Annotated in this window: 48 protein-coding genes and 1 pseudogene (1 of these 49 running past the window's edge); 31 read left to right on the top strand and 18 right to left on the bottom strand. The window is 65.0% G+C overall.

Annotated elements, in window-relative coordinates; all coding sequences use genetic code 11:
- Positions 1-103, bottom strand: a 103-nt coding sequence (locus tag ACFPPB_RS15575) for a helix-turn-helix domain-containing protein (RefSeq protein ID WP_377328847.1), incomplete at its 3' end; no start/stop codon positions are given.
- Between the two features lie 64 nt (positions 104-167).
- Here ACFPPB_RS15575 and ACFPPB_RS15580 point away from each other — a divergent pair.
- Together ACFPPB_RS15580 and ACFPPB_RS15585 are read left to right on the top strand one after the other, a co-directional pair.
- Positions 168-482, top strand: a complete 315-nt coding sequence (locus ACFPPB_RS15580) for an alpha/beta hydrolase (RefSeq protein WP_377328727.1) — start codon at positions 168-170, stop codon at positions 480-482.
- A gap of 422 nt (positions 483-904) precedes the next feature.
- Complete coding sequence (locus ACFPPB_RS15585; protein ID WP_377328729.1) at positions 905-2,560, top strand: glycoside hydrolase family 43 protein; 1,656 nt, start codon at positions 905-907, stop codon at positions 2,558-2,560.
- Between the two features lie 412 nt (positions 2,561-2,972).
- Here the strand turns inward: ACFPPB_RS15585 and ACFPPB_RS15590 are convergent.
- A pseudogene (locus tag ACFPPB_RS15590) lies at positions 2,973-3,795 on the bottom strand (IS1595 family transposase); the annotation flags it as partial.
- A gap of 357 nt (positions 3,796-4,152) precedes the next feature.
- Here ACFPPB_RS15590 and ACFPPB_RS15595 point away from each other — a divergent pair.
- From ACFPPB_RS15595 to ACFPPB_RS15615, 5 genes are all read left to right on the top strand, one after another.
- Positions 4,153-5,754 (top strand): peptide chain release factor 3, encoded by a 1,602-nt coding sequence (locus ACFPPB_RS15595; protein ID WP_377328731.1) that lies wholly within the window; start codon positions 4,153-4,155, stop codon positions 5,752-5,754.
- 96 nt (positions 5,755-5,850) lie between these two features.
- A complete protein-coding gene (locus ACFPPB_RS15600) occupies positions 5,851-6,777 on the top strand; it encodes a CPBP family intramembrane glutamic endopeptidase (protein WP_377328733.1) in 927 nt (308 codons plus the stop codon).
- Between the two features lie 159 nt (positions 6,778-6,936).
- A complete protein-coding gene (locus ACFPPB_RS15605; RefSeq protein WP_377328735.1) occupies positions 6,937-10,587 on the top strand; it encodes a response regulator in 3,651 nt (1,216 codons plus the stop codon).
- Positions 10,588-10,592: 5 nt separating this feature from the next.
- A complete protein-coding gene (locus ACFPPB_RS15610) occupies positions 10,593-11,495 on the top strand; it encodes a CheR family methyltransferase (RefSeq protein ID WP_377328848.1) in 903 nt (300 codons plus the stop codon).
- 35 nt (positions 11,496-11,530) lie between these two features.
- Positions 11,531-12,532, top strand: coding sequence for a diguanylate cyclase domain-containing protein (locus tag ACFPPB_RS15615; protein ID WP_377328737.1), 1,002 nt, complete (start codon positions 11,531-11,533; stop codon positions 12,530-12,532).
- Positions 12,533-12,617: 85 nt separating this feature from the next.
- Here the strand turns inward: ACFPPB_RS15615 and ACFPPB_RS15620 are convergent, their stop codons facing one another.
- The 3 genes from ACFPPB_RS15620 to ACFPPB_RS15630 form a co-directional block, all read right to left on the bottom strand.
- Positions 12,618-13,100, bottom strand: a complete 483-nt coding sequence (locus ACFPPB_RS15620; protein ID WP_377328739.1) for a hotdog fold domain-containing protein — start codon at positions 13,098-13,100, stop codon at positions 12,618-12,620.
- Between the two features lie 88 nt (positions 13,101-13,188).
- A complete protein-coding gene (locus ACFPPB_RS15625; RefSeq protein ID WP_377328741.1) occupies positions 13,189-15,636 on the bottom strand; it encodes an acyl-CoA dehydrogenase in 2,448 nt (815 codons plus the stop codon).
- A gap of 12 nt (positions 15,637-15,648) precedes the next feature.
- Positions 15,649-16,548, bottom strand: coding sequence for an alpha/beta fold hydrolase (locus ACFPPB_RS15630; RefSeq protein ID WP_377328743.1), 900 nt, complete (start codon positions 16,546-16,548; stop codon positions 15,649-15,651).
- Positions 16,549-16,687: 139 nt separating this feature from the next.
- Between ACFPPB_RS15630 and ACFPPB_RS15635 the strand changes: the two genes are divergently transcribed.
- From ACFPPB_RS15635 to ACFPPB_RS15655, 5 genes are all read left to right on the top strand, one after another.
- Positions 16,688-17,266, top strand: a complete 579-nt coding sequence (locus tag ACFPPB_RS15635) for a TetR/AcrR family transcriptional regulator (RefSeq protein ID WP_377328745.1) — start codon at positions 16,688-16,690, stop codon at positions 17,264-17,266.
- A 124-nt stretch (positions 17,267-17,390) separates the two neighbouring features.
- The gene (locus ACFPPB_RS15640; RefSeq protein WP_377328747.1) at positions 17,391-19,175 is read left to right on the top strand and encodes a phosphoenolpyruvate carboxykinase (GTP); all 1,785 of its coding nucleotides are present in this window, start codon (positions 17,391-17,393) and stop codon (positions 19,173-19,175) included.
- Positions 19,176-19,331: 156 nt separating this feature from the next.
- Positions 19,332-19,877 (top strand): RNA polymerase sigma factor, encoded by a 546-nt coding sequence (locus ACFPPB_RS15645; protein ID WP_377328749.1) that lies wholly within the window; start codon positions 19,332-19,334, stop codon positions 19,875-19,877.
- Entirely contained in the window at positions 19,874-20,329 is a 456-nt protein-coding gene (locus ACFPPB_RS15650; protein ID WP_377328750.1) for a hypothetical protein, read from the top strand. The genes ACFPPB_RS15645 and ACFPPB_RS15650 overlap by 4 nt, the downstream gene beginning before the upstream one ends.
- Positions 20,330-20,346: 17 nt before the next feature.
- A complete protein-coding gene (locus ACFPPB_RS15655) occupies positions 20,347-21,252 on the top strand; it encodes a DUF4097 family beta strand repeat-containing protein (RefSeq protein WP_377328752.1) in 906 nt (301 codons plus the stop codon).
- Positions 21,253-21,326: 74 nt separating this feature from the next.
- Here ACFPPB_RS15655 and ACFPPB_RS15660 read toward each other — a convergent pair whose 3' ends face one another.
- Complete coding sequence (locus ACFPPB_RS15660; RefSeq protein WP_377328754.1) at positions 21,327-22,238, bottom strand: hypothetical protein; 912 nt, start codon at positions 22,236-22,238, stop codon at positions 21,327-21,329.
- Positions 22,239-22,485: 247 nt separating this feature from the next.
- On the opposite strand from ACFPPB_RS15660, the gene ACFPPB_RS15665 reads away from it, so the two are divergent.
- Positions 22,486-25,386 carry a bifunctional diguanylate cyclase/phosphodiesterase gene (locus tag ACFPPB_RS15665; RefSeq protein ID WP_377328756.1) on the top strand — a complete coding sequence of 967 codons (2,901 nt, stop codon included), beginning with the start codon at positions 22,486-22,488 and terminating at the stop codon, positions 25,384-25,386.
- Positions 25,387-25,434: 48 nt separating this feature from the next.
- Here the strand turns inward: ACFPPB_RS15665 and hslO are convergent, their stop codons facing one another.
- Entirely contained in the window at positions 25,435-26,334 is a 900-nt protein-coding gene (gene hslO, locus ACFPPB_RS15670; RefSeq protein WP_377328758.1) for an Hsp33 family molecular chaperone HslO, read from the bottom strand.
- A 98-nt stretch (positions 26,335-26,432) separates the two neighbouring features.
- Between hslO and mtgA the strand changes: the two genes are divergently transcribed.
- Together mtgA and ACFPPB_RS15680 are read left to right on the top strand one after the other, a co-directional pair.
- Complete coding sequence (mtgA, locus tag ACFPPB_RS15675) at positions 26,433-27,173, top strand: monofunctional biosynthetic peptidoglycan transglycosylase (protein WP_377328760.1); 741 nt, start codon at positions 26,433-26,435, stop codon at positions 27,171-27,173.
- A 96-nt stretch (positions 27,174-27,269) separates the two neighbouring features.
- Entirely contained in the window at positions 27,270-27,698 is a 429-nt protein-coding gene (locus ACFPPB_RS15680; RefSeq protein WP_377328762.1) for a CBS domain-containing protein, read from the top strand.
- A 322-nt stretch (positions 27,699-28,020) separates the two neighbouring features.
- Here the strand turns inward: ACFPPB_RS15680 and ACFPPB_RS15685 are convergent, their stop codons facing one another.
- Positions 28,021-29,328: an NTP/NDP exchange transporter gene (locus ACFPPB_RS15685; RefSeq protein WP_377328764.1), complete on the bottom strand. Its 1,308-nt coding sequence runs from the start codon at positions 29,326-29,328 to the stop codon at positions 28,021-28,023.
- A 72-nt stretch (positions 29,329-29,400) separates the two neighbouring features.
- On the opposite strand from ACFPPB_RS15685, the gene ACFPPB_RS15690 reads away from it, so the two are divergent.
- A complete protein-coding gene (locus tag ACFPPB_RS15690; RefSeq protein WP_377328766.1) occupies positions 29,401-30,996 on the top strand; it encodes a GMC family oxidoreductase in 1,596 nt (531 codons plus the stop codon).
- Between the two features lie 300 nt (positions 30,997-31,296).
- On the opposite strand, the gene ACFPPB_RS15695 is transcribed toward ACFPPB_RS15690, so the two are convergent.
- Both ACFPPB_RS15695 and ACFPPB_RS15700 read right to left on the bottom strand, forming a co-directional pair.
- Positions 31,297-33,213, bottom strand: coding sequence for a M48 family metallopeptidase (locus ACFPPB_RS15695; RefSeq protein ID WP_377328768.1), 1,917 nt, complete (start codon positions 33,211-33,213; stop codon positions 31,297-31,299).
- A 56-nt stretch (positions 33,214-33,269) separates the two neighbouring features.
- Complete coding sequence (locus tag ACFPPB_RS15700; protein ID WP_377328770.1) at positions 33,270-33,857, bottom strand: LemA family protein; 588 nt, start codon at positions 33,855-33,857, stop codon at positions 33,270-33,272.
- 54 nt (positions 33,858-33,911) lie between these two features.
- Here ACFPPB_RS15700 and ACFPPB_RS15705 point away from each other — a divergent pair, with 54 nt between their 5' ends.
- Positions 33,912-35,204 carry a serine hydrolase domain-containing protein gene (locus ACFPPB_RS15705; protein WP_377328772.1) on the top strand — a complete coding sequence of 431 codons (1,293 nt, stop codon included), beginning with the start codon at positions 33,912-33,914 and terminating at the stop codon, positions 35,202-35,204.
- A gap of 80 nt (positions 35,205-35,284) precedes the next feature.
- Here the strand turns inward: ACFPPB_RS15705 and ACFPPB_RS15710 are convergent, their stop codons facing one another.
- The 8 genes from ACFPPB_RS15710 to ACFPPB_RS15745 form a co-directional block, all read right to left on the bottom strand.
- Positions 35,285-36,313 carry an energy transducer TonB gene (locus tag ACFPPB_RS15710; RefSeq protein ID WP_377328774.1) on the bottom strand — a complete coding sequence of 343 codons (1,029 nt, stop codon included), beginning with the start codon at positions 36,311-36,313 and terminating at the stop codon, positions 35,285-35,287.
- 373 nt (positions 36,314-36,686) lie between these two features.
- Positions 36,687-37,223 (bottom strand): met regulon transcriptional regulator MetJ, encoded by a 537-nt coding sequence (gene metJ / locus ACFPPB_RS15715; protein ID WP_072762472.1) that lies wholly within the window; start codon positions 37,221-37,223, stop codon positions 36,687-36,689.
- 384 nt (positions 37,224-37,607) lie between these two features.
- Positions 37,608-37,808, bottom strand: a complete 201-nt coding sequence (locus tag ACFPPB_RS15720) for a hypothetical protein (RefSeq protein ID WP_377328776.1) — start codon at positions 37,806-37,808, stop codon at positions 37,608-37,610.
- A 172-nt stretch (positions 37,809-37,980) separates the two neighbouring features.
- On the bottom strand, positions 37,981-38,376 hold the full coding sequence (gene gcvH / locus ACFPPB_RS15725; protein WP_377328778.1) for a glycine cleavage system protein GcvH: 396 nt from the start codon (positions 38,374-38,376) through the stop codon (positions 37,981-37,983).
- 85 nt (positions 38,377-38,461) lie between these two features.
- Entirely contained in the window at positions 38,462-39,562 is a 1,101-nt protein-coding gene (gene gcvT, locus ACFPPB_RS15730; protein WP_377328780.1) for a glycine cleavage system aminomethyltransferase GcvT, read from the bottom strand.
- 87 nt (positions 39,563-39,649) lie between these two features.
- A complete protein-coding gene (cysC, locus tag ACFPPB_RS15735) occupies positions 39,650-41,539 on the bottom strand; it encodes an adenylyl-sulfate kinase (protein WP_377328782.1) in 1,890 nt (629 codons plus the stop codon).
- On the bottom strand, positions 41,539-42,456 hold the full coding sequence (gene cysD / locus ACFPPB_RS15740) for a sulfate adenylyltransferase subunit CysD (RefSeq protein WP_377328784.1): 918 nt from the start codon (positions 42,454-42,456) through the stop codon (positions 41,539-41,541). Before cysD ends, cysC begins: the two co-directional genes overlap by 1 nt.
- Before the next feature lie 84 nt (positions 42,457-42,540).
- A complete protein-coding gene (locus ACFPPB_RS15745) occupies positions 42,541-43,938 on the bottom strand; it encodes an amidase (RefSeq protein ID WP_377328786.1) in 1,398 nt (465 codons plus the stop codon).
- 169 nt (positions 43,939-44,107) lie between these two features.
- On the opposite strand from ACFPPB_RS15745, the gene ACFPPB_RS15750 reads away from it, so the two are divergent.
- The 14 genes from ACFPPB_RS15750 to ACFPPB_RS15815 all read left to right on the top strand — a co-directional run.
- Positions 44,108-45,724 carry an electron transfer flavoprotein-ubiquinone oxidoreductase gene (locus ACFPPB_RS15750; protein WP_377328788.1) on the top strand — a complete coding sequence of 539 codons (1,617 nt, stop codon included), beginning with the start codon at positions 44,108-44,110 and terminating at the stop codon, positions 45,722-45,724.
- Between the two features lie 332 nt (positions 45,725-46,056).
- Positions 46,057-46,281, top strand: a complete 225-nt coding sequence (gene relB / locus ACFPPB_RS15755; RefSeq protein WP_377328790.1) for a type II toxin-antitoxin system RelB family antitoxin — start codon at positions 46,057-46,059, stop codon at positions 46,279-46,281.
- The gene (locus ACFPPB_RS15760) at positions 46,265-46,534 is read left to right on the top strand and encodes a type II toxin-antitoxin system RelE family toxin (protein ID WP_377328792.1); all 270 of its coding nucleotides are present in this window, start codon (positions 46,265-46,267) and stop codon (positions 46,532-46,534) included. Before relB ends, ACFPPB_RS15760 begins: the two co-directional genes overlap by 17 nt.
- A 91-nt stretch (positions 46,535-46,625) precedes the next feature.
- Positions 46,626-48,695 carry a glycosyltransferase gene (locus ACFPPB_RS15765; RefSeq protein WP_377328849.1) on the top strand — a complete coding sequence of 690 codons (2,070 nt, stop codon included), beginning with the start codon at positions 46,626-46,628 and terminating at the stop codon, positions 48,693-48,695.
- Positions 48,696-48,875: 180 nt separating this feature from the next.
- Positions 48,876-49,163 carry a toxin-antitoxin system TumE family protein gene (locus ACFPPB_RS15770; protein WP_377328794.1) on the top strand — a complete coding sequence of 96 codons (288 nt, stop codon included), beginning with the start codon at positions 48,876-48,878 and terminating at the stop codon, positions 49,161-49,163.
- Entirely contained in the window at positions 49,160-49,501 is a 342-nt protein-coding gene (locus ACFPPB_RS15775) for an HVO_A0114 family putative DNA-binding protein (protein WP_377328796.1), read from the top strand. Before ACFPPB_RS15770 ends, ACFPPB_RS15775 begins: the two co-directional genes overlap by 4 nt.
- Positions 49,502-49,644: 143 nt before the next feature.
- Positions 49,645-51,708, top strand: a complete 2,064-nt coding sequence (locus ACFPPB_RS15780; protein ID WP_377328798.1) for a glycoside hydrolase family 99-like domain-containing protein — start codon at positions 49,645-49,647, stop codon at positions 51,706-51,708.
- A gap of 116 nt (positions 51,709-51,824) precedes the next feature.
- On the top strand, positions 51,825-52,586 hold the full coding sequence (locus ACFPPB_RS15785; protein ID WP_377328800.1) for an electron transfer flavoprotein subunit beta/FixA family protein: 762 nt from the start codon (positions 51,825-51,827) through the stop codon (positions 52,584-52,586).
- A 230-nt stretch (positions 52,587-52,816) separates the two neighbouring features.
- Positions 52,817-53,083, top strand: coding sequence for an AbrB/MazE/SpoVT family DNA-binding domain-containing protein (locus ACFPPB_RS15790; protein WP_377328802.1), 267 nt, complete (start codon positions 52,817-52,819; stop codon positions 53,081-53,083).
- The gene (locus ACFPPB_RS15795; protein WP_377328804.1) at positions 53,080-53,475 is read left to right on the top strand and encodes a type II toxin-antitoxin system VapC family toxin; all 396 of its coding nucleotides are present in this window, start codon (positions 53,080-53,082) and stop codon (positions 53,473-53,475) included. The genes ACFPPB_RS15790 and ACFPPB_RS15795 overlap by 4 nt, the downstream gene beginning before the upstream one ends.
- Before the next feature lie 173 nt (positions 53,476-53,648).
- Positions 53,649-54,593: an electron transfer flavoprotein subunit alpha/FixB family protein gene (locus ACFPPB_RS15800; RefSeq protein WP_377328806.1), complete on the top strand. Its 945-nt coding sequence runs from the start codon at positions 53,649-53,651 to the stop codon at positions 54,591-54,593.
- A gap of 242 nt (positions 54,594-54,835) precedes the next feature.
- Positions 54,836-56,293 (top strand): UbiA family prenyltransferase, encoded by a 1,458-nt coding sequence (locus ACFPPB_RS15805; protein WP_377328808.1) that lies wholly within the window; start codon positions 54,836-54,838, stop codon positions 56,291-56,293.
- Positions 56,293-57,597 (top strand): FAD-binding oxidoreductase, encoded by a 1,305-nt coding sequence (locus tag ACFPPB_RS15810; RefSeq protein ID WP_377328810.1) that lies wholly within the window; start codon positions 56,293-56,295, stop codon positions 57,595-57,597. Before ACFPPB_RS15805 ends, ACFPPB_RS15810 begins: the two co-directional genes overlap by 1 nt.
- Before the next feature lie 2 nt (positions 57,598-57,599).
- Positions 57,600-57,671: the 5' portion of an SDR family oxidoreductase gene (locus ACFPPB_RS15815; protein WP_377328812.1), read on the top strand. Its footprint extends 666 nt past the window's final position; 72 of the gene's 738 nt are visible here — the first part of the coding sequence; it begins with the start codon at positions 57,600-57,602; the stop codon falls past the right edge of the window.

Raw genomic sequence — 57,671 nt, forward strand, 5'->3', positions numbered from 1 at the left:
CCGCGCGTTTCAACTCCGCGCTGATTTCGCGGGCTGAAAAACCACCCCTATGCAGGTGTTGAATCTGATAGCGTTCGTCTTGGCTCAGGTGTGTGTAGCTCATGTGCAGTTCCACTTGGCGGTGAAGCTGTGCAGGCTACCGCACCTGCGCCGCTCTACCGTTTGGGGTGGTGCACTTCAGAATTGAATTCGCCGCGCAAGTTACTGACCAGACCCCGCCGGCTTTCATCTATACGACCGACGCGGACACTACCGTGCCACCGGAAAACAGTGTCAATTATTACCTGGCGTTGCATCGACATCATGTGCCGGCTGAATTGCATATCTTTCGCGAAGGCGGTCATGGCAGCGGCCTTGGCCAAAACGATCAGTTGCTGAGCATCTGGCCCGCGCTGCTGGCGCGATGGATGGCCGGCATGGGGCTGATGGACTTCAAGCATATCCGGCCCCCACAGGCGGTCTCGACCCTGCCGCAGGGATGATGAAACGGATGGGGAGAACACCTTCCAGCGCCCGCGCATCACTCACTGGCAAAAAGGAAAGAGGGTGATTTGCTGGCCGGCGCGGTCTTTGTCAAAACCGAAAGGAAACATGGGCCGACCTGGACGCCAGGGTGAGCAGAGCTGCCGAGTGGTAACGACAAGACCAACAAGGACGGCCCGGAGGAACCATCGCCACGCATGCCGCTTCCGCACCGTACTGATCGAGAAAGCCGGCCAACGACAGACCGGGCTGAAACTGGACACGAATCATGGTCATGAGCGCGACCTCTGCGAGGGAGGCTGCAGCTTCACTCAAACCTGTCGCCTGGGCTGCGATTGCAGCTTAACTTCGGCGCTAATCAGGAAATATGAACAGCCTACGTACTCGGTTACTCGCAAAGATTGCCTTCACGGACAAAATCATGGATCAAAACCCTGACAGCCTGAGCCGCCCTTCCGCCGTCTCGACCGCCTGCCGCATGAACCGCCTGATCCTTTTCCTCCTGGGGGCCGTCGTCCTCGCCTCTGCCGCGTCTCAGCCCCTTGCGGCGGGACAGACGCGCCTTGCCCATAATCCCATTATCTGGGCCGATGTGCCGGACATGTCCATGATTCGCGTTGGCGACACCTACTACATGAGCAGCACGACGATGCACATGGGTCCGGGAGTGCCGATCATGAAATCGAAGGACCTGGTGAATTGGGATCTGGTCGGCTACGCCTACGACCGGCTGGTCGACAACGATGCCATGAATCTGGAAAACGGACAAAACGCCTACGGCAAGGGTTCCTGGGCCAGCAGCCTGCGTTTCCACAACGGCGTGTTCTATGTCTCGACTTTCTCCGCCACCACTGGACGCACCCACATCTACACCACGCGCGATCCGGAGCACGGCCCATGGAAAGCGACGAGTTTCGCGCCCTCGCTGGGTGACCACAGCCTGTTTTTCGACGACGACGGTCGCGTTTACATGGTTCACGGGAGCGGTCGCATCATGCTCACCGAGCTGCAACCCGATCTCTCCGGGATCAAGCCCGGCGGCGTGAACAATGTCATCGTCGAAAACGTCAACGCCGTCTTCGACGCGGACCAGGGCGGGCTCAAGGGCGAGGGCTCGCAGCTTTTCAAGATCAAGGGCCGCTACTACCTCTTCAACATCGCCTCGCCCGGGAGCCGCTGGGCGCGCACCGTCATCATCCACCGCGCCGAAGCTATCACCGGTCCCTACGAGGGTCGCATCGCGCTCGATGATCGCGGCATCGCCCAAGGCGGCCTCGTCGACACCCCCGAAGGCAAATGGTATGCCTATCTTTTCAAGGACAACGGCGCCGTCGGTCGGATCCCCTACCTCGTGCCCGCGACCTGGAAGGACGGCTGGCCCATTCTCGGCGAAAACGGCAAGGTGCCCATGACGCTCGACATCCCCGTCGGCGGACAGGGCGTCTCCGGCGTCTCCGGCATCGTTGCCTCCGACGAATTTGAACGTGAGCCCGGCGATCCAAAGCTGCCGTTGGCATGGCAATGGAACCACAATCCCGATAACGAGCACTGGAGCATCCTACAGAAGCCTGGACGTCTGCGCATCACAACGGGCCGTGTCGATCAAGACGTGCTTGGCGCGCGCAACACGCTTACCCAGCGGACCTTCGGCCCCACCAGTTCGGCAACGACGCGCCTCAATGTGGACAAGATGAAGAATGGCGACGTGGCCGGACTCATCGCGCTCCAGAAAAAATACGGCTACGTTGGTGTCAAAATGGATCATGGCCAGAAGTCCATCGTCATGGTCAACGCGCATAGCGATTCGCCCAAAGAAATCGCGGCGGTTCCGTTGATGCAGAAGGTGGTCTACTTCAAGATTGATTGCGACTTCCGCAACCAGACGGACAAGGCCAATTTCTACTACAGCTTCGACGGGAAGACCTGGAAACAAATCGGCACTACGCTGCAGATGGTCTACACGGTGCCGCACTTCATGGGCTATCGCTTCGGTCTGTTCAACTATGCAACGGAAAAGCCGGGTGGTTATGTTGATTTCGATTATTACCGGATCGGGCAAAGCGGCAACTCACTCTGACCTTCGCCTTTCCTTTTCATGCTTAAGGATGCTCTGATCAATTCTACGTAGGCGTCACCGTGACTGTCTGTTCGCAGGCCACAGGGCCGTCGGCGAGGGCAGACTGGCCGTCTGTCGAGACGGCGGACCGAAGGCATGCGGACAGACAGTCACGGCCCCAACGCATTGAATTTAAAATGATGGGGTGATGTCCAGAAGGCGCGCAGGCTGCGCCGCGCAGCTTGGCAAGACGGCCAGTCTTCCCTGCGCCGCGCAACACACCCTGCGCGTCTTCTGGACATCATGCCGCCTACGTAGAATTGATCAGAGCATCCTTAACGATCTAGCCCGTCTTCGTCGGTTCCTCGGTACCGGCCTCGGCCTCGCCTGCCGCTGGCGCAGAACAGAATTAGTTCCTGATTAGCGCCATTGCTCAGCCGGCAAAAACAGCAAGATCGCGAAGACGGCGTTCGGTCCATGGGGGCAACGCGCGGCGGCGACCAGCAAGCGAGGCACCAGGACATTGAGTTGGAAACGTCGATTGAAGCGCCAAGCCGCTTCGGCGAGGTAGCGATGGGCGTACTTGAAAAACCGAAAACGTGATAGGAGCCATCGAGCGGACGCTTGAGGTTGCTGAGTGTGATAGTGACCCAGCGCGCACCGGGTGTTTCGGTGACGGTACGTCCCCCGCCAGCATCGATGACCGTAGGGACATGGCCCAAGTCGGCCGCGGCACGGAAGGCGCCCAAACCATCGCTGAAGACGTCGGCATCGGGATGCATGTGAAGGGTGAACCATTCGACCAATGCGGCCTTGGTGCACCCGCTGACCGGATCGGTGACGGCACATCGCGGGTGGTCGCGCTCATCGGTTTCCACCGCGATGACAAAGGAGCGCTTGTTCTGCGAACCGCGTCCGGCCTCGCCAACGTTACGCTCGCCGCCGAGGTAGGCGTCGTCGATCTGCACGAAGCCAGCCAGTTGGCGCGCCGCTGCGCGACGCACCATGGCTTGCATCGGCTTGTGCTTCAACCGCAAGGCGGTGCGGTAGGACACGCCCAAGTAGCGCTTCCGTTCCAGCGCCGAGATATTGTTTTTCGTCTGTGTGACCAGATGCAGGGCCAGAAACCAGATCGTCAGCGGCAACCGGGTATAGGCACACACCGTGTCGGCCAGCAAGCTAGTCTGGTGACGGCACGTCGCACACTGCCACAGCGTTTCCCCGTCACGCTCGAAGCGACTATGCGCGGTTCCCGACCTGCGCCAATACGAAGGCTTTCGCCAAGCTGTATTCGCCAGTGGCCAGCGGTTTCGACAAAGATTCTACGATGTTCGCATCGAACAACACGGCGCGTTGGCGGAGGTCTCGCTCGACTTCGTGACGGAACAGGTTTCCGGAAAGCGGAGATCCGTGACGGGCTGGAAGGTATTGCAACTGGTGGGTAGGTGGACGCTGGAAGATCGCCAGCGAGATCTACACGTTCCCGCGTACATCAACTGGCGGGTAAGGGAACTCAAAGTGGCCGATAACCGACACCCCATCCAGCCCACCCCGAGCCCACCGCCCGATCCACGCTACAATTGCCGGTTCGCGCTCCTGTCGATCCGCCATCCATGTCCATCCATCTGCAAGAAACCCGCCGTCGCCGCACGTTCGCCATCGTCAGCCATCCTGACGCGGGCAAGACCACGTTGACCGAAAAGCTGCTGCTGTTCGGCGGTGCGATCCAGATGGCGGGGTCGGTGAAGGGGCGCAAGGCGGCGCGGCATGCGACGTCGGACTGGATGGCGCTGGAGAAGGAGCGCGGCATTTCGGTGACTTCGTCGGTGATGCAGTTCCCGTACGAGGGCAAGATCGTCAACCTGCTCGACACGCCGGGACATGCGGACTTCTCGGAGGATACCTACCGCGTGCTCACCGCGGTGGATTCGGCGCTGATGGTGATCGACTGCGCCAAGGGCGTGGAAGAGCGCACGATCAAGCTGATGGAAGTGTGCCGCCTTCGCGACACGCCGATCATGACCTTCGTCAACAAGCTCGACCGCGAGGGCCGCTCGCCGATCGAACTGCTGGACGAGGTGGAGTCGGTGCTAGGCATCGCCTGCGCGCCGGTGACCTGGCCGATCGGCATGGGCAAGCGGCTGAAGGGCGTTTACCACCTGGTGCTGGACGAGGTGCACGTCTTCGAGCCGGGCAAGAATTTCACGCGGCAGGATTCGACCATTTTCAAGGGACTCGATGCGCCGGGCCTGCTGGAGAAAATCGGCGACGAGGCGATGCGCGAGCTGCGCGACGAACTCGAGTTGGTGCAGGGTGCCGCGCCGTCGTTCGACATGGACGAATACCTCGCCGGCCGGCAGACGCCGGTGTTCTTCGGCTCGGCGGTGAACAACTTCGGCGTGCAGCTGCTGTTGGATTTCTTCGTCGAGCATGCGCCGTCGCCGCGCCCGCGCGGCACGCTGAGCCGCGAAGTGCAGCCGGAGGAAGAAAAGCTCTCCGGCTTCGTGTTCAAGATCCAGGCCAACATGGACCCGGCGCACCGCGACCGCGTGGCGTTCATGCGCGTGTGCTCGGGCACGTACACCGCCGGCATGAAGATGATCCAGACCCGCACGGGCAAGGACATCCGCATCGCCAACGCGCTGACCTTCATGGCCAGCGACCGCGAGATCGTCGAGACGGCCTATCCGGGCGACGTGATCGGCCTGCACAACCACGGCACCATCACCATCGGCGACACGTTCACCGAAGGCGAGTCGATCAACTTCACCGGCATCCCGAATTTCGCGCCCGAACTCTTTCGCCGCGCGCGCCTGCGCGATCCGCTGAAGATGAAGGCCTTGCAGAAGGGCCTGGCGCAATTGTCCGAGGAAGGCGCCACCCAGTTCTTCCGTCCGCTGATGAGCAACGACCTGATCCTGGGCGCGGTCGGCGTGCTGCAGTTCGACGTGGTGGCGTACCGGCTGAAGGACGAATACAACGTCGACGCCAGCTTCGAGCCGGTGACGGTGACCACGGCGCGCTGGGTGCATTGCGACGACGAGAAGAAGATGGCCGAATTCCGCGAGAAGAACGCGATGAACCTCGCGATCGACGGCGCCGGCGAGCTGGTCTACATCGCGCCCACGCGGGTCAACCTGCAGCTGGCGCAGGAGCGCTGGCCGCAAGTGCGCTTTGCCAACACGCGCGAGCATGCGGCCTCCGTCGAGGTGTAAGCCTAGGGCTCGATGCGGGCCATGACGGACGTCACTAGGCGCCTCCCAATGACGGCTGCTAGCGTGCACCCCCATCACACAGGGGAACACGGCACCATGCACGACGCGTCCATTGCCTTCGCCACGCCCGCCGATGCACCGCGCTGGATGCGCTGGCTGGTGTTCTCGCCGCTGGCGCGCATCGTGATCTTCGCGGCGCTGTTCATCGCCTTCAGCTTCGCCCTGGGCGGCCTGATGCATGTACTGGGCTGGGGCGGCAAACAGGCATCGGCGCTCGAACATGGCCTGGCGCAGCTGCTGCTGCGCGCGCTACCGGCGCTGCTCGCCTACCTGCTGCTGGTCAAGCTGGTGGAACGCCGTCCGCTCGGCGAGCTGGCGCCGAGCCGGTTGCTGCCGGACGGGGCCAGGGGCGCGCTCGTGGGCCTGCTGCTGTTCAGCGCCGTGGTCGGCGTGCTGTATCTGGCGGGCAGCTATCACGTCATCGGCAGCAACCCGGATGCGAAATGGCTGCCTGCCCTGCTGATGGTCGGGCTGGGCGCGGGCATCGGCGAGGAGATCATCGCCCGCGGTGCGCTGTTCCGCATCGTCGAGGAAGGCCTCGGCACCTGGCTCGCGCTGATCGTGTCGGCGCTGTTTTTCGGTGCCGCGCACATTGCCAATCCCGGCGCGACGGTGTGGAGCTCGGCCGCCATCGCGATCGAGGCCGGCCTGCTGCTCGGCATGCTGTACCACGTGACCCGTTCGCTGCCGTTCTGCATGGGCCTGCATGTAGCCTGGAACTTCGCCCAGGGCACGATCTACGGCATCCCGGTTTCCGGCGCCCCGGCCGACGGCTGGCTGGTGTCCACCCGCACCGGCCCGGACTGGCTCAGCGGCGGTGTTTTCGGCGCCGAGGCGTCGGTGATCGCGCTGGGCCTGTGCTCGCTGTGCACGCTGACCTTGCTGGTTGTCGCGCTGCGGCGGGGTTCGATCATCCCGTGCCGGCCCTGGCAGCTGCTGCTGCAACGGTTCGATCGCCGCTGAACCGCAGCGTGCGGCCCGCTATGGCTATGGTTCGGCGCTGGCACCGGCTACTCTGTAAAGGATGCTCTGATCTTTCAACGCAGGCGGAGCGTCCTTAAAGGCGCGATCGCCGATCCGGCGATCGCAGGACAGAATGCCTACCCCATCGCGGTGACCCGCATGCAGCCATCTACCCGCCCGAAAAAGAATTCATGGCTGGCCGATCAGCCGCTGCAGCGCAAGATGATGCTGGCGATCGGCCTGCTGCTGGGCCTGTTCCTGCTGACCAGCCTGGTCACCTTGAACTCGCTGCGCCAGCAGGAAGGCAATCGGCACTGGACGACGCACACCTACCAGGTGCTGCGGGAGCTCGATCAGCTGCAGCGCGCGCTGCAGACCGGTCAGCTCGGTGCGCGCGGCTACATGCTGACGCAGCGTGCCGATCAGCGGGCCATGTTCGACAGCGGCACCAACGACCTGCATCAACGCCTCGCCCATCTGCGCCAGATGACCACCGACAACCCGCTGCAGCAGTCGCGCATCGACTCGCTGGAAAAGATGGCGGCACAGTGGCAGCGCGAGGTGACCATCTACGCGATCGACCCGATCGCCCAGCGCAAGGCCGCCGATGCGGCGGCGGCGACGGCGCAGGAGCTGCAGCGCATCCCGTCGAACTATCTCGAACACCGCACGGTTCGCAGCGAGGATATGCACGCCGCCATCGATCAGATGATTGCCGAGGAAGATCAGCTGCTGACGACGCGCAATCAGCGCCTCGATGGCGCGCTGCTCACCGCCAAGGTGATCAATGCGATCGCGGTATTGCTCGGGATCCTGCTCGGCATCGTGGTGATCCGGCTGACCTGGCGGTTGGTCAGCCGGCCGTTGCGGCGTCTTACCGACCTGATGACGCGGCTGGCGAACCGCGACCACGATTTCGAGATCCGCCGGCTCGACCGCCGCGACGAGGTCGGCGAAATCGCCCGCGCGCTGCAGGTGTTCAAGCAGATGTCGCTGGATACCGAGGCGCAGACCTGGATCAGGTCCCGCGTGTCGGAGGTCTCGCACGTACTGCTGCAGGCCACCACGCACAAGGAATTCGCGCAGTGGCTGACCAGCGAACTGGTGCCGCTGTGCGGGGCCGGCGTGGGCCTGTTCTATTCGTTCGACGACACCCGCCATCGCCTCGACCTGCTGGGCAGCTATGGCCTGCGCCTGAACAACCGCACCGCGGATCAGTACATGCCCGGCGAAGGACTGGTGGGCCAGTGCGCGATCGAGCGCAAGGCCATCATGCTCGACGACGTCCCGGAGAATTACCTGCACATCGATTCGGGCACCGGCGAGTCGTTGCCGCGCAACGTCGCTATCCTGCCGGTGCTCTATCGCGACACCTTGATCGGCGTGCTGGAACTGGCCGGTTTCGTGCCGCTCAGTGCGCTGCAGAAGCGGCTGCTGGACGAGCTGCTGCCGATCGCGGCGTTGACCCTGGAAAACCTCAATCGCGCCGTCAGCACGCATGACTTGCTGCTGCAGACGCAGGAACAGGCCGACGAGCTGCGCGTATCCGAACTGGTGATGCGCCAGCAGAAGGAGGTGCTGCGCGACAACAACGAGGCGCTGCAGGCGAAGACGGCCGAACTGGAAGAGCAGTCCGAACGGCTGATCGCCTCCGAGGAGGAGTTGCGCGTGCAGGCCGAGGAGCTGCAGGCGTCCAACCAGGAGCTGCGCGAGAAGACGGAAAGCCTGAACCGGCAAAAATACGTGCTGGAGGAACTGCAGCAGGAAACCGCCGACAAGGCAGCCGAACTGGCGCGCGCCAGCCAGTACAAGTCCGAGTTCCTGGCGAACATGTCGCATGAGCTGCGCACGCCGCTGAACAGCTTGCTGATCCTGTCGCGCAGCCTGGCCGACAACGACACCGGCAATCTCGACGACGAGCAGATCGAATCGGCGCGCATCATCCACGACGCCGGCAACAGCCTGCTTCGCCTGATCAACGACATCCTCGACCTGTCCAAGGTCGAGGCCGGCAAGATGGAACTGGTGATCGACGACCTGGTGCTGGCCGATCTGGCGCGGCGGCTGCGGCGCACGTTCGCGCACGTGGCCGAGGAGAAAGGCCTGGGCTTCACGCTGGACATCGATCCCGGCCTGCCGGCCATCCTGCGCACCGACGGCAGCAAGCTCGAACAGGTCGCCAACAACCTGCTCAGCAACGCGTTCAAGTTCACCGCCAAGGGCGCAGTGAGCCTGCGTGTCGGCCGCCCCGACGGCGACACCGACATTCCGGAAACGCTCGTCGGCCAGCCGCTGATCGCGATCACGGTGAGCGATACCGGCATCGGCATTCCGCCGGACAAGTTCCAGCGCGTCTTCAACGCGTTCGAACAAGTGGACGCCAGCACCAGCCGGCAGTTCGGCGGCACCGGGCTGGGCCTGGCGATCTCGCGGCGGATGATCCAGCTGCTCGGCGGCGACATCGTGCTGCGCAGCGAGAGCGGCCGCGGCAGCTGCTTCACCCTGCTGCTGCCGGAGACGCCGCCGGAGGCGCCAGCGGCATCCGAATTCGCCGAGGATCTGCCGCACGCCAGCAAGACCAGGCTCAGCCAGGCCGCGTCGCCGTATCTGCTGCCGGAGCCGATCGACGACGATCGCGCTTCGCTGCTGCCGGGCCAGACCACGATCCTGGTGATCGAGGACGACCCCGCCTTTGCGCGCATCCTGATCGACATGATCCATCGCAAGGGCTATCGCGCGCTGGCCGCCGGCGACGGCGAATCCGGGCTGCAACTGGCGCGGGAACATCATCCCACCGGCATCCTGCTGGATATCTCGCTGCCGGTCATGGACGGCTGGAGCGTACTGGACCAGCTCAAGGCCGACGACGCCACGCGCGCGATCCCGGTGCACTTCATCTCGGTCGACGACGGCGGCACGCGGGGGCTGGAGCGCGGCGCGGTGGGCTTCCTGATCAAGCCGGTCAGCCGCGAGTCGATCGGTCTCGCGCTGGAGCGCCTGCTGCATTTCGCCGCCGGGCAGCAACGCCACCTGCTGATCGTGGACGACGATGCCGACTCGCGCACCGCCGTGCACATCATGCTGCGCAGCGACAACGTGCAGATCGACGAAGCCGGTTCGGCGGAGGAAGCTCTGGAGAAGATCGCCGGCACGGCTTACGACTGCGTCGTGCTCGACCTGGGCCTGCCCGGCATGTCCGGCCTCGAACTGCTGGAGCGCCTGGCGGAGACCGCCCGTGGCGTGCCGCCGGTAGTGGTGTATTCCGGCCGCGACCTCAGCCGCGAGGAAAACCTGAAGCTGCGCCAGTACACCGACGCCATCGTGGTCAAGGGCGCGCGTTCCACCGAACGTCTGCTCGACGAGGTCAGCCTGTTCCTGCACAGCATCCAGAAGGCGCCGCGCCGGAGCGCCGCCGGCTCCGCGGCAGCGGGCGAGCTCGCCGGCCGCCGCGTGCTGCTGGTCGACGACGACATGCGCAACCTGTTCGCGCTGTCCAAGGTGATGCGCGGCTGGGGGCTGCAGGTGAACATGGCGCAGGACGGCTACAAGGCGCTGAAGGTGCTGGCCGACGACGAAGCTCCCGAACTGGTGCTGATGGACATCATGATGCCGGGCATGGATGGCTACGAAACCATCCGCGCCATCCGCGCCCAACCGCATTTCGCCGACCTGCCCATCATCGCGCTGACCGCCAAGGCGATGCTCGGCGATCGCGAGAAGTGCCTGGAGATGGGCGCCAGCGACTATCTGTCAAAGCCGATCGACATCGACAAGCTGGCATCGATGATGCGCGTCTGGCTGCAGCGTTGAGCACCGTGCCCGCGTCGATCCCGGCCAGCGAACTGGAGCAGATCGAGCTGGATCTGTTCGTGCAGGCGTTGAAGCGGCGTTACGACCTCGACTTCAGCCAGTACGCGCCGGCCTCGCTGATCCGGCGCGTGCGCCAGCTGGCGCGCGATCATCGCTGCGGCAGCATCAGCGAGCTGACCACGCGCCTGCTGCACGAGCCGGACTTCGTGGCGATGGTGGTGCAGGGGCTGTCGGTGCCGGTGTCGGAGATGTTTCGCGACCCGCCGGTGTTCCGGGCGCTGCGCGAACAGGTGCTGCCGATGCTGGCGTCGTACCCGCAGATCACCATCTGGCAGGCCGGCTGCGCGCACGGACAGGAAGCCTATTCGCTGGCGATACTGCTGGACGAGGCCGGGCTGTACGAGCGTAGCCATATCTTCGCCACCGACTTCAATGCCGACGCCTTGCGCCGCGCGCGCGAAGGCATCTACCCGGCCAGGGACGCCCAGCTGTGGTCGCGCAACTACCTGGAAGCGGGCGGCGAGCGCTCGCTGGCGGATTACTACAGCGCACGCTACAACTTCATCAAGCTCGACCAGCGGCTGTGTCGCCACATCACCTTTGCCAGCCACAACCTGGTGGCCGACAAGGTGTTCTGCGAGGCGCACCTGGTGCTGTGCCGCAACGTGCTGATCTATTTCTCCGCGCCGTTGCAGAACCGCACGCTGACCTTGTTCCATGACAGCCTGGTGCGCGGCGGCTACCTGTGCCTGGGACTGCGCGAGGGTCTGGATTTCTCGCCGGTGGCCGCCGACTTCAGCGTGCTCGACGCCGCGCTGCGGCTGTACCGGCGCGGCCACCGGCCGCCCTCGATCGAGTTTGGCGGGACAGTGCTTCCGTTCACGCAGGATGGCACGGGTAGCGGTTAAGGTGGAACCATGAGGCAAGCCGCCCGGTCACCGACATGAACACGATGCTGCCGAAAATCCTGGTCGTCGACGACACGGCTGCCAACCTGATCGCGATGCGGCGGCTGCTCGCACGCAGCGGCGCACAGATCTTCGAGGCGCGCAGCGGCAACCAGGCGCTGGCGCTGTGCCTGGATCACCACTTCGCGCTGATCCTGCTCGATGTCAACATGCCCGACATGGACGGTTTCGAAGTGGCCGCGCTGCTGGCCGAGGCCGAGCAGCTGCGCGAGACACCGATCATCTTCGTCACCGCCGCCTACGCCGACGACCTGAACCGGCTCAAGGGCTACCGCTCCGGCGCGGTGGATTACATCGCCAAGCCGATCAACGACGTGATCCTGCAGTCGAAGGTGCGCGTATTCCTGGAGCTGTACACGGTGCGCGCCGAGCTGCAACAGACCATGGCCGAGCTTGCCGAGCGCAACCAGCAGCTCACCCGCGAAATCGGCGAACGCGAACTGGTCGAAGCCATGGTGCGCCATCAGGCCAGCCACGACATACTGACCGGCCTGCCCAATCGCATGCTGTTCAACGATCGCCTTCAGGTGGCGATCCAGCACGCACACCGCCATCATGACCACTTCGCGCTGGCCTTCATCGACATCGATGGCTTCAAGGGCGTCAACGACGAACACGGCCATCCCGCCGGCGACGCCCTGCTGAAGGAGATCGCGGCGCGGCTGTCCGCGCATCTGCGCGGCAACGACACGGTGGCGCGGCTGGGCGGCGACGAATTCGCGCTGATCCTGGATGACATCGACGATCCGCATCAGGCGCTGCAGCTCTGCCAGAAACTGTGCGCCTCTCTGGGCGAGCCCTACATGCTGCGCTTCGACGACCGCCTGGACGAAGTGCGCGTCAGCGCCAGCATCGGCATCGCGCCGTACACTCACGACGATCGCCCCGACGCCAACGAGCAGCTGATCCAGGCCGCCGACCGCGCCATGTACACCGCCAAGCGCGGCGGCAAGAACCGCTGCGTGCTGGCGGGCTGAGCCCGCAAGCGGCAAACAGCACGTTATCGATGAATGATTGGGTCGCGACGCCGGGCTTGGCCCCTCGCGCGCAGGCCGCGAGCGGCTAAGTCGCCGCTGCCCGCGTGCGCGGCGACACCCACATGTCGATGCGCGCGCGGAACACTTCCTCGCCGGCGTCGTTGCGCACGCTCACTTTCACCGGCCATGCGTATCCGCTGGCCGACTCCATCGCGGGGCTCTGTGGAACGGCCGCGGCATGCATGGCGCCCCTGGCCTTGGCCAGGTACTCCACCGTCATGCCCTTGGGGATCCAGCGCATGTTGGCGGGAATGGTCGCGTCGGTCATCGCGCCGGCACTGAGCTCGGCCAGGTTGCACAGTGCGATCGCGTGCACGGTACCGATGTGGTTGTGCACGCGACGGCGGTCGCGGATGCGCACTTCGCAACGCCCCGGTTCCAGCGCCACGAATCGCGGCGCGATCGTGGCGAAGTAAGGCGCCTTGAAGCAGACCAGCCGCGAAAAGATCCAGTGGCCCGCCGGCCAGCGCGTGATGCGGCGGTACAGCGAAAGCACGGGTGCGCTCATCGGCAATGCTCCAGGGAAATCCGGCCCATGGCTGATGGCGTGTGAAATCCATCAGGCACGGACCGGGACGTGCAAGCTTGCCGGCGTTCTACTTGTCCGCGCGTGTCTTGAACGCGCGCAGCTCGTCCGGCTCGAAGTCGTCCACCGAGATGAACTCGAAGACGCCTTCACGCACGCGTTTGAGCAGTGCGGCCTCGCTGGCATTCAGCACGCCGGCCTGCTCCGCTTCGGCCAGCTGATCCATGTAGTCGTGCGACTTGAACTGACCGCTTTTCTGCGCCTTGCCGAACTTGCGGTCGACCGGTTCGGCCACGATCACGTCCGGCAGCAAGGCATTCATGCGGCCCACCGTGTTGTTCGCCGTGGGAGTCAGGTAGACCCATTCGAGCAGGCGATCGCGTGCTTCGCTGGGCGCGGTGATCAGCGCGGCGACGCGGCGGCCGAGACGATCCGAAGGCGGCACTTCGCGGCGGCCGAACGGAAACACCAGCGCGCGCAACAGCCACGACACCGGCTTCACCGGAAAATTGCGGATCGCGCCGTCCAGCGCCATCTGCATGTTCCACACGCACTGGTGGAACGCCCAAGCCAGCAGCGGGCGATCCGCTTCCGGCCGGCCGGTGTCTTCGTAACGCTTCAACATGGCGCTGGCGATGTACAGATAGCTCAGCACGTCGCCCAGGCGCGCGGACAGCTTCTCCTTGAACTTCAGCTTGCCGCCGAGCACACCCATGAACACGTCCGAGCACAGCGCCAGCGCGGCGGAGTAGCGATCGAGCTTGCGGTAGTAGCGGCGGGTATACGCATCGCCGGCACTCTCGCCCAGGCGCGAACCGGTCAGGCCCAGCACCAGGCTGCGCACCGCGTTGGACACGCCGAAACCGAGATGGCCGAACAGCAGGCGATCGAACGTCTTCAGCTGCTCGCCGCGATCGGCGATCGACAACGCCTGCATTTCCTTCAGCACGTATGGATGGCAGCGGATCGCGCCCTGGCCGAAGATCATCAGGCTGCGCGTCATGATGTTGGCGCCTTCCACGGTGATCGCGATCGGCACGCCTTGCCATCCCCGGCCGGCGTAGTTGTTCGGACCGAGCTGCACGCCCTTGCCGCCGAGCACATCCATGGCGTCGCCGGCCACCTGGCGGCCCCATTCGGTGGCGTGGTATTTCGCGATGGCCGAGGGCACCGCCGGCTTCTCGCCGCGATCGACCGCGGCGGCGGTGGCGCGCGACAGCGCTGCCGTCGCGTAGGTCAGGCCGCCGATGCGCGCCAGCGCCTCCTCGACGCCTTCGAAGCGGGCGATCGCCAGGCCGAACTGCTTGCGCATGCGCGCATACGCGCCGACCGACGCCACCGCTCCGCGCAGCGCGCCGGTGGCGTTGGACGGCAGCGAAATCGCGCGGCCCACCGACAGGCATTCGACCAGCATGCGCCAGCCGTGGCCGGCCATGTGCGGACCACCGATCAGGGTGGACAGCGGCACGAACATGTCCTTGCCGTGGACCGGGCCGTTCTGGAACGGCACGTTCAACGGGAAATGACGGCGACCGATCTGCAGACCCGGCGTGGCGCGCGGCAGCAATGCCAGCGTGATGCCCAGATCGTCCTTGTCGCCGAGCAGATGGTCCGGGTCGTACATGCGAAATGCCAGTCCGACCACGGTGGCGATCGGCGCCAGCGTGATGTAGCGCTTGTCGAACGTGAGCTTGATGCCCAGCGTGTCGACGCCATCGACCGTCTGCTTGCAGACGATGCCGAAGTCGGGAATCGAGGTGGCGTCGGAACCGGCATACGGACCGGTCAGCGCGAAGCACGGGATCTCGTCGCCCACCGCCAGTCGCGGCAGGTAGTAGTTCTTCTGTTCATCGCTGCCGTAATGCAGCAGCAGCTCGGCCGGCCCCAGCGAGTTCGGCACGGCGACGGTGGAGGCCACCGTCGCCGACATCGTGGCCAGCTTCTGCAGCACCGCCGAATGCGCCAGCGCGGAGAACTGCAGGCCGCCGTACTGCTTCGGGATGATCATGCCGAAGAAGCGGTTCTTCTTGATGAACTCCCACACGTTCGGCGGCAGGTCGGCCAGCTCGTGGGTGATCTGCCAGTCGTCGATCATGCCGCACAGCTCTTCCACCGGGCCGTCGAGGAACGCCTGTTCTTCCACATTCAGTTCGGGCTTCGGTTGCTTGAGCAGCTCATGCCAGTCCGGCTTGCCGGAGAACAGCTCGCCCTCGAAACCGACGGTGCCCGCTTCCAGCGCGGTCTGCTCGGTATCGGACAGTTTCGGGGTGACGCTGGCGAACAGTTTCAGCAGCGGCGCGCTGATCTGCCGCCGGCGGAAATCCACCAGCAGCAGCGGCACCGCGATGGCCAGTTCGATGATCAGCAAGAGGATCGTCGTCCACGGCGCATGCGCGATCAGACCGACCACCAGCGTGGTGCCGGTCGTGGCGATCGCCCAGGTGCGCAGGCTGCTGCGGTGGTAGGCACAGGCGCCGGTGGCAATCAGCGCCGCCAGCAAAGTCAGTATCACGGGCATCTCAGCACCTCATCACGGTTGGACAGCGCCGGCGTGCCGCCGGTCGACAGATGGAGCAGGACTCTGCACGAAGCGGACGACTTCGCGGGTGAACGCATCATTCGCGTCGCCCGCCACCATATGCGTGGCGTGCGACAGTTCCACATGCCGGGCATGCGGCACCAGTTGCAGGAACTCATCGACCGTGGCGCGCGAAACCACGTCGCTGCGCGCACCGGACAGAAGCAGGACGGGTACGTCGATCTTCGCGGCGGCGGCCTGCAGGCGCGGCTGATAGCGCTCGCTCTCCTGCACCACGCCGCCGGCCAGCAGCGCCGGATCCCAATGCCAGCGCAGCCGGCCATCGGCGCCTTCGCGCAGCAGCGGGCGCAGCTGTTGCTCGCTCTTGCGCTCGCGCCGCTGCGGCAGGTACGCGGCGATCTGCTCGGCCGCCTCGTCGTAATCCGCGAAGCCATCCGGATGCGCCTGCATGAAGGCAAGAATGCGTTCCACCCCGACGGTTTCCCAGCGCGGCGTGATGTCGACCAGCACCAGCGCACGGAACGGCGCCGGCCGCACTTCGCCGGCAAGCACGATTCCGAGCAGGCCGCCCATCGACGCGCCGACCAGGATCGGCGGCTGCGGCTGCGCCGCGGCCATCCGCAGCAAGTCATCGGCGAACTGGTCCATATGGTAATCACCGCTGACCACGCGATCGCTTTCACCATGCCCGCGGGTATCGAACGTCACGCAGCGGCAACCGGTCTCGGCCAGCGCCGCAGCAGCACCGCTCCAGGCGCCGCGGGTCTGGCCGAAGCCGTGCGCAAACAGCAGCGTCGGATCGCCGGCCGGATGGCGCGTCTCCACCGCCAGGCTCAGGTCGGCGACGGGAAAACGGCTGATGGCAGGAAGGGCTGGGATATCGAAAACCATACGGAAGAGTATGGATTGCCCCGGCGAGCGCCGTCAACCGCTCCATCGACAAGCCCCAAGCGGGCTGCATATAGCCAGCACAATCAGCCGGATGGGTCGTACCCATTACAAATACACGGGGTATGGCTACCATACGCACATGAATGTCAGCAGCAAGCCAGAACGCACCCGCCTGTCGGCCGAGGATTGGGAACTCGCCGCCCTGCACCTGATCGCCGAACAAGGCGTCGGTGCCCTGGCCGTGGAGGCCCTGGCCCGCCAGCTGGGCGTGACCAAAGGCAGCTTCTACTGGCATTTCCGTACCCGCGAAGCCTTGCTGAATGCGGCGCTGGAACGCTGGGAGCAGTACGGCGAACGTGAGGTGCTCGGCCAGATCGAGCAGATCACCGATCCGCGCAAACGCCTGCCCGAATTGTTCCGTCGCGTCGCGCACGAACTGCAGCCGCATCGCGTGTACGCCGCGCTGCTGAAGGCGCTGGATCATCCGCAGGTGGTGCCGGTGATGGCGCGCGTGTCGCAGCGGCGAATGGAATTCCTGACCACCGCATATCGCGAAGCCGGTTTGCCGGCGCAACAGGCGTTGAATCGGGCGCGGCTGACCTATGCCGCCTATGTCGGCTTCCTGCAGCTGAATTTCACCTTGGGCCTGCCGCGTATCAACCACGAGGAATTCGACGCCTATGTGGAACACATGATCGCGACGCTTATTCCGGCCTGATCTACAACGGGAATATCCCCGGACGGCGCCAACTGGTGCCGTTTTTGTTGCAAGAAGCCTTGCAATACCAGTGCTCGCAAACTACCGTTCCAGTTCAATTTTTCTGAAGACCTTGAGGGACACGATGGCCAGCAGCCTGGAAGCGCTCCAGCATTGGGTAAACAACGTGGCGGCGCTGACGCGTCCGGCCCGGATTCACTGGTGCGACGGTTCGGATGCCGAATACCAGACGCTGGTGCAGCAGATGCTGCAGACCGGCACCTTGATCGAATTGAACCAGCAGACTCATCCGGGCTGCTATCTGCACCGCTCCCATCCTTCCGACGTGGCCCGCGTCGAACACCTGACCTTCGTCTGCCACCCCGACGAGCAGGATGCCGGCCCGAACAACCACTGGATGGACCCGGCCGAGGCGCACGCGAAGATCGATGCGCTGTTCGATGGCTGCATGGAAGGCCGCACGATGTACGTGATCCCCTATTGCATGGGGCCGATCGATTCGCCGCTGGCGCGCTGCGGCGTGGAGATCACCGACAGCCCATACGTCGTCGCCAACATGAAGATCATGACCCGCATGGGCGCTGCGGCGCAGGCACGGATCGAGCACGAGGGTTCGTTCGTGAAAGGCCTGCATTCGGCCGGCGAACTCGATCCGGAGCGCCGCTGGATCATGCACTTCCCGGCCGAGCTGTCGATCAAGTCCTACGGTTCCGGCTACGGCGGCAACGCGTTGCTGGGCAAGAAATGCCATGCGTTGCGCATCGCCAGCAACCAGGCTCGCCAGGAAGGCTGGCTGGCCGAACACATGTTGATCGTCGGCATAGAAAACCCGCGTGGCGAGACATATTACGTCGCCGCCGCGTTCCCGTCCGCCTGCGGCAAGACCAACCTGTCGATGCTGATTCCGCCGGCAAGCTACCTCCAGGATGGCTGGAAGGTGTGGACGGTGGGCGACGATATCTGCTGGATGCGCCCCGGCGCCGACGGCCGGCTGTACGCGATCAATCCGGAAGCCGGCTTCTTCGGCGTGGCACCGGGTACCAGCGACGCCACCAACCCGAACGCGCTGAGAAGCATCTCGCACGACACCATCTTCACCAACGTCGCCCTCACCGCCGACAACCAGCCGTGGTGGGAAGGCCTGCCCGGCACACCGGTCACCGACTGGCAGGGTCGCCCGTATGACGCAGCCAATGGCCCGGCAGCCCATCCGAACTCGCGCTTCACGGTCAGCGCGAAGCAATGCCCGACCTGGTCGGACATGGCTGAGGAAGCCCAAGGCGTGCCGATCAGCGCCATCGTGTTCGGTGGCCGACGGCCGTCGCTGCTGCCGCTGGTGATGGAGGCGCGCGACTGGACCCACGGCGTGCTGATGGGTGCCGCGATGGGTTCGGAAACCACCGCCGCCGCCACGGGCGCGGTCGGTGTGCTGCGCCGCGACTCGATGGCGATGAAGCCGTTCTGCGGCTACCACTACGGCGACTACTTCGCGCACTGGCTGTCGCTGGACCGGCCGGGCGCGAAGCTGCCGAAGGTGTTCCACGTCAACTGGTTCCGCAAGGGCAAGGACGGCAAGTTCCTGTGGCCGGGCTTCGGCGACAACCTGCGCGTGCTGGAGTGGATGATCGATCGCGTCCAGGAGCGCGTCGACGGCGCCGAAACCCCGATCGGCATCCTGCCGGCCGATGGCGAACTCAGGCTGGATGGCCTCGAACTCCATCCCGCTCAGCTCGATGAGCTGCTCGACGTGGACAATGCCGGCTGGCAGACCGAGCTGGCCGCGATCGGGGACTATCTGCAGACCTTCACCCCGCGCCTGCCGGAACGGTTGCTGCGGGAACAACAGCGTGTGACCAGAGCGCTGGACGAGGCCGACGCCCAGCCGCGCCGCGAGGCAAACGCGCATTGAACAGTCGGCATTGAACCATCGCACCTGGGCGGGTCATCGTGCCCGCCCAGACGCATCCATGGCGCCCGACACGGCGGCAGCGGTTCAAACCCTTTCGCATGACGGCGCATCCAAGCTGGCAAGATGATCGCTGCCTGCCCTGCCATTGGAAGTTCCATGTCGCCTGCCTCAGCGGGAGCCAACGACACCGATGACGTGCGCGCCGCAGCGGCCGGCGATCGCCGCGCATTCCAGCGGCTGTATCAGCTGCATGTGGGCCGGGTGCACGGTGCGGTGTACCGGCTCGCCGGCTACGACCGCGCCCGCGCCGAAGATCTGACCCAGGACGCGTTCATCCGCGCCTGGCAGAAACTGCCCGGTTTCCGCCACGAGAGCGCGTTCGGCACCTGGCTGTACCGGCTTGCCGTGAACGTGGCGCTGATGGACATCCGTGCCCGCGGCGCCGACCCGGTCAGCATGCTGGACGACGACCATTTGCCGGACACCGGCGAGACTCCGTTCTGCGCCGCCGAACGCGAAGAACTGGAGCGCGCGATCGGCCTGTTGCCGCCACGTGCCCGGGCCGTGCTGGTGCTGCACGACATCGAAGGCTGGCGCCACGAAGAGATCGGCGGCGAACTGGGCATGGCGATCGGCACATCGAAAGCGCAACTGCATCGCGCCCGCGGCCTGCTGCGCAAGGTATTGGGAGAAAGCTCATGAACGAATTCGAATGGCTTCGCCAACTGCGTGACCTGCGCCAGCCGCTCACGCCGCGACGCGATCTGTGGGCCTCGCTCGATGCGGCGCTGGACAAAGTGGAACGCCTGGACGCACCCGCGGTCCAGGCGTTACCGGCGCCTCCGCCGAGGCCGCGGCAGCGCCGGCTGGTCGCCGCCAGCCTGGCTGCGTCGGTGCTGCTGGCGGCCGGCATCGGCTGGCACGAGATGCACACGCCAACGGACACGCAGATCGCCCGCGCCGGCCGGGTTTCGGCAAGCTGGAAACCTGCCGACCCGCGGCTGGCCGGCGCCGCGATCGAACTGGATGCCGCTCGCATGGAACTGCAGCTGGCGATCCGGCAGGCACCTCATTCGCCGGCGCTGCAGCGTCTGCTCGACCGTACCGAACTGCAACAGACGCAATTGCGCCAACTGGCCGAACAGGCCGGCTGATACCCACAGGACCGATCATGAAAATCACCCGCCGTCTTCCGCTGCTGCTGTGCCTGTGCATCGGTCAGGCTCTCGCCGACACGCCGATCCAGCTGCGCCATGACGCCAGTCCGACCGCTCATGTCAGCATCAGCAACATCGCCGGCTCGGTGAATGTGATCGCCTGGGACCGCAATGAAGTGCAGGTCAGTGGCCAGCTCGGCAACGGCGCCAAGCCGCTGGCCATCACCGGCAGCAATACCGACATGGCGATCAAGGTCGAGCCGCAGGGCGGCTCCGCTGGCTGGTTCAACTGGAAAGGCGACAACAACATGGCGCCGACCACGCTGGAACTGCATGTGCCCAGGGCCGCCTCGCTGGACATTGGCGTGGTCAGCGCGCCGCTGGTCATCGACGGCATGGATGGAGGCAACATCGAGGTCAATGCAGTCAGCGGCAAGGCGCGCATCAACGCGCGCGCCCGATCGCTGAAAGTCGACAGCGTCAGCGGCGGCATCGAGCTGGCCGGACACGCCGAGCAGGCCGACCTGCAGACAGTCAGCGGCGAAATCCTGGCCCCATCGCTCGGCAGCAACGCGAAGCTGCAGACCATTTCCGGCCGCATCCAGGCTGCCGGCGGGCCGTGGCAGAAATTGACGCTGAGTACGGTTTCCGGTGACGTGCAGCTGACTGGCGGACTGGCCGCCGACGGCACGCTGGGCATCGACAGCATGAGCGGCGACGTGCAGCTGCAATTGCCGGCGGGCACCTCCGGCAACCTGCACGCCAGCAGTTTCAGCGGCGACCTGCGCAGCGATTTCGGCACCCCGAAGGAACCCGAACACGGGCCTGGCAGCTCACTCGATGTTCGCCTCGGCGACGGCCGCGGCAAGATCAACGTCGAGACCTTCAGCGGCGACCTGCGCGTCAAAAAGCAGGGGTGAGTGGAGAGGAGTGAGAAATGAGAGAGGAGCTGCGGCTTGCGCGCATTTCTCACTCCTCTCCACTCACCCCTGCTTCAAAGATCCTGGTGGTATTGCACGTAAGGCGTGCGGGACTGATCCGGTTCCGGGCCTACCGGCGTATTGGCCGGGGAGCCGGAGGTCCACAGGTTCTGCGCTCCGACGCTCAACGCACCGCGCCACGGCAAACGCCAGGTCACGCCGAGATCGATGCTGTTCCAGCGCCTGTCCGCATTGAGACTGCCGGGGATACCGGCTTCCGGCTGCATGGTGCGACCGGTCAGGACACCGCTCAGCGGGCCGTGATCGACGCCGAAACTCAGCGCCTTCTGATCCAGCGCGTTGACGCCGAGCAGGTTGCCCGGCAACAGGCGAATGCGACCGACACTGGCACCCAGATCGATGCCGCTCTTGCTGCCCAGCGCGAGTCGGCCACGCGCGTTCAGCTGGGAGCTGCTGTCGAAACCCGACAAGCCGTCGACACCCGGCGCAGCGCCCGGAAGCACGCGCGGCAATACGGCGACGTGGTTCGATGTACTGACGGTGCCGACACTCACGTCGAGGCTGTAGCGGCCGGTGTCGTAAGTGGCGCCCACTTCGCTGCCGAGCACCCGCAAGTTCTGGTTCGCCCACGAATGTTCGCTGACTTCGGCATGCGCCTGCAGCCGCGGTCCCAGACCGTATTGCAGGCCGGTCGTCGTCACGCTGGCCGCATCGACCGGATGCAGCGCCAGCAGTGCATTTTTGCGCAATGCATCGGCGCCCGTGCTCTGATCCGTCCTGAGCGTCAGCAGACGACCATCGGCACCGCTCCACAGCGGCACCGCCGCACCAAGCTCGGTCTGGTCCGTCTGACCCGACGGCTGCGCCAGCAAACGCTGGGCGGTGGCGTCATCGCGGCCCGCAGTCTGCCCGGCCGCGGTGAGCGGCAGCAGGGAGATCAGCAGCAGGACGGGCAGGCTTCGCATGAGCGTTGGTACCGATGACTCTATTCAGTGCAGGAACACCTGGGCGCCAGTATACCCGATTTACGTTTTACTAACACCCTGAAAACCCCCACCCAATCACAGAACCGCATGGGTTTGTGTCAAGCTTTGACCGGTCGGGATACCCTGCAGTTCCCGCCGTCGGAGCGCTGGCGACCGGGCTGACTTACACGTTATAAAGGCGCTTGACGCCGAACCGCCAGATCGTTCCGGAGCCGACCCCCGTCCAATGAGCGCCAAGCCGACGATCCGTTCATCCCCACCGCTTCCGGCGGCAAGGGATATTGCGGCCCTGCGCGGTGCGCTCGAAAGATTGTTCGAAGCTCCCGATGCCGCCAGCGTGATGGACATCTGCGAACTGATGCTGGCCAATTTCGACATTCAGGGTCGGCTGCGCTGGCGCCGGATGGATGAACAAGCCGCCCATCCGGCCGGACAGCTCGATCTGGCCGAAGATCCCCAGGGTCCGCGCACGCTGACGCTCGAACGGGCCGAACTGCCGCTGACCGAAGTCGTACGCGACCGGCTGGACTGGCTGGGCAGACTGGCCGGCACCCGACTGCGCCAGCTGGCCGAAACCAGCCGACTGTACGAGGCGATTTCCCGCCTTGCCCTGGCCGAGCGGTTGCAGCGCGCGTTGTATGCGATCGCCGAACAGGCCAGCGCCGAGCACGACATGTCCGAGATGATGCGCTCGCTGCATGCCATCGTCAGCAGTCTGATGTACGCGGAAAATTTCTACATCGTGCTGTACGACGCAGCCACCGATACCGTCCGCTTCCCGTACTACGTCGACATCGCCGACGCCGATCCGCCATCCCCGGACCAGACCGTACCGTTGCACGACATGCTGCACAGCCTGACCTGGAACCTGCTGCAGGAAGGCCGCCCGCTGATGGGGTCGATCGAGGAGTTGCGGCAGCAATTCGGCGACCGCTTCGTCCTGGTCGGACCCAGCTGCGAGCACTGGCTGGGCGTTCCGATGTTGCGCGACGGCCGCGTGGTCGGCGGCATCGTGATGCAGAGCTACCGCGAGGATACTCATTACTCGCGGCATGATCTGGAGCTGCTGAGCTACGTGGCCCAGCATGTGCAGACCACACTGGAGCGACGCGAGGCGCATATCGAACTGGGCCGCCGGGTGGCCGACCGTACCGCGGCGTTGCGCGAAGCCAACCGTGTGCTGCGCCAGCAAGTGCTGCAACGGCAACGCGGCGAACGCCTGCAGGCGGCGTTGTTCCGCATCGCCGAGCTGGCGAATACCTCGGAGAGCGTGGAAAAATTCTACGCAGCCATGCATCAGGTGATCGGCGGCCTGTTGTATGCACGCAATTTCTACATCGCGCTGGTCGACGAAGAGAACGGCTACCTGACCTTTCCCTATTCGGCGGACGATGTCGACAGCGTGCGGCCCCCGCGCACACACGGTCGTGGCGTGACCGAATATGTGCTGCGCCACGCCAAACCCTTGCTGGCCGACATGAAGGCCGTCGACCACCTCATCGAAACCGGCGAAATCAGCCACTTCGGCTCGCGCTCGGTGTGCTGGCTCGGCGTGCCGCTGATCTGGGGGGGCAAGGCCATGGGCGTGCTGGCGCTGCAAAGCTATTCGCCCGAACACACCTACAACGAGCGCGACCAGGAGCTGCTGACCTTCGTCAGCTACCACATCGCCAACGCACTGCAGCGCAAGCAGGCGGCGTCATCGCTCAAGCACGCCTACGCCGGGCTGGAACGCCGCGTCACCGAGCGCACCCGGGCGCTGGCGCTGGCCAACCGCGACCTGCGCGAACAGATCGCGGAACGCGAACGGGTCGAGCGCCGGCTGAAATACGAAACGTTGCACGACTCGCTGACCGGCCTGCCCAACCGCACCTTGCTGCTGCAACGGCTGGAACAGGCGATGCAGCGCTACATCGCCAATCCCAACGAACAGTTCGCGGTGCTCTTCATCGACCTGGACCGCTTCAAGGTGATCAACGACTCGGTCGGCCACCTGGTCGGCGACGACTTGCTGTTCCAGGTCGGTGGCCGCATCCGCGCCTGCCTGAAGACCCGCGACGTGGTCGCTCGCCTGGGTGGCGACGAATTCGCCGTGCTGCTGGAAGGCATCGTCGAAACCGGCAAGGCGTCGCTGATCGCCGAGCGCATCATCAGCGAACTGCAGACCCCGTTCCGGCTCGGCACCAAGGAAATCTTCACGTCCGCCTCGATCGGCATCGCGTTGGCCAGCCCGCATTACCGTCAGCCGGAAGAGCTGCTGCGCGACGCCGATGCCGCGATGTACAACGCAAAGGATGGCGGCCGCCATCGCGCGGCGATGTTCGACGACCGCCTGCGCCGCGAAGCGCTGTCGCTGCTGGACATGGAGAGCGACCTGCGCCATGCGCTGAGCCGCAACGAGTTCGAACCGTTCTACCAGCCGATCGTCGAACTCGCCGACGGCCGCGTTACCGGCTACGAGGCGCTGCTGCGCTGGCATCATCCCGAGCGCGGCCTGCTGCCGCCGCATGATTTCCTGCTGATCGCCGAAGAGTGCGGCTGCGCCGAGGCGATCGACTGGCAGATCTTCGAACAGGTCTGCACCCAGGCCGTGCGGCTGATCGGCGACGAGGGTTTCATCAGCATCAACGTCTCGGGCCGGCATTTCCGCTCCGCCGACCTCGATCAGCGGCTGCTCGCCCTGTTCGAGCAATACGCCGTGCCCACGCGCTGCATCCGCATCGAGGTCACCGAGCACGCGCTGCTGGAGAATCCGACCCAGGTCAAGCAGATGCTGCAGAACCTGCGCAGCCACGGCGTCGGCATCGCGCTCGACGATTTCGGCACCGGCTACTCCTCGCTGAGCTACCTGCACCAGTACCCGTTCGAGACGTTGAAGATCGATCGATCCTTCATTACCGAACTACCTCTGGACGATACGGAAACCCAGGGCCTGGCGCTGGTGCGCGCGATCCAGGTGCTGGCCGACTCGCTGCAGATGAAGGTGATCGCCGAAGGCATCGAGGAAGAGTCCCAGCGGCAGGCCTTGCTGCGGGTCGGCTGCCGCTACGGCCAGGGTTTCCTGTTCGCCACGCCGCAGCCCGCGTCCACCTGGCTGAACGCGGACAACCCGCTGCTGCTGGCCTGACCCCGGAAAAACCGGCGGTCCGCTGCGCCACGATGCATGGTGCAGGATTCATTGCGGCGTCTCCGGCGCAGCGGGCGCCGCACTGGCGCTGAGCAGATGCTCGGCGTCGATGCGGTCGTAGTAATAGCGCTGCGCGCAGAACTCGCAGATCACCTCGATCTCGTCGCCACGCGCCACCAGCGCCGCCTCGACCTCATCGCGGCCCAGCGAACGCAGCATCGCCGTCACGCGCTCGCGGCTGCAGTTGCAGCCGAACGCGAGAGCGCGCGGCTCGAACAGGCGCACCGACTCTTCGTGGTAAAGGCGGTACAGCAACTGCTCCGGCGCGGTGCTCAGCAACTCGTCGGCGTTCAGCGTGGCGGTCAGGTGCAGGATGCGGTTCCACGCATCGTCGTCCAGCGCGGCATCGCGCCCGCCCTCGTCCGGCATCTTCTGCAGCATCAGGCCCACGGCGTACCCATCGTCGGCGGCCAGCAGGATGCGCGCCGGCAATTGCTCGGACTTGACGAAGTAGTTCTCCAGCGAGCCGGCGAGCCCGGCGTGCTGCAGGTCGATCAGCCCCTGGTAGCGCTGGTCGCGCTCCACGTTGCCGATGGTGATCGCCATGACCGCGTCGGGCAGCGCATCCAGCGCCAGCGGTTCGGACAACGACCCGTTCCAGCGTGCCAGCCCGCGCAGGCGGCCCTGGTCGTTGCATTCGGCAAACAGCAGACGCAGAGCGCCGGAGCTCTTCAGTTCGATCGACAGCGCGCCGTCCAGCTTGATGTTGCCGGTCAGCAATGCGCTGGCGGCCAGCGACTCGCCGAGCAGCGCATGCAGCGCCGGCGGATAGTCGGCGCGGCCGGCCACTTCGCGCCACGCCGGCCCGAGCCGTACCAGGGCGCCGCGCACGCCGGCGCGTTCCAGCAGAAAGCGATGCAGTACATCGTCGACAGGCAGGGTTTCCACAATTAAGCGTTCCGGATAGGTCAAGCGCGTCAAGATGGGGGCGCGGCGGCGGCGGGACAACGCCCCTTATACTGCCCGATCCTTCCGCACGTACCGTCATGCTCGCCGAATTTCGCCGACCTCTGCCGATCCGTCTGCTGCGCTCGCTGGCCATCCTGTTGCTGGCGTGGCTGGCATCGAGCTGGCTGATCGTGCTGCTGCTGCGCTTCGTGCCGCCATGGACGTCGGCGGTAATGCTGGAGCGCCAGCTCGGCGCATGGATCCACGGCGAGAAGGATTTCCGGCTGCGCCAGCACTGGGTACCGTGGAAACAGGTATCGCCCTGGGTGCCGCTGGCGATGGTGGCCGGCGAGGACCAGAAGTTTCCGTTCCACCACGGCTTCGACTTCGATTCGATCGATCGGGCGATCGACGCCGCCGACCGGGGCCGGCGCCTGCGCGGCGCCAGCACGATCAGCCAGCAGACCGCCAAGAACCTGTTCCTGTGGAATGGCCGCAGCTTCGCGCGCAAGGGACTGGAAGCCTATTTCACCGTCTTGATCGAGCTGACCTGGCCGAAACAGCGCATCCTCGAGGTGTACGTGAACATTGCCCAGCTGGGCAACGGCATCTATGGCGTCGGCGCGGCGAGCGAGGCGTACTTCCATGTCCCGCCGGCACAGCTGGGGCCAGTGCAGGCAGCGCGCCTGGCCGCCGTGCTGCCGAACCCGATCCGCCTGCACGCGGATCGGCCCAGTGCTTACGTGCAGGAGCGCGCCAACTGGATCGAGCAACAGATGAACCACCTCGGCGGCCCCGCCTATATCGAAGGCCGCGCTGCGCCGCGATCGGGGCACTGAGTCAGGGCCAGGACTTCACAACTTCCCTACACGTGGGACCGACACCGGCGTTAGACTCGCCACAAACGACCCGTCCGGGTCGGCGGGAGGCCAGGCATGATTCAGGTCAAGCATCTGCTGGAACGCAAGGGCAGTACGGTCTTCAGCATCGCACCGGATGCGCCGGTGCTCGATGCGATCAAGCACATGGCCGAGCACCGCGTGGGTGCGCTGCTGGTGATGCGCGGCGACCAGCTGGTCGGCGTGATGTCCGAACGCGACTACGCGCGCAAGGTGATCCTGCAAGGCCGCTCCTCGTCGCAAACGGCCGTGTCCGACATCATGAGCAGCGAGCCGCTGACCGTCGGTCCGGATACCGACGTATTCGACTGCATGCGCCTGTGTACCGACAGCCGCATCCGGCATCTGCCGGTGGTGGAAGGCAAGCGGGTCGTCGGCGTGATCTCGATCGGCGACCTGGTCAAGGCGGTGATCGACGAGCAGGCGGAAGAAATCGAGCATCTGCAGCGCTACATCACCAGCTAAGGCAGCACCAGCTAAGGCAGCACCAGCTAAGGATGCTCTGAATAAGCCCGGACGCAAAGTCTGGGAGCCTTTTATCCCGACGGCTTGCGGTGGCAGGCGCTGCGCATCGGCTGCGGCTCAACTTTGTGGGAGCGACTTCAGTCGCGACGGTGTGGCAGCGCGCCGCGCCGCCCGCTTGTACACCGAACAGTTGCGACGCTGCGGGCCGCTGCCGCGGCCATCGCGACTGAAGTCGCTCCCACAGGCGAGCGGAAGCTTGTTCAGGTGTTCCCTAAGGCAGCACCAGCCAAGGCGACGCCAGCTGAGCGCTGCACGGGTTTCTTCAGATGGACGGTGCATCGGCGACGCCGTTCTGAGCATACTCGTCCGGCGCCAGGTCGGGCGACCAGCCGGCCCGGCGGGCCACTATCGCCGCCAGGGTGGCGACGCCGCCACCCAGCAAGGCCAGTCCACCGATGCCCCAACCCAGCATGCGCAAGCCGCTCACGGCACTGGTCACCACCACGTCGCCAAATCGCCAAACCGCGGTCTCGACGAAGTTCTTGCCCTTGTAGCGCGTCTCGCGCGGCACCCGCGTGTACAACGCATCCACCGCCGGCTTGGTCATGCCGTAGGCGAAGCCGCGCGTGATCACCTGCATCACCGCCAGCAGCGGCACGCTGAAGCTGAAGAACACAAGGCTGCCGCCACCGATCAGCGCAACGCCGACCAGCAACGCCAGATTCACCAGTGACGGCAAGACCAGTCCCCAGCCGGCGCCGCGGCGCACCAGCAGCCACGGCGTCACACTCAGCTGCAGCACCGCGCCAAGCAGATTGGTGGCCAGATCGAGATCGTTGTAGAACAACGTGCGCGCGATCGTGCTGGTGAAATGCGCCTTGGCGTAATCGGCCACCAGCGCATAGGCCAGCGTGCCGATGCCGTCGCCGAACAACATCAGCAAGGCCATGTAACGCAGGAACGGACGCGACCACAACTCCCTGACGCCGGCCCACAGCGAGCCGCCGATCGCCTCATCGGCACGGCGGCCCGCGAGCCGATCGTGCTGCGCGGAAAGCTGCAGCAACAGCATCATCGAAAAGCCCAGGGCCAGCGCCGAGACCAGCAACAGCTGCGCCACGCCGATCAGCTGCACCAGAAGCCTGGTCACCAGCGGGCCGAAGATCGCGCCAGCCATGCCGCCGAGCGCGATCAGCGAAAACACCCGCCGTGCCCGGTCGCTGGAGAAGATGTCCGCCATGAAGCTCCAGAACAGCGACACCACGAACAGGTTGAACACACTGGCCCAGACGAAAAACACCACACCCAACGCGCGCGCGCCGATGCGATCCTGCGCCATGAACGCAGGCACGAACGCGAGCAGGCACAAAATGAAGAAACTGTAGCTCCAGCCGATCAACTGCCTGCGCCGGAAGCGCGCCACCAGCATGCCGAACACCGGCGTCAACAGCAGCATCACCACGAACACCGCACCGTAGAACAGGGGCAGCGACTGCGAGCCGACCGCACCGCTCAGCTGGCCCATGACTGGCCGGATGATGTAGTACGAAGTCATCACGAAAAAAAACGCCAATGCGGACAACGTCGGCGCGGCGGCTTGTTCCACAACGGTTTGGCGGGGCAAACTCACGGGCACATCCAGCGTGGGGCGCGGCAAGACTAGCATGGGCCTGTGTCCACCCAGCGAAGAGCGGCAACGGCCTTGAACAACTACGACTATGTCATCGTCGGCGCCGGCTCCGCCGGTTGCGTGCTGGCCAACCGGCTCAGCGTCGATCCGGGCAAACGCGTGTTGTTGCTGGAAGCGGGCGCGTCCGACTGGAATCCGCTGATCCACATGCCTGCCGGCATCGCCCGGCTGGCCGGCAACCGCCGGCTCAACTGGAATTACCGCACCGAACCGGAACCGGCGCTCAACCAGCGTCGCCTGTGGTGGCCGCGCGGCAAGACGCTGGGCGGCTCCAGCTCGATCAATGCGATGTGCTACATCCGCGGCGTGGCGGCCGACTACGACCGCTGGGCGCAAGCGTGCGGCGATCCGCGCTGGTCGTGGCAACAAGTGCTGGCGTGGTTCCTGCGCAGCGAGGACAACACGCGCGGTTCCAGCGCGTGGCACGGCGTCGGTGGCCCGCTAGGCGTGGCCGATCTGCGCCATCACAACATGCTGTCGGCGGCCCTGATCGATGCGGCTGCCAGCACCGGCTATCAGCGCAACGATGATTTCAACGGCGAGCAACAGGCCGGCTTCGGGCTTTACCAGGTGACCCAGCGTGATGGCGCGCGTTGCTCGACCGCGACGGCCTTCCTGAAACCGGTGCGCCAGCGCGCGAACCTGCACGTGCGCACGCATGCGCTGGTCGAGCGCGTGCTGCTCGAGCGTGGCCGCGCGGTGGGCGTGCAGCTGCGCCGCGGCCGGCACGCTTGCGAGCGGATCGAAGCGGGCGAGGTGATCCTCGCCGCCGGCGCGATCAACACGCCGCAACTGCTGATGCTGTCCGGACTGGGCCCGGCCGATCATCTGCGCGAACACGGCATCGGGATTCTCGCCGACCTGCCCGACGTCGGCGGCAACCTGCAGGATCATCTGGATATCTGCACGCTGGACGGCAGCAGGCAGAAGATCACCTACGACCACCTCAACGAACTGGCCGCCGGCTTGCGCTGGTGGCGTCACCGCGACGGACCGGGCAGTTCCAATGTTGCCGAGGCCGGCGGTTTCGTGCGCAGCCGGCTGGCCGACGACGAGCGCTGCGACCTGCAGTTCCACTTCGTGCCCGCACTGCTCGACGATCACGGCCGCCACCGCCTGCCCGGCTACGGCTACACCTTGCACGCTTGTTATCTGCACCCGCGCAGCCGCGGCCGTCTGCGCCTGCACTCGGCCGATCCGGCGCAGCCGATCGCGATCCATGCCAATTATCTCGGCGATCCGGAAGGACACGACCTGCAGCGAATGATCGAGGCGGCGCGGCTGTCGCGTGAGCTGTTCGACCAGGGCGCGTTCGATGCGTATCGCGGCGAGCCGGTATTTCCCGAGCGCCGGATCAGCACCGACGCCGAATACACCGACTTCATCCGGCGCAAGGCGGAAACCATCTACCACCCGGTCGGCACCTGCCGCATGGGCAACGACGATCGCGCCGTGGTCGACAGCGAGCTGCGCGTACGCGGGGTGGAAGGCCTGCGCGTGGTCGATGCCTCGGTGATGCCGAGCCTGCCCACCGGCAACACCAACGCGCCGACGATCATGCTCGCCGAGCGGGCCAGCGCGCTGATCCGCGGCGAAACCCCTGTGTAGGAGCCCGCTGGCGGGCGATGCTGTTGTTTTGATGTTGGGTAGGGAAATTCAGAACAGGAGCATCGCCCGCTAGCGGGCTCCTACGTGGGGGGGTGTTGGGTAGGGAAATTCAGAACAGGAGCATCGCCCGCTAGCGGGCTCCTACAGGGGGGGTGTTGGGTAGGGAAATTCAGAACAGGAGCATCGCCCGCTAGCGGGCTCCTACAGGGGGGTGTTGGGTAGGGAAATTCAGAACAGGAGCATCGCCCGCTAGCGGGCTCCTACGGGGGGGTGTCTTGCGTCGCACCGGGCGGCGCGATGCTACGCCGGCAGCGGGCAATGCAGGCTGGCGCAGATCACCCGCAGCAATGCCGCCTCTTCGACGCTGACGACGCCGTCGGCGTGGATCGCGCTGGCCAGGCTCTGGACCACCAGATCCTTGGCCGGCGGCATCAACCCATCGAGATCATCCAGCGCGCGCTCGAACGGCGTTTGCCACGTCGCCGGTGGCGCCGACCAGTCCAGCGCTTCGCCGGGAAAGGCCTGCTGCATCGCGAGCAGCCAGGCACGACGGGCGGCGGCTTCGTCGGCATTGCCGTTCGCGGCGACTACCGCGCAGACCAGCATCACGCTGCTGCGGCATGCCGGCAATTTTTTCAGTCCGTCCACCGGCGCGCGCCGCGGCTGCTGCGCCTCGGTCAATTGCAGGCGCAGCAGCCGGACCAGACAGTACTCGTCGAGATCGACCCGGCCATCCGCCCGCACCAGCGCATCGAGCGCACCCAGCAAGGTCTGCAGGCGTCCTGCCGACAGCTGCTTCAGGGCGGGGAACGCCAGCGCCGCCAGCGGCAGCCGGGACTCCGGCGACAGTGTCGCCACTTCGACCGCCATCGTCTGCACGGCCTGCTGCACATCATCGCCAAACGCATCGGCGACGATCCGGCGCTGCGCGTCCTGCAGTTCCCTCTCCGCCGACATGGCCAGGGCCAGCACGACGGTCAGTGCCGGCTCCGGTTGCTGCACGGCCACCGTCAGCGTCGTCGGCATGGCCTGTTGCACGGCCGCGGCACGCTGGAAGCGCGTCGGGTCCGTAGCGCTGCCCGCGCCTTGCGCCAACACCGCGCCGGCCAGCACGGCCGGCAATGGCGACGGCGAAGCCGTGACGGGTGTTCCCCGCGGGTTCACTGGATTGCCGGCGACGGCTGGCGTCGATGGCGCCCCGGCAGCCTGCTGCATCGACGCCGCCAGCCGGACCAGCTCCTCTTCGCGAAAACCGGGCTCAAGGGTTCGAATGCGTTGCAGCAACGGCGGATGGGTGGCGAACAACGCGTTGAAGGCGCCGGCCTCGCCGAACAGCATGTGCGCCACTTCCTGCTTGTTCGCCACATGCAGTTCGGAGCCTTCGCTGAGAATCGCGATCTTCTTCAGCGCGCCCGCGATGCCGTCGGTCTGGCGGGTGAATTGCACCGCCGACGCGTCGGCCAGCGATTCGCGCGAACGCGCCACCGCGGCCTGGATCAGCCGCCCAAAAAAATACCCGATATAGCCGACCACGATCAGCGCCAGCCCGATCATCCACACCTGGCCGCCGCCACCGTCGCGCCGATTGCCGCGGCCGCCGCCAAACCAGATCACCCGGCGCCCTACGATCGCCAGCACCAGGATGCCGAACAGCAGGCCCATCAGTCGGATGTTGAGCCGCATGTCACCGTTCAGCACGTGGCTGAACTCGTGTGCGATCACGCCCTGCAACTCGTCGCGGCTCAGGTTGTCGAGACAACCGCGGGTCACGCACACCGCTGCGTCGGACACCGAGTAGCCGGCGGCGAATGCGTTGATGCCCGGCTCCTCTTCCATCAGATAGATGTCCGGCACCGGCACGCCTGCGGCGATCGCCACTTCCTCGATCACATTGCGCAACTGGCGCAGCTGCGGATCGCGTGTATCCGGCGGCACCGGCACTGCACCGACGCTCTCGGCCACCGTCTTGCCGCCGCCGGACAGGCTCATGATGCGGAACAGCGAACTGAGACCGATCCCGGCCAGGACCAGCGCACTGCTGGCGAGCAGCAGCGACAGATTCGATCGCGCCGGCTCGCCATCCACCGGGTGGTGGCCCATGGCCAGCCACACCACCGCGTCGATCGCCGCCACGATCGCGACCACCGCCAGAGCGAACAGCGCGACCAGCCGTCGGCTGCTGCCGCGTACGCGCGCCTGTTGCGCAAAGAAATCCATGGAGGCTCCGGCAGATGAACGTGTACATCGCGACGACGGTCGCGGTGCGGCGTCGATCAGGTAAAGGAAACCTTCGGCGCGTCGCGCACGGCCGGGTCCTCGATCTTCAGCGGTTCGGCCGCGATGAAGCCGAAGCTGTTGGCCACGAACGACGCGGGAAAGACTTCGCGCTTGTTGTTGTAGGTCAGCACCGAATCGTTATAAGCCTGCCGTGCGAACGCGACCCGGTTCTCGGTCGAGGTCAGCTCTTCGGAGAGCTGCATCATGGTCTGGTTCGCCTTCAGGTCGGGATACGCTTCCTGCAACGCGAACAAATGACCCAGCGTCTGGGTCAAGGCGTTCTCGCTGCTGGCCAGCTGCTGCATCGCCGCCGGATCTCCGGGATTGGCCTTGGCGCCGGCCAGCCCGCTGACCGCCGCGTTGCGGGCCTGTACCACCGCCTCGAGCGTGCCGCGCTCATGCGCGAGATAGCCCTTGGCCGTTTCCACCAGATTCGGAATCAGGTCATGCCGGCGGGTCAGCTGCACATCGATCTGCGCGAAGGCATTCTTGTAGCTGTTGCGCGAGGTCACCAGCGCGTTGTAGATCGCCACGAAGTACAAGACAATCAGAACGACAACAATCAAAACAATGATCAGGCCCATCGTCGACTCTCCACCCTGAGGCGCTTCCCCACGCCGGAATCACACCAGAATATCATGCAGTTCCAGAAGATCTTCCTGTTGCTCGCAGGCGCGCTCGGGCTGGTCTGTGCACCGGCCCGCGCCACCAGTACCGCGACAACGTTGCCAACTGTCGTCGTTCACGGCGCCACGGGAAGTCTGCCGCCGGCACGCATCGAGCAGACCATCGCCGACTACCAGCGCTGGCTGAACCGCATAGCCGAGCGACATGCCGTCGCCGGCCTGGCCACGGCGCTGGTGGTCGACGACAAGGTGGTCTTCGAAGGCACCGTCGGCTACGCCGATGCCGTCACCAAACAGCCGGTGACGCCGCACACCGTGTTCCGGCTTGCCTCGTTGTCGAAGGCATTTGCCACCGCCATGACCGGCCTGCTGGTGGACGATGGCAAATTGAGCTGGGATACCAAGCTGGTCGACGTGCTGCCCTACTTCAAGCTCAAGGACATGCAGGCCGCCTCCGAAGCCACCGTGGCCGACATCCTGGGACAGCGGCTCGGCCTGCCGCGCAACACCTACGACAACATGCTCGAGGATGACATCTCCTACGAGGAGCTGGTGCGCAAGCTCGACGAGGTGAACCTGATCTGCGGTGTAGGCCAGTGCTATGGCTACCAGAACGTCGCGTTCGGCATGATCGGCGACGTGGTGCTCGCGCGCACCGGCGATTTCTTCTATCGCCAGGTCGACAAGCGCATCTTCTACCCGCTGGGCATGACCACCGCCAGCTACGGCCGCGCCGCGCTGGAATCCAACAAGAGCTGGGCCCGCCCCCACCGCGCGAGCAGCCACGGCTGGCTGCCGTTCGAACCGAACGAAACCTACTATCGGGTGGCGCCCGCGGCCGGCGTCAACGCCAGCCTGCGCGACATGGAAAAATGGCTGATCGCGCAGATGGGCGGTCGCCAGGACGTGTTGCCCACCTCGTTGCTGGACGTGCTGCATGCGCCGGGGGTGACCACGCCCAGCGAACTGAATGCCACGCCGTGGCGCCGGGCGAGATTGACCAGCGCGTACTATGCGCTGGGCTGGCGCGTCTACGAGTACGGCGGCGAAACCCTGATCTTCCACGCGGGTGCCGTGGCCGGCTATCGCACCATGATCGGCTTCTTCCCGAAGTACCACGTCGGCGTCGTCACTTTGTGGAACTCCACCGGCCCGATTCCCAGCGGCCTGATGCCGATGGTGTTCGACGATCTGCTGAACCTGCCGCACGTGGACTGGGCCCAGATCGAAGGCAATCCCAAGGCACCGGCGGCGGCACCGAAGCGGAAAAAGCTGCGCAGGCATCGTCCGGGATACCGCTTCTGAATCGCGGCAACGGTCCGGAACGAAAGACGGCGCATGAGCAACATGCGCCGTCCGGTCCGTCTCATATCAGTGCATGACGATCAGAGCTTGAACTCGATCTTCTGCTGCTTGACCGTGGCAACGGCCACGCCATCCTTCTTCGCCGGCGTGAACTGGTAGCGCTGCACTGCGTCTATCGCGGCGCGATCGAAAACGCGGCGCGGCTGTGCGTCGACCACCTTGATGTCACTGGTTCGCCCGTTGGGATCGATCGTGAACGACACCAGCACCCAGCCCTCCTGCCGCTCACGCATCGCTGTCGCGGGGTAGCGGGCTCCTACGGCCTTCAGCAGCACCGCATCGCTGGTCTGTCCAGCATCGCCGCCGACCGCACCGGCAGCCGCCGAGTTCCCGGCCTCCGACGACGGCTGACTCGAGTGTTGCGCCGTGCGGGAGGGCTGCGCTTTCGGCTGCTCGGCGGCCAACTGGGCCTTCTGCTGCTCGGCCAGCTGATCCGCCGCCGCCTTGGCCGCCGCAGCCTTCTGTGCCGCCAGTTGCTGCGCCTTCTGCTGATCGGCGGCATCCTGCTGCTGCTTGTCCAGCGTCTTGCGCTGGGCATCCAGCTTTGAACGCAGAATGGTCAACGTGAAGTTGGTCGGGTCGGCCTTGGCCAGCAAGTCGATCTGGCGCTGCGCTTCATTGAAGTCGCGCGAGTTGATCGACTGCTCCGCCGAAGTGGCGGCGAACGGGAACGTCTCGCGCAACGCATCGGACGCGACCTTGTTGCCCGGATCCTTCTCCAGGACACGCAGATAGAACTCGAAGGCGTTATTGCCGGCCGGTGCCAGATAGCGCTGTTCGTTCATTGCCGTGCGCGCCTCGGCCAGCAGCTGGTTGACGTCCATCGCCGCCACGTTGGCGGGCGGCGGCGGCAGCGTCCGGGTCGCCGTGGATACCGGCGTGGACGGATGGCCGCCTGCGTCGGCCATGACCAGTTCCTGATGCGGCTTGATGATCAGGAACCACGCGCCTACGGCCAGCAGGACGAAAACGGCGATGATGGCGATGACTACGGGCCTGATGGCCCCACGCTCATGCCTGCGTGTATGAAGTACGTCTCGGGTATCCATGGTCTCTCGCTGAGTGTCGACAGATACCCGCGCTTTTTTCCCCCTGTCGATCCAGGAGCGGCGAATCCCCCGGATTCACCGCAGCGCGGATGTGCGAAAGGTAACTCCAATAGCCGGGCACGGCAAATCGTGCGAGAACTCACGGTGCGGAAAGTGATTTTGCTCCAGGGCTCCGGGACCGGGCATTCGCTTCGGCGATGAATCAGCCGAGGTGCAGGCCGCCGTCGTGGCGAACCTTTTCGACTCCACAAACGAAGCGTCCCGGCCAGGCCGGGACGAAGGCTTCTCGAAATGCTCTCCCCGCGCTGGGCACCGCGGGGAGAGAAGTATCGGGTGACTTGTCTTATTGGAGGTGTCGCTTGTCGCTTGTTGCTTACTTCTTGGCTTTGGAGGCCTTCGCGGTCTTGGTGGCTTTCACCACCTTGGCCGGTGCGGCTTTCTTGGCGGCAGCCTTCTTCGGCGCAGCCTTCTTCGCAACCTTCTTCACGGCAGCCTTCTTGGCCGGCGCGGCTTTCTTGGCGGCAGCCTTCTTCGGCGCAGCCTTCTTCGCGACCTTCTTCACGGCAGCTTTCTTGGCAGCCGGCTTCTTGGCGGCGACCTTCTTCACGGTGGATTTCTTGGCGGCCGATTTCTTGGCAGCCGGTTTCTTTGCAGCGGATTTCTTGGCAGTGGCCATGGTTCGTCTAAGCTCCTCATCAGTTGGCAGTGGTTGCCCAGTAAAAGCGTGCAGGAACGCCTCGACCAACAAGTCGCTGTTGGTGGCGTGCCGAAGATTGTTCACTTGGCGGTGGGTGCGCAAATCAGAAAGCCGCCGCAGGACATGCAGCGGAATCGAGACGGTGATCTTGCGTACTGCATTGGCCTTTTCACCGTGCTCGACATAAGGCTTGATGAATTTTGCTGTCGCCATAAAGCGCATTCCCCGTGATCTGTTGCGAAAGCTATCCCTGAAGATTTCAGCTGTCAATTGATTTTAGTCGTGAAATCAAACCACTGCACCCCTCCCCACACCCACCGAAAGCCGGCTCCGGCAAGGCCTCGAGGCCTCTCATGGCCATTATCAGTTGGACGTCTATACGTCCATACATTTTTCAGTCAAAAACGATGATTACCCTCGAAACCGTTGCCACACAACGATTTCAGGCAAACCGTCAGGCCGCGCAGAAAAAACGCGCCTTGAAAAATGCCGCTTGCGGCGACGCTTCCGCCGGACCATCCCGCCGCCTCCGCCAGATGAACGGGACACGACTGAAATTATTTTCAGCCGGACCGCCGAGCCGGGCAAAAAAGTTCGTCAGCCCGGCTCGCGCGGACTTCGACCGAGGTGACCGGCACCTCGACGCTCGTCGCCGAAGACCGGAGCAGCGACGACATTTTCCTGTGCGATGGCAGCGGCGACGATGCGCAAACGCGGCGTCGACGACGACACGATCCCGCCGAAAAAACAGAGCATGGTCGGTGCCGAAGCTGTTCCATGCAGATCGACCAGCGACACGGCGAATGCGCGTGATGCATGCAAGGCGTGACGACTCGATGCCTGCCGCTCGGAGAGGTCGTGTCCGTCATCACCGAGTCGGGCGAAGACTCGGCCGGGCTCCCGGATCGCTACGCCGGAAACGTCGCCGGCCGCACTGGGCGGCCGGCAACATCACGCTATGGCGCAAGACTCAGTGGTCTTCGTTCTCGACCAGCTCTTCGTAGTCGTTCGCGTCGAGCAGTTCGTCCAGCTCAGCGCGGTCGCTGGGGCGCACCAGGAAGATCCAGCCTTCGCCGAAGGCGTCCTCGTTGATGATCTCGGGCTTGTCGTTGAGCAGCTCGTTGACCTCGACGATTTCGCCGGAAACCGGCGAGTAGATGTCCGAGGCGGCTTTCACCGACTCGACCACGGCAGCGCCGACGCCCGCCTTCACCGCCGAGCCGACTTCCGGCAGCTCGACATAGACCAGATCGCCGAGCTGGTCCTGCGCGTGGTCGGAAATACCCACGCGGACCAGGCCGTCGTCTTCGGCGCGGGCCCACTCGTGGGACTTGAGGAATTTCAGATCGCCAGGAATCTCGCTCATGATCGGGTCCAGTCGTTTGGTGTGAGTCGGGGTACAGGCGGTGATTCTAGCCACAACCGCCGTGGGTGAGTTGTGCAGCGGTGGATCAGATGCCAGCGCACGGCTTGCCGTCGCGCACGAACGGATACTTCACCAGCCGCACCGGCACTTCGCGGCCACGGATGTCCACCCGCACGTCGCCCGGCTCGCCGGCGGGAATGCGCGCGAACGCCACCGCCTTGTCGAGGGTCGGCGCGAAACTGCCGGAGAGGATCTCGCCGTCGCCGTTCGCGGTCAGCACTTTCTGGCCGTGGCGCAGCACGCCCTTCTCGTCCAGCACCAGGCCGACCATCACGCGGGGCACGCCGGCGGCTTTCTGCCGCTCCAGCGCAGCGCGGCCGATGAACTCGCGGCCCTCGTCCAGCGCGATGGTCCAGCCCAGGTTCGCCTCCCACGGCAGCACGCTCTCGTCCATGTCCTGTCCGTAGAGATTCATGCCGGCTTCCAGCCGCAGCGTGTCGCGTGCGCCCAGGCCGGCCGGCGCGACGCCGGCGGCGGCCAGCGCTTCCCACAAGGCGACGGCATGCTCGGCCGGCACGATGATCTCGAAACCGTCTTCGCCGGTATAGCCGGTGCGCGCCACGAACAGCGGCATGCCGTGCGGGCCCTGCGCCGCAGCGGCGGAGAACTTGCCGAGCTTCTCGATGCGCGGGCGATCCACCTCGTGCAGCAGGCCGAGCACCTTGGCGCGGGCGTTCGGACCCTGCACCGCGATCATCGCGAATTCCGGACGCTCCTTCACCTGCACATCGAACGCGGTGGCCTGCTGTTCGATCCAGGCCAGATCCTTGGCGCGGGTACCGGCGTTGACGACCAGCCGGAAGTGCTCCTCGCCGAGGTAATACACGATCAGGTCGTCGATCACGCCGCCCTGCTCGTTCAGCATGCACGAGTACAGCGCCTTGCCGACCACCTTCAGCTTGTCGATGCTGTTGGCCAGCAGATGGCGCAGGAAGTCGCGCGTGCGCGCGCCGTGCAGGTCGATCACCGTCATGTGCGAGACGTCGAACATGCCGGCGTCGCGGCGCACCGCGTGGTGTTCCTCGATCTGCGAGCCGTAGCTGATCGGCATGTCCCAGCCGCCGAAGTCGACCATGCGCGCGCCGAGCGCACGGTGAGTGGCGTTGAGTACGGTCTTCTCGGTCATCGCGGCGGCGCCTTGCAAGGGAAGTCCCGTATTATCGCCGCCGGCCCCGGGCAATCCAAGCGTCACCCCGCCGATGGCGACGCTGTGTCACGCACGGGTGCCATCGTTGTGCAGCCTGGCCAGCAACTCCGCGGTGACCTGCTCGGCCAGTTGCTCGGCGCGCTGCCCGCTGCTCAACAGATGGATGTCCGGCGTCTCGGGCCTTTCGTACGGCGCGTCGATGCCGGTGAAGTTGCGGATCGTGCCCGCGCGAGCCTTGCGATAGAGGCCTTTGGGATCGCGCCGCTCGCATTCCTCCAGCGGCGCATCCACGAACACCTCCATGAACTCCGCCGCCCCGAACAACTCGCGCGCCGAGCGCCGCTCGCTGCGGTACGGCGAAATCGCGCTGACCAGCACGATCAGCCCGGCGTCCACCATCAGATGCGCCACCTCGGCGATGCGCCGGATATTCTCGACGCGATCTTCCGGGGTGAAGCCCAGGTCCTTGTTGATGCCGTGGCGCACGTTGTCGCCGTCGAGCAGATACGTGTGAAAACCCAGCGCATGCAGCCGCCGCTCGACCAGGTTCGCGATGGTGGACTTGCCGGCACCGGACAGGCCGGTGAACCACAGGCACAGCGGGTGCTGGCCCTTGCTGGCGGCGCGTACGGTGCGGTCGATATCGACGTGTTGCCAGTGCACGTTGGCCGATCGCCCCAGCGCGAAGTCCAGCATGCCGCAGGCCACCGTGGCGTTGCTCAGGCGGTCGATCAGGATGAAACCGCCCAGCGTGCGGTTGCTGGCATAGGCCTCGAAGGCAATCTCGTCGTCCAGCCCCAGCGTGCAGTAACCCACTTCGTTGAGACCGAGGTGGCGTGCCGCAAGCTGGGCCTGGCTGTTGACGTCGACCTTGTACTTGATCGACATCACCCGCGCATTGACCGTGCGCGTGCCGATCTTCAGCCAGTAAGTGCGGTTGGGCAGCAACGTGGCGTCGCCCAGCCACAACAGATGGCAGGTGAACTGATCGGCCACCGGCGCCGGGCGCAGCGCATCGGCGATCACGTCGCCGCGACTGACGTCGATCTCGCGGTCCAGGCACAGCGTCACCGCCTGCCCGTCCGCCGCGCCGGCCAGATCGCCGTCGGCGCTGACGATGCGTTCGATATGCGCGCGCTGTCCGCCCGGCTGCACGATGACTTCGTCGCCGCGGCTCACCCGGCCACCGCAGATCGTGCCGGCGTAGCCGCGGAACGCGTGGTCCGGCCGGTTCACCCATTGCACCGGCATGCGGAAATCGGCGGCGCGGAACGGCGCGACCTCGACCGACTCCAGCAGTTCGAGCAGGCTGTCGCCCTGGTACCAGGGCATCCGCGACGAACGCGCGCCCACGTTGTCGCCGGTCAACGCCGCCACGGGCAGGCAATGCACCTCGACGATGCCCATCTCCTGCGCCAGCTCGCGGTATTGCGCCGCGATCGCGGCATAGACCGCCTGGTCGTAGTCGACCAGGTCCATCTTGTTGACCGCCAGCACCACCTGCCGGATGCTCAGCAACCCGCAGATATAGGTATGCCGGCGCGTCTGCGGCAACAGGCCTTTGCGCGCATCGACCAGCACCACCGCGAGCTCGGCGTTGGAGGCGCCGGTGGCCATGTTGCGGGTGTACTGCTCGTGCCCCGGGCAATCGGCCACGATGAAACTGCGCCGCGCGGTATGAAAGTAGCGGTACGCCACGTCGATGGTGATGCCTTGCTGGCGTTCCGCATCCAGGCCGTCGGTGAGCAGCGAGAAATCGAGCACGTCGCCGGCGTCGGCATGCTGCCGGCGGCTGTCGCGGGCCAGCGCGGCCAGCTGATCGTCCGCCAGCATGCCGGCGTCATACAGCAGCCGGCCGAGCAGGCTGCTCTTGCCGTCGTCCACGCTGCCGCAGGTGATGAAACGCAGCAGGCCCTGCGCGGGCAACGCGGCAGTCTTTTCAGTCGTCGCACCCATCAGAAATAACCCTCCTGCTTCTTGCGTTCCATCGACGCAGTCGGATCCTGGTCGATCACCCGGCCCTGCCGCTCGGAACTGCGCGAATCGGCCATCTCTTCGATGATTTTCGCCAGCGTGTCGGCCGAGGACTCCACCGCGCCGGTCAGCGGGTAGCAGCCCAGCGTGCGGAAACGCACTTCGCGCATCTGCACGCTTTCGCCGTCGCGCAGCACGAAGCGGTCGTCGTCGACCATGATCAGCGCGCCGTCGCGCTCGACCACCGGGCGCGGCTTGGCAAAATACAGCGGCACCACCGGAATGTTCTCGCGCTGGATGTACAGCCACACGTCCATCTCGGTCCAGTTGGACAACGGGAACACCCGCACGCTCTCGCCTTTGCGGATGTGCGTGTTGTAGGTGTGCCAGAACTCGGGACGCTGGTTGCGCGGATCCCAGCGATGCTGCGCATTGCGGAACGAGAAGATGCGCTCCTTCGCCCGCGACTTCTCCTCGTCGCGGCGCGCCCCGCCGATCGCCGCGTCGAAACCGTACTGGTCCAGCGCCTGCTTCAGCGCCACGGTCTTCATCACGTCGGTATGCACGGTAGCGCCGTGGGTCAACGGCGAAATACCCTGGCGCACGCCGTCCTCATTGATGTGCACCAGCACCTCCACGTCGCCGGCGGCCGCCACCTGGTCGCGGAGCGCGATCATCTCGCGGAACTTCCAGGTGGTATCGACATGCAGCAGCGGCATCGGCGGCCGCGCCGGATGGAACGCCTTGCGCAGCAGGTGCAGCAGCACCGAGGAATCCTTGCCGATCGAGTACAGCATCACCGGGCGCTGGAAACCCGCCAGCACCTCGCGAAAGATGTGGATGCTCTCGGCCTCGAGGTCGTCGAGATGGGAGCGCGATTGCAGGGAAGCTGTCGTCATGCCGGAATAGCCCGAATGGTTTGCCGCGGAGGTGTATCAACGATGCCGTCGACATCGCATGCCGCCCGCCATCTTACGCGATCTTCAGGCGATCACCGGATAGGTCGGCTCGGCATCCAGCGTCGCGGCGCATGCCGCCGCCAGTTCCAGCAGGCGCAGGTCCGAGCCGCGCGCGCCGACCAGTTGCAGCCCGATCGGCATGCCATTCGGCAAGCTGCCCATCGGCAGGCTCACGGCGGGACAACCGGCCAGGCTGGCGAAGCTGGTGAGGTCGGCTTGCGAATCCGGCACCGGGCCGTCCAGCGGAAACGCGCCTTGCGGCGTGGTCGGCAGCACCAGTACATCGACCTGGGCGAACAAGCGGCGCATCTTCAAGGTGGCCGCGTCCAGCACGCGATCGGCCACCGCGTAGTCGGCCGCGCTCTTGCCCGCCGCATAGCCGAGCATGTTGCGGAAACGTGCCGATACCGGATGCTCGGTATTGGCCAGATCGGCGGCGAAGGTACCGAGCATCTCCGCTTCCATCAGCAGCAGGCCGGCGCGGCGGGTGCGGCTGAAATTCCAGTCGTCGAAATCGACCGTGCGCCGGTCGCCCAGCGCATGCGGCAGCTTCGCCAGCGCCGCCTCGAACACCTCGATGACGTCCGGCTGCACACCCACCGCCGCCAGATCCGGCAGCAGACCCGCGCGTAGATTGCCCGGCTCCCAGTCCGGCAGCGCGAAGGCGACCCGGCGCCGGCGCGAACGCGCGTCGTCGGCGTCGTACCCGGCCAGCACCTGCAGCAGCACGGTAAGATCGTCGACGCTGCGCGCCAGCAGGCCCACGGCGTCGAGCCGGCGCGCCGCCGGCACCAGGCCGCGGGCAGAAATTTCGCCATGCGTGGGCTTCAGCGCATACACGCCGCAATAGCTGGCCGGGATGCGGATCGAGCCCAGGCTGTCCGAACCGACCGCCGCCACCGCCAGGCCCGCGGCCACCGCCGCCGCCGCGCCGCCGGAGGAACCGCCGGCACTGTAGCCGTGCCGATGCGGGTTATGGGTGGCGCCGAAGTGCGGATTGTCGGTCACCGCGCCCAGGGCGCCCTCGTCCATATTGGTCTTGCCCACCAGCACCGCGCCGGAGGCACGCAACCGCGCCACCACATGGGCATCGTCCTGCGCCGGTGTTTCGCGGCCCGGCAAGCCCACCCGGGTCGGCCAGCCGGCCATGTCGAAATTGTCCTTCAAGGCGATCGGGATGCCGTCGAGCCGCCCGATCACGCCGTCGCGGCGGCGCCGGTCGGCCATGTGCGCCTGCTCCTGCAACAAGCCCGAGCGCTCGTCGACATAAGCATTGAGTTCGGGATTGAGCCGTTCGATCGCGTGCTGATAGGCATCGGCCAGCGCCTGCGGCTGCACGCGGCCCACCGCCAGCGAGTGCAGCAGCTGGCACAGCGAGGCGCGGCGCAGGTCGAGATCGGCGATCGGCGGCATCGAATTCATGGACTCTCCTTCAAATATGCCCCGATTATCGCCGTGTCCGATCAAACGATTGCAAGCGGTAGCGCAACACGCGTTGCCGCATGGCGCGCGAAACCGGACAATGGCGGCCTGATCCATACCACCACGCACGGCCACCGCCTGCACCGCCCGCGACACCTGGGAGTCCGCCATGAGCGACCGCGAGACCATGGAATACGACATCGTCGTCGTCGGCGCCGGGCCGGCCGGCCTGTCGTTCGCGATCCGCCTCAAGCAGCTCAAGCCCGAGGTGAGCGTGTGCGTGATCGAGAAAGCCTCGACCATCGGCGCGCAGATCCTGTCCGGCGCGGTGATCGAGCCGCAGCCGCTGGATGCGCTGCTGCCCGGCTGGCGCGACAATCCGCCGCCGATCTGCGTGCCCGCGGGCGAGGACGAGTTCTGGCTGCTGAGCAAGACCGGCGGCCGCAAGATCATGGTCCCGCCGGGGATGAAGAACCACGGCAACTTCATCGTCTCGCTGGGCGCGATGTGCGCCTGGCTGGCCCCGCAGGCCGAGGCGCTGGGCGTGGACGTGTTCCCCGGCTTCGCCGCCGCCGACACCATCTATAACGAGGACGGCTCGGTCGCCGGCGTGCGCATCGGCGACATGGGCGTGGCGAAGGACGGCGCGCACAAGCCCGGCTACGCCGAAGGCATCGACATCAAGGCCAAGGTCACCGTGCTGGCCGAAGGCGCCCGCGGCAGCCTGACCAAGCAGTTGGTCAAGCGCTTCAAGCTCGACGCGGACAGCGACCCGCAGGGTTACTCGATCGGCATCAAGGAACTGTGGCAGCTGCCGCCCGGGCGCGTGACACCGGGCAAGATCGTGCACAGCTTCGGCTGGCCGGCCGACATACATACTTATGGCGGCAGCTTCCTGTATCACCTGGACCAGGACCGGGTGGCGCTGGGCTACGTCAGCGGGCTCGACTACAGCGACCCGAACTACCAGCCGTGGGAAGCGTTCCAGCAATGGAAGAACCACCCGACGGTGAAACCGCTGCTGAAGGGCGGCACGATCCTTTCGGCCGGCGCCCGCGCGATCGTCACCGGCGGCTACCAGTCGTTGCCGAAAACCGAGATGCCCGGCGCCTTGCTGATCGGCGACACCGCCGGCCTGCTCAACGTGCCCAAGGTGAAAGGCACGCACCAGGCGATCAAGAGCGGCATGCTCGCCGCCGAGCACCTGGTCGCCAACGGGCTGAAACCGGCAGGGTTCGACGCCAAGCTGCGCGGCTCGGACGTGATGGCCGAGCTGAAGAAGGTCCGCAACATCAAGCCCGCGTTCAAGAAGGGCCTGTGGTTCGGCATGTTGAATGCGGCGTGGGAGACCGCCACCGGCGGTCTCTCGCCGTGGACCCTGAAGAACAAGGCCGACTGGTCGTCGCTGCACAAGCTGGGCGCGCAGGAAGAACCGCAGCGCGACTACGTGCAGCGCACCCTGCCTCCGCGCGACCGCCTCGCCGGCGTGTACTTCGCCGCCACCGAGTACGACGAGGACCAGCCCATCCACCTGCACGTCGCCGACACCAGCATCTGCATCGACCAGTGCACCACCGAATACGGCAACCCGTGCACCCGCTTCTGCCCCGCCAGCGTCTACGAGATCGTCGAAGACGTTCATGCCGACGGAAGCAAGAGCCGGCGCCTGCAGATCAACGCCGCGAACTGCGTGCACTGCAAGACCTGCGACATCAAGGACCCGTACGAGATCATTACCTGGGTCACGCCGGAGGGCGGCTCGGGGCCGAATTATCAGAATCTGTGAAATGGCGACGGCTCACAGGCCGGAGTCGAAGGGCGCGCTTATTGGAACCTCGAATAACCCGGTTTTTGGCTCTGGGAGCGCACCCTCTGGGAGCGGCTTCAGCCGCGATGCCCTTGGTTTGGTGAGAGCAAAAGCATCGCGGCTGAAGCCGCTCCCACAGAAGCCGCTCCCGCAGGGTGCGCTCCTACAGATGACCCCAGCAGGACTTTTCCAGAGCTGATTGCCAGCCAGCTGTCGAGGCCCGTAGGTCCGCCAAATAGCGGGAAAAATCGCTGCTGGCCGCAACGAAAGCATGAAGCTATACTTGTATAGCACTTCACCGGAGAAACCCCATGCTCGCCATTCGACTACCTGAAGCTATCGAACTGCGCCTGGAAGCACTGGCGAAAGCCACCGGCCGCACCAAGACCTACTATGTCCGCGAGGCCATCGTCGAGCACATCGACGATCTGGAGGATCTGTACCTTGCCGAACAGGAGTTGATCAAGGTCCGCGCAGGACGCAGCAAGACAACGTCACTGGCCGACGTCATGAAGCAGTATGACCTGGCGGATTGAGCTGTCGTCTCTCGCACAGAAAAACATCCGCCAGTTCGATCCACAAACACGCCAGCGCATTCTGAAATTTCTGAGCACTCGCGTTGCGCCGCTGGATGATCCGCGCAGTCTTGGCGAGGCGCTGAAAGGCTCCAAGCTTGGCGATTTCTGGAAATACCGGGTGGGTGATTACCGCATTATCGCGGACATCCAGGACGGCGCCCTGTGCATTCTGGTGGTTCGCATCGGCAACCGCCGTGAGGTGTACCGATGAACTCGTCTCATCGGTCACCCCGCGAGGTAGCCGTGCAGGATCGAACCGTCAAAGCCTTCAAACTGCCAGGGGCACTCCGCTGATCGGCAATCTGTCATGGCGACTCAAGCGCCTCCATTATCTGTGGCAACGTACGCGTGGCAGCTTCGCCTTGCGCGGCTGGCGCGGCACGCTGGCGCGGATGCGTCAGGAGTTCCAGTCGCGACCCGAACTCGACGAAGACCTGTCGCTGCTGCCGCTGGACGAGCCGTTCGCGCCTTTCGCGCTGCCGGTGGCTGAAGAACCCCGCGTTTCCATCGTCATCCCGGTCCACGGCAAGCTCGCCCACACCCTCGCCTGCCTGCGCTCGCTGGCACGGCACGGTGCGCAAGCGCCGTTCGAAGTGATCGTGGTGGACGATGCCTCGCCCGACGACAGCGCCACCGTGCTGGCGCAAGTCGCCGGCCTGCGCTTGCTGCGCAACGAGCGCAATCTCGGCTTCATCGGCAGCTGCAATGCCGGCGCGGCAGCGGCGCACGGCGAGTTCCTGCTGTTCCTCAACAACGACACCCAGGTGACAGCCGGCTGGCTAGATGCGTTGTTGCGCTGCTTCGCGGAACGCGCCGACTGCGGCATCGCCGGCAGCCGGCTGGTCTATCCGGACGGTCGCCTGCAGGAAGCGGGGGGTATTGTGTTCGCCGACGGCAGTGGCTGGGCCACCGGCCGCTTCGAACGACGTGACGCTCCCGCATTCCGCTATCGCCGCGAGACCGATTACGTCTCCGGTGCCTCGCTGCTGATTCGCCGTGAGGTGTTCCGGCGCATCGGCGGTTTCGATGCACGCTATGCGCCGGCTTATTACGAGGACACCGACCTGGCGTTCGCGGTGCGCCGGCTCGGCCTGCGGGTTTATTACGAGCCGGCCAGCACCGTCATCCATTGCGAAGGCATCACGGCCGGCACCGACCTCACGCGCGGCATCAAGCGCCATCAGCTGATCAACCAGGCGAAGTTCGTCGACAAATGGAAGGTCGAGCTTTCCTCGCAACCGCCGGCAGGCACCGCGCTGGAACGCGCCGCTCGCTGGCGTTCGCGCGGCCGCGTGCTGGTCGTGGATACGATGACACCGGAACCGGCACGCGACTCGGGCTCGCTACGGTTGTCGGCGATCCTGCGCCTGCTGGATGAGCAGGGTTGGTCCACCAGCTTCCTGCCCGACGACGGTCGCGCCAGCGCGCAGGAAATCACGGCCCTCGGCTCGCTCGGCATCGAGGTGTTGTGCAGGCCGTGGGTGTCCGGGCTGCCCGGATGGCTGCGCGAGCACGGTGCGGAGCTGCATGCCGTGATCCTGTGCCGCCACACCGTAGCCGGCCAGTACGCCGACCTGGTGCGCCAACATGCGCCGCAGGCAAAGCTGCTGTTCGATACGGTGGATCTGCATTTCTTGCGCGAGCAGCGCGCCGCCGAACTGAGCGGCAACTCGGTCATGGCCCGTCAAGCCGAAGCCTCGCGCCGCAGCGAGCTGGCGGTGATCGGCCAATGCGATGTCACCTTCGTGGTCAGCCCGCACGAACAGGCGTTGCTCGCGCAGATGCTGCCGCAAGCCCGGGTGGAGGTGTTGTCCAATATCCACGACGTCCACGGCTGCCGACATCCCCACGGGGAACGCAAGGACCTGGTCTTCATCGGCGGCTATGGCCATCCACCCAACAGCGACGCGATCCGCTGGATGGCCGGCGATATCCTGCCGAAATTGCGCGCCGCGCTGCCCGACATCCGCCTGCACATACTCGGCGATCTGCCGGATGCGGTACGGCGCGACCTTGCCATGCCGGGCCTCGAACTGCATGGCCGCGTATCCGACCTGGCGCCGTGGCTGGACAACTGCCTGGCCTCGCTTGCGCCATTGCGTTTCGGTGCCGGCGTGAAGGGCAAGATCAACATGGCGATGAGCCATGGCGTGCCGGTGATCGCCACCACGATCGCGGTGGAGGGCATGCAGCTGCACGACGGCGTGGACGTACTGGTGGCCGACGATGCCACCGCCTTCGTCGACGCCGTGCTGCGTCTGCAGCGCGACAAAAACCTGTGGCAGCAGCTGTCGGAACACGGCCTGGACAATGTGCGGCAGCACTTCTCCGCAGTCGCCGCCGCCGCGGTCCTGCATCGCGTGCTGGATTGACTGCGCGTACCGGCGAGGTTGATCACGCGTACCGCTCCGCCAGGATCAGTGTTCCGTTGGTGATCAGAGCCGCGGACGCTGGCCGATCCTGCGATCTTGTCTGCCAGACCGCGCCGATGTCGGCGTCTTCAGTGTTGGTGTATTTGACAACACCTTGTGAGTGTTGGCATGTTCTCCAACATGAAAGTCAAACTGCTGCTCCGCGAGCGCCAAAGCCTGACGGAAACAGCGTTCATTGAGGCTGTCATTTGGCACGGGTCCAGGCCAGTGTCCGGCAGAGACCATGACTACAAGTACAGCTTGGTGCTGGTTGCTGAAGGTGTCTGCGTACTGCGATATGACAACGAAGCTGGCAAAGGCGACCACAAGCATGTTGCCGGCCGCGAAGTGACTTATCGCTTCATCGACCTGTCCACGCTGCAAACCGATTTCTGGAACGACGTTGAAGTGTGGAGGGCAGAGCAATGAAAACAGTGACGCTCGGTGTTTCTTCAGGTGAGGCAACCAAGCGGCGAATGGCCGCCGCTTTCCAGGGCGAGGCGCAGGGCACGTTCATTTCGTTCACGTCGATTGAACTGCTCTGGAAAGTGCTGACCGCCAAACGATGGGAAATCCTGCATGCCATGACAGGTCAAGGTGAACTGGCGATCCGCGAGGTGGCCCGCCGTGTCGGCCGCGATGTCAAAGCTGTTCATGGCGATGTGACGGCTCTCGTCCATGCTGGCGTACTTGAACGATCGGGCGATGGGGTATCGTTTCCCTACGACGCCGTGCATGTCGATTTCACTCTGCGCAAAGCAGCGTAGCCACACACGTTTTCCGACGATCCTGCCGGCAGCGCGGCGGGTGATCACGGTGCGTCGGAACTCCGATCATTTCTCACCGGCGCACGCAATTGACCACAGTCGTGCCAACCGCGATGCTCCGACATCACCACCGATAGGGCACCATGTCACCTCGCGACTTCGCCAAACGCTCCCTGTTCGCCGTGCTGCGCCTCGGATTCCGGCTGACCCCGATGCCGCTGGCCACGCGCGACCGGCTGCGTCAGCGCTTCCTGGATCGGCACGCGTACCTGCTGCCGCCGGGTCCGCGCGGCCAGGTCGATGGTTCATCACAGATTGAACGCCGACCCCGTGTCCACGCCGCGGGGCGCGCGATTGGCTATGTCCCCCGGCGCACCGGCACGCTGCCGACGCGACTGCCCGCCACGCTGGTGGCGTTCTATCTGCCGCAATTCCACCCGATCCCGGAGAACGATGCGTGGTGGGGCGAGGGCTTCACCGAGTGGCACAACGTGGCACGCGCCCTGCCGCAATTCGAAGGTCACGCCCAGCCGCGCCTGCCCGGCGAACTGGGCTTCTACGATCTGCGCCTGCCCGGCGTCATGCGCCGGCAGATGCAGTTGGCGCGCGAATACGGCATCGGCGCGTTCTGCACCTATTTCTATTGGTTCGCCGGCAAGACGTTGCTGGAACAGCCGCTGCAGCAATGGCTGGCCGATGCCACGCTCGACCTGCCGCTGTGCCTGTGCTGGGCCAACGAGAACTGGTCGCGCCGCTGGGATGGCCGTGCCGACGACATCTTGGTCGGCCAGCAGCACAGTCCGGCCGATGACCTCGCGTTCATCGAACATGTCTCGCGCTACCTGCGCGATCCGCGTTATCTGCGCGTGGACGGCAAACCGCTGTTGCTGATCTACCGCCCCGGCCTGTTGCCGGAGCCAAGGGCAACCGCCCGGCGTTGGCGCGAGTGGTGCCTTACGAACGGCATCGGTGAGATATCGCTCGTCTATGTGCAGAGCTTCGATCGTGTCGATCCGCGTGACATCGGCTTCGATGCCGCCGTGGAATTCCCGCCGAACAACACCACGCCCGCACCGATCACCGCCCGCCAGCAGCTGCTCAATCCGGACTACCGCGGCGATGTGCATGACTGGCGCGAGATGGCCCGCCAGGCCATGGCGAAACCCGATCCTGTGTATCCGTGCTACCCCGGCGTCAACTCGAGCTGGGACAATGAACCCCGGCGCAGCGGCCGCGGCCGCGTGTTCGCCCATGCCTCGCCACGCGGCTACCGTGACTGGTTGCGTCAGGCCATCACCACAGCGCAACGACGTCTTCCTGCGCAGCCCATGGTCTTCATCAACGCCTGGAACGAATGGGCCGAAGGCGCCGTGCTGGAACCGGACACTCGACTCGGCCACGCCTGGCTCGAGAATACCCGCGCGGCACTGCATCCCGCGCCGGTTGCAGACACGCGCCCGTGTGCGGTGATCCATGTCTGGTATCCCGACCTGCTGGACGAACTCGTCGCGGCACTGCGCGCCAGCGGCATCGACTGGCGCATCATCATCACCACTGCCGAGGAGCGCGAACTGCAGGTACGCGAGCGAGTAGCGCAGCTGGATCTCGACGCCGAGATCGACGTATTCGAAAACCACGGCCGCGACATCCTGCCGTTTCTGCGCGTCGCCAATCGCCTGCTCGACGAAGGCGTGACGACCGTGCTGAAGCTGCACGGCAAACGCTCCACTCATCGCGAGGACGGCGAGATCTGGCGCCGCGAACTGCTGGACAAGCTGCTCGCACCCGAGCGAGCCGGGCACATCCTGGCGGCATTCCGCGACGATGTCACCCTTGGACTGGTCCATGCCGAAGGGCACCGGCAACTGGTTGAGCAATACTGGGGCGCCAACCAGGCCAACGTCGACTACCTCACCTGTCGCCTCGGCATCGAGCCGCCCCAGGCGGAACAACACAGCAGCTTCATCGCCGGCAGCATGTTCTGGTTGCGCCCGGCGGCGCTGCGCCTGCTGCTCGATGCCCATCTGGAAGTGGCGGAGTTCGAAGCCGAGGCCGGGCAGCTGGATGGTACTTTGGCCCATGCCGTCGAGCGCGTGTTCAGCCTGGCCGTAGCCGCAGCCAGCTTCAGCACGGCCAGCGCGGCCAGCGTGGTCGGCCTGCCGGAAACCGCTGCTGGAGCGTATCCGTACGCGCAGCGCAGCGGCTGAGGTCAGCCGTGGGCTCTACGCCCGCAAAACCACTTTTTCGTACGATTGTTTGATGCCGGGTAGAATGGGCAATTCGCACCCCGGCACGGGGCAGCCAACAAGGTAGGAAATCGCAGATGAAAATTCTGGTCGGCTACAAGCGCGTCGTGGACTACAACGTGCGCATCCAGGTCAAGCCCGACGGCAGCGGCGTGGTCACCGACGGCGTCAAGCTGTCCGCCAATCCGTTCGACGACATCGCGCTGGAAGAGGCGCTGCGCCTGCGCGAGAAAGGCGTCGCCACGGAAGTCGTGGTCGTCGGCATCGGTCCGGCCGACCTCACCGCGCATCTGCGCAACGGCCTGGCGATGGGCGCAAACCGGGCGATCCACGTCGTCACTGCGGATGCCGTGCAGCCGCTGACCGCCGCCCGTGTCTTCCTCAAGCTGATCGAGAAAGAGCAGCCGGGGCTGGTAATCCTGGGCAAGCAGGCGATCGACGACGACGCCAACCAGACCGGCCAGATGCTGGCCGCCCTGTGGGATCGCCCTCAGGCCACGTTCGCCAGCAAGGTCGCCATCTCTATTGAGAGCGGCGCCGATGGCAAGGCCACGGTGACCCGCGAAGTCGACGCGGGTCTGGAAGTGATCGAGGCGGATTTGCCGGCCGTGATCACCACCGACCTGCGCCTCAACGAACCGCGCTTCATCAAGCTGCCCGACATCATGAAGGCGAAGTCCAAACCGATCGACACGATCGAGTTCGCCTCACTCGACGTCGCGGCACACGACCATCTGAAGACCACGCACTACGCCGCCCCAGCCAAGCGCAGCAAAGGCGTGATGGTGAAGGACGCCGCCGAACTGGTCGCCGCTCTAAAGCAAAAAGGCCTGCTATAAACCCCCTTCCCGCGTAGGAGCCCGCTAGCGGGCGATGCTCCAGTTCTGATGTCCAGATAGGGAAGATTCAAAACAAGAGCATCGCCCGCTAGCGGGCTCCTACACGCGTCAATCGCGATCCGTTGGTCAGCTGTTGGCCTTGGGAGCAATAGATCAGGTGACTAGCAGGTAATGCATTTAAGCATTACCATGCAAGCGAAATACCCGCGCCGAAATACGAGGACCTCCACATGACCACATTGACCGTTACCGCCCGGGGGCAAGTCACCTTTCGCAAAGAGGTGCTGCAGCACCTTGGCATCAAGCCGGGGGAGAAGATCGAGCTGGACTTGCTGCCTGATGGGAGGGCCGAGTTGAAGGCCATCCAGCAGAAAGGGTCGCTGCGCAATCTGGCCGGGTTTCTGAAAGGCAAGACCAACGGCAAGGTGCTGACCATCGAGGAAATCGACGCCGCGATAGCCGACGCGAACGCGGCAGCAGGCGCGGGCCGGACGTGAAGATCGTCGCCGATACCAACGTCCTGTTGCGCGTCATCGTTGGCGATGACGCCAGGCAAAGCCAGGCAGCGCTGAAAGCGATGGAACATGCCGACCTCGTCGCGGTCAGTCTGCACTCGCTTTGCGAGCTGGTCTGGGTTCTGCATCGTCGCTACGACGTATCTCGGGAAGACATTGCCGTGGCCATTCGCCAGCTGATGAACACACAAAACATCGTGCTGAACCGGCCCGCCGTCGAAGCCGGCCTGTCGATACTCGATGCGGGCGGCGATTTCGCTGATGGCGTGATCGCCTTCGAAGGACAATGGCTTGGCGGCGAAACCTTTGTTTCATTCGATCAAAAAGCGGTTGCACTGCTCACGGCACAAGGTCAATCCGCACGCCTGCCATAGAACCATGTAGGAGCCCGCTCGCGGGCGATGCTCTTGATCCAATAGACACATCAGAACAAAGGCTTCGCCCGCAAGCGGGCTCCTACATTAGATCCGCCAAACACCAGAGCAAGAGCATCGCCCGCCAGCGGGCTCCTACCACGCACACACACACGAAGCTTCGGAGACACGTTATGAGCAAGATCCTGGTCATCGCCGAACACCTGGGCGGCAAACTCAACTCCTCCACCGCCCGTGCGGTAAGCGCCGCCATCGCCGTGAAGGGCGAAGCCATCGACGTGCTGGTACTCGCCGACAGCGTCGACGCGATCGCCACCGAGGCCGCGAAGATCGACGGCGTCAGCCGCGTGCTCACCATCGCCCGTGCCGAGAACGCGCATCCACTGGCCGCCATCCTGGCGCCGCAAATCGCCAAGGCCGCCGCCGGCTACAGCCACGTATTCGTACCGTCCACCACGTTCGGCAAAGACGTCGCCCCCCGCGTCGCTGCCCTGCTCGGCGTGGCCCAGGTCAGCGACGTGATGAGCGTGGAAGCCGCCCACACCTTCAAGCGTCCGATCTACGCCGGCAACGCAATCATCACCGTCGAGGCCGACGCCAACCACACCGTGGTCGCCACGATTCGCTCCGCCTCCTGGCCCGCCGCAGGCAATGGCACCAGCAGCGCGCCGATCGAGGCACTGAACATCGACGTGGCACTCCCCACGCATACCCGCTTCGTCGAACTCAAACAGGGCAGCAGCGATCGCCCGGATCTGCAAAGCGCCAGCAAAGTCGTCTCCGGCGGCCGCGGTGTCGGCTCGAAAGAAAACTTCGACATCATCTTCAGGTTCGCCGATCGGATCGGCGCCGCCGTGGGCGCCTCGCGCGCCGCCGTCGACGCCGGCTACGTGCCCAGCGACCTGCAGGTCGGCCAGACCGGCAAGATCATCGCTCCCGAGCTGTACATGGCGATCGGCATCTCAGGCGCGATCCAGCACCTCACCGGCATTAAGGACGCCGGCACCATCGTGGCGATCAACAGGGATGGCGAGGCGCCGATCTTCGAGATTGCAGACTTCGGGCTGGTCGGTGATCTGTTCAAGATCATTCCGGAACTGGAGCAAGCGCTGAGTTGATGCGAGCAGCGACTGAATCAGGCCACGGGTCGGCCCCCACATCAAAACAACGGCCACCACGCCATGACAGGCAATTCCACACAAACATCAAAACATGGCGCGGAATATCGATCGGTTCACGCCCGGGGAATACACCGCGTCATCATCTGTACATAGATTTAGTAGATTGCACCTGCCTGCCCATAGACTAAGCAGCTGCTGACGCACCAGCTCATGCTTTCTGTATTTAGAGAGATTTAGGGATGAACCAGGCAATGACGGAAGAAGCCTCGGCACTGCACACGAATAGAGCCGTGCCACTATGCATCGACCTCGACGGAACCCTGATCCGTTCCGACCTGTTGGTGGAGTCCGCACTTGCGCTGATCGCAAGCAACCCGCTCACCGTATTCGCGATGCTGGTATGGATGCTGCGCGGCAAGGCGTATCTCAAGCAGCAGATCGCCCAACGCATCGCGCTCGACATAGCCACCCTGCCCTATAACCAAGAAGTCCTCGAATGGGTGCGTGAGCAACAAAAGCTGCGCCCCGTTGTCTTGTGCACCGCATCAGACCACAGCCTGGCGGATGCTGTTGCCGCTCATCTCGGTGGTTTCAGTGCAGTACTGGCCAGCGATGGTCAGCACAACCTTTCGGGAAGGAACAAGGCACAAGCACTGATCGCGCTTTACGGCGAGCGCGGCTTCGACTACGCCGGCAATGCCACGATCGACTTGCAGGTATGGCGCCATGCACATTCGGCCATCGTGGTGGAAACGAGTGCGCGGCTGAGCAAGGCCGCCGCAAGCGTGACTGGTGTCGATCGCAGCTTCAAAATCCCACGCACCTCGCTTCGCATCTGGGCGAAAGCCTTACGCATGCATCAATGGATCAAGAACGTGTTGGTGTTCCTGCCACTGCTGGCAGCGCATCGTATCTTCGATCCGGCAGCCGTCTCCAGCTCGCTGCTGGCATTTCTGTGCTTCGGCTTATGCGCATCCAGCGTCTATGTGACCAACGATCTTCTCGACTTGGGCGCCGACCGTTTGCATCCGCGCAAACGGCGCCGGCCGTTTGCCGCCGGCGCGCTGCCGTTACTTGCAGGACCCGTCGCTGCAATTGCCTTGCTGGTAAGCAGTTTCGTGCTGGCCTGGTTTGTTGCACCCGCGTTTCTTGAGGTACTGCTCGGCTACTACGTTCTCACTACCGCTTATTCGCTGCGCTTCAAGCGCATCATGATGTTGGACGTGGTGGTGCTGTCCATGCTGTATACCACGCGGATTCTCGCCGGTGCGGCTGCCGTCAAGACCTTTCCTTCGTTCTGGCTGCTGGCCTTTTCTATGTTCATCTTCCTCAGCCTGGCGATGGTCAAGCGCTATACCGAACTTGTGTCCGCACTCAAGCTAGGCAAAGTGACCGCCAACGGGCGCGGCTACGATGTCGACGACATCCCGCTAATCCAGTCGATGGGGAGTTCCAGCGGCTATCTGGCCGTACTGGTGTTGGCGCTGTACATCGACAGCACCGCAAGCCAGGCGCTTTACAAGCACCCGCATTATTTGTGGCTGCTATGCCCACTATTGCTCTATTGGATCAGTCGGGTATGGGCCATCGCACACCGGGGCATCATGCACGATGACCCCGTGGTGTTTGCCGTCATGGACAATGTCAGCCGCGTACTGCTGGCACTCGCGGCGATCATCATCGTCGTGTCCGTCTGATGAGTCGTGCCGGTCAATCCTGGGGACGCTATCCACGGGTTACACAAGCCAGGATCGACCTTTCGGACCGGCACCGCCCGCTGCCTGCGGTGGAAGGTTCGATGCTGCCTTACGGCAACGGCCGGAGCTACGGCGACAGCTGTCTCAATGACGGTGGCAGCCTGCTGCACGCACACCGGTTGAACCACTTCATCAGTTTCGACCCTAGCAACGGTCAACTCGAATGCGAAGCTGGCGTGCAGCTGGCCGAGATCCTCGACCTCGTAGTCTCGCAAGGCTGGTTCGTGCCGGTCACCCCAGGCACGCGGTTCGTCACTGTCGGCGGCGCCATCGCCAACGACGTGCATGGCAAGAACCATCACCGGGGCGGCAACTTCGGACGACACGTGCTGGAGCTGGAACTGCTGCGTTCCGACGGCAGCCGGCGGGTCTGCAGTCATGCGGAAAACCCCGACTGGTTTGCTGCCACCATTGGCGGACTGGGGCTGACCGGGCTGATCACCAGGGCACGCATCCAGTTGCGGCGCATCGCAGGTCCGTGGATGAGTACCGAAGTGCATCGCTTCGAAAACCTGGACGGCTTCTTCCGGCTCTCGGAAAACTCCGATCGTGACTACGAATACACGGTGGCATGGATCGACTGCCTGGCCACCGGCCGCAGTCTCGGGCGCGGCCTGTTCACCCGGGCCAACCACGCGCCAGCTCACCCCGACCAGCGGCCCTCCAGGTCATCGCGGAACCTGCGCATGCCGTTCACACCGCCGCTGTCGCTGATCAACCGGTTCACCTTGCGTGGCTTCAATGCTCTGTACTACCTGCGCCAGCGCCGGCAGGTGGTGCATGCCATCACCCATTACGAACCGCATTTCTATCCGCTGGACGCCATTGGCGACTGGAACCGCATCTACGGACAGCGCGGCTTCATGCAGTATCAATGCGTGGTCCCACCCTACGATGCCGAAGACCGCGTTGCGCAGCTGCTGCGGGTCATTGCCGCCTCGGGCAGCGGCTCGTTCCTGGCCGTACTCAAGCAGTTCGGCACGCTGTCCTCGCCGGGTATGCTGTCCTTTCCCCGGCCCGGCACCACGCTGGCACTGGACTTTCCGAACCAGGGTACGCGCACCCTGTCGCTGCTTAACCGGCTCGACGACATCGTGGTCGAGGCTGGTGGTGCGGTCTATCCGGCCAAGGATGCGCGCATGTCCGGCGCGCATTTTCGCCAATACTTTCCTGCCTGGGAATCCTTCCGCTCGTTTGTCGATCCGCGCTTCTCGTCCAGTTTTTGGCGCCGGGTCATGGAGTAAACATGCTCAACGTACTCATCATCGGTGCCACCTCGGCCATCGCGGAAGCCACTGCGCGATGCTACGCCGCCCGC

Source organism: Rhodanobacter terrae, assembly GCF_042657005.1.
Classification (GTDB): domain Bacteria; phylum Pseudomonadota; class Gammaproteobacteria; order Xanthomonadales; family Rhodanobacteraceae; genus Rhodanobacter; species Rhodanobacter terrae.

Coding starts and splice junctions, on each gene's coding strand:
- ACFPPB_RS15585 (WP_377328729.1), top strand. CDS start 905: ATGGATCAAAACCCTGACAGCCTGAGCCGCCCTTCCGCCGTCTCGACC.
- ACFPPB_RS15595 (WP_377328731.1), top strand. CDS start 4,153: ATGTCCATCCATCTGCAAGAAACCCGCCGTCGCCGCACGTTCGCCATC.
- ACFPPB_RS15600 (WP_377328733.1), top strand. CDS start 5,851: ATGCACGACGCGTCCATTGCCTTCGCCACGCCCGCCGATGCACCGCGC.
- ACFPPB_RS15605 (WP_377328735.1), top strand. CDS start 6,937: ATGCAGCCATCTACCCGCCCGAAAAAGAATTCATGGCTGGCCGATCAG.
- ACFPPB_RS15615 (WP_377328737.1), top strand. CDS start 11,531: ATGAACACGATGCTGCCGAAAATCCTGGTCGTCGACGACACGGCTGCC.
- ACFPPB_RS15620 (WP_377328739.1), bottom strand. CDS start 13,100: ATGAGCGCACCCGTGCTTTCGCTGTACCGCCGCATCACGCGCTGGCCG.
- ACFPPB_RS15625 (WP_377328741.1), bottom strand. CDS start 15,636: ATGCCCGTGATACTGACTTTGCTGGCGGCGCTGATTGCCACCGGCGCC.
- ACFPPB_RS15630 (WP_377328743.1), bottom strand. CDS start 16,548: ATGGTTTTCGATATCCCAGCCCTTCCTGCCATCAGCCGTTTTCCCGTC.
- ACFPPB_RS15635 (WP_377328745.1), top strand. CDS start 16,688: ATGAATGTCAGCAGCAAGCCAGAACGCACCCGCCTGTCGGCCGAGGAT.
- ACFPPB_RS15640 (WP_377328747.1), top strand. CDS start 17,391: ATGGCCAGCAGCCTGGAAGCGCTCCAGCATTGGGTAAACAACGTGGCG.
- ACFPPB_RS15645 (WP_377328749.1), top strand. CDS start 19,332: ATGTCGCCTGCCTCAGCGGGAGCCAACGACACCGATGACGTGCGCGCC.
- ACFPPB_RS15650 (WP_377328750.1), top strand. CDS start 19,874: ATGAACGAATTCGAATGGCTTCGCCAACTGCGTGACCTGCGCCAGCCG.
- ACFPPB_RS15655 (WP_377328752.1), top strand. CDS start 20,347: ATGAAAATCACCCGCCGTCTTCCGCTGCTGCTGTGCCTGTGCATCGGT.
- ACFPPB_RS15660 (WP_377328754.1), bottom strand. CDS start 22,238: ATGCGAAGCCTGCCCGTCCTGCTGCTGATCTCCCTGCTGCCGCTCACC.
- ACFPPB_RS15665 (WP_377328756.1), top strand. CDS start 22,486: ATGAGCGCCAAGCCGACGATCCGTTCATCCCCACCGCTTCCGGCGGCA.
- mtgA (WP_377328760.1), top strand. CDS start 26,433: ATGCTCGCCGAATTTCGCCGACCTCTGCCGATCCGTCTGCTGCGCTCG.
- ACFPPB_RS15680 (WP_377328762.1), top strand. CDS start 27,270: ATGATTCAGGTCAAGCATCTGCTGGAACGCAAGGGCAGTACGGTCTTC.
- ACFPPB_RS15695 (WP_377328768.1), bottom strand. CDS start 33,213: ATGGATTTCTTTGCGCAACAGGCGCGCGTACGCGGCAGCAGCCGACGG.
- ACFPPB_RS15700 (WP_377328770.1), bottom strand. CDS start 33,857: ATGGGCCTGATCATTGTTTTGATTGTTGTCGTTCTGATTGTCTTGTAC.
- ACFPPB_RS15705 (WP_377328772.1), top strand. CDS start 33,912: ATGCAGTTCCAGAAGATCTTCCTGTTGCTCGCAGGCGCGCTCGGGCTG.
- ACFPPB_RS15710 (WP_377328774.1), bottom strand. CDS start 36,313: ATGGATACCCGAGACGTACTTCATACACGCAGGCATGAGCGTGGGGCC.
- metJ (WP_072762472.1), bottom strand. CDS start 37,223: ATGGCGACAGCAAAATTCATCAAGCCTTATGTCGAGCACGGTGAAAAG.
- gcvH (WP_377328778.1), bottom strand. CDS start 38,376: ATGAGCGAGATTCCTGGCGATCTGAAATTCCTCAAGTCCCACGAGTGG.
- gcvT (WP_377328780.1), bottom strand. CDS start 39,562: ATGACCGAGAAGACCGTACTCAACGCCACTCACCGTGCGCTCGGCGCG.
- cysC (WP_377328782.1), bottom strand. CDS start 41,539: ATGGGTGCGACGACTGAAAAGACTGCCGCGTTGCCCGCGCAGGGCCTG.
- cysD (WP_377328784.1), bottom strand. CDS start 42,456: ATGACGACAGCTTCCCTGCAATCGCGCTCCCATCTCGACGACCTCGAG.
- ACFPPB_RS15745 (WP_377328786.1), bottom strand. CDS start 43,938: ATGAATTCGATGCCGCCGATCGCCGATCTCGACCTGCGCCGCGCCTCG.
- ACFPPB_RS15750 (WP_377328788.1), top strand. CDS start 44,108: ATGAGCGACCGCGAGACCATGGAATACGACATCGTCGTCGTCGGCGCC.
- relB (WP_377328790.1), top strand. CDS start 46,057: ATGCTCGCCATTCGACTACCTGAAGCTATCGAACTGCGCCTGGAAGCA.
- ACFPPB_RS15760 (WP_377328792.1), top strand. CDS start 46,265: ATGACCTGGCGGATTGAGCTGTCGTCTCTCGCACAGAAAAACATCCGC.
- ACFPPB_RS15770 (WP_377328794.1), top strand. CDS start 48,876: ATGAAAGTCAAACTGCTGCTCCGCGAGCGCCAAAGCCTGACGGAAACA.
- ACFPPB_RS15775 (WP_377328796.1), top strand. CDS start 49,160: ATGAAAACAGTGACGCTCGGTGTTTCTTCAGGTGAGGCAACCAAGCGG.
- ACFPPB_RS15780 (WP_377328798.1), top strand. CDS start 49,645: ATGTCACCTCGCGACTTCGCCAAACGCTCCCTGTTCGCCGTGCTGCGC.
- ACFPPB_RS15785 (WP_377328800.1), top strand. CDS start 51,825: ATGAAAATTCTGGTCGGCTACAAGCGCGTCGTGGACTACAACGTGCGC.
- ACFPPB_RS15790 (WP_377328802.1), top strand. CDS start 52,817: ATGACCACATTGACCGTTACCGCCCGGGGGCAAGTCACCTTTCGCAAA.
- ACFPPB_RS15800 (WP_377328806.1), top strand. CDS start 53,649: ATGAGCAAGATCCTGGTCATCGCCGAACACCTGGGCGGCAAACTCAAC.
- ACFPPB_RS15805 (WP_377328808.1), top strand. CDS start 54,836: ATGAACCAGGCAATGACGGAAGAAGCCTCGGCACTGCACACGAATAGA.
- ACFPPB_RS15810 (WP_377328810.1), top strand. CDS start 56,293: ATGAGTCGTGCCGGTCAATCCTGGGGACGCTATCCACGGGTTACACAA.